This window comes from Streptomyces sp. NPDC027672 (assembly GCF_055566335.1).
On sequence record NZ_JBVHSO010000018.1, the window covers coordinates 112,862 to 153,415 of the forward strand.

The window sequence follows — 40,554 nt, forward strand, 5'->3', positions numbered from 1 at the left end:
CGGGCCGGACGGCTCGTCCCCGGCTCGAACGCGGCGGCGGCCGGTCCGACGGCGCGCGAAGGGCGAGGACTTCGGCGTGGGCGGTGGGATCGGCGGTCTGCGCGACCAGGTCGGGGCTCTCGGCGAGGATCTCGCCGTCCTTGACGATGACGGTCGCGAACGGGCGGCCGCCCTCGTCGACGTTGCGGCAGGCGATGTCGATGGCGCGCTGCGCGAAGTCCGTCACGCGTGCCTTTCGGAGGAGGGGCCCGGTGCCGGGACGGCGCGGTGGACCGCCGGCCCGCCCCGGCGGGCGGGGGACGCCGCGAGGGGTCAGAAGGGCTTGGTGGGCGGGTACTTGCCGTCCAGGGTGATGACCGCGCGCTCGCCTCCCTCGGGGTCGGCGGCCTTCTTCACAGCCGAAGAGGGCGGTGTGGCCGCCGGGTCGCAGGGCAGGCAGGAAGGTCTGGGCGGTGTCCCCGAACCAGCACGTCCGTGCCGTACGCCGTGACGGATCACACGACCGGACTCAGTGATCACGTTGATAGCCTGACCGGGCCAGTCGAGCCACATCCGAGGCCAGGGAATCCGGTGTGAGAAGAGCATGACCGGCCTGCACACGAACGGTGTCGTACGGCGCATCGGCGACAAGGTGGTGGTCGACGACGTCACCCTGGCCCTGCGCCCCGGTGAGACCGTCGGTCTGCTCGGCCCCAACGGCTCCGGGAAGTCCACTCTGCTCAGGCTGCTGGCCGGTGTCCTCGCCCCCAGCGCTGGAGTCGTGCGCCTGGACGGCCGCCCGCTCGCGGACGTCGGCCGACGTGCCGCCGCCCGCCGTATCGCCACCGTCGCCCAGCACGCCGACACCCGGACGGAGCTGACCGTCCGGGACGTCGTCGCCCTCGGCCGCGTCCCCCACCGCCGTGCCTGGACGCCCCCGACGGCGGCCGACACGACGGCCGTCGCCGAGGCGCTGCGGCGCACCGGGCTGACCGACCGGGCCGGCCAGTCCTGGCACACCCTGTCCGGCGGAGAACGCCAGCGCACCCAGATCGCCCGCGCCCTCGCCCAGGAACCCCGCGAACTCCTCCTCGACGAACCCACCAACCACCTCGACATCCAGCACCAGCTCGACCTGCTGGAACTCGTCGTGAGCCTGCCGGTCACCACCGTCATCGCCCTGCACGACCTCAACCTCGCCGCGATGTACTGCGACTGCCTGCTCGTCCTGCGCGAGGGCCGCGCGGTCACCGAGGGTGTCCCCGCCGAAATCCTCACCCCCGCCCTCATCGAAGAGGTCTACGGCGTCCGTACCGAGGTCACCCACGAACCCGGCCACCCCGTGATCCGCTTTCTCCGTCCCGCTCCCGGGACGGGTCCTGCCCGAGAAGGAGCGTGACGAGCGTTGCCCCCACAGAGCCCCGGAACAGACGGCACGGAGCACACCGCCGCCGCACCGGCCCCTTGCCGCGTCGTCGTCTGCCGGGACTGCTGCTGCGGTACCCCGAAAGTCACCGGCGTGGATCACGAGCGGCAGCTCGCGCGCCTGACCGCGCGGGTCCCGGTCCGCGTCTCGGACTGCCTCGGCGTGTGCGAACACGCCAACGTGATCGTCGTCCAGCCCGGCGCCGCCGCGCGCGCGGCAGGAGCCCGCCCGGTCTGGCTCGGCCTCGTCAACGACCCCGACGCCACCGAAGATGTCGCCGCCTGGGTCCAGGCCGGCGGCCCCGGCGTCGCCCCCTGCCCCGACATCCTCGGCCTGTACCGCTTCACCCCGCCCCGCAGGGAGTGACGAGGGTGCACGGCATCCGGTGAGCGACGGTCACCGGCAGCCGGTGGGGCCGGAACCGGTCCCCGGGGCGGTGCCGGAGGGCATGGCCCGCCGGCCGGCGCGGCCAGGCACAGGACCGCACCGGGTACCCAACTCCACCATGACCGCGAGGACTTGTGCGCACATCCGCCAGGCATGACCCGACCGTGACGGGAAACCAGAGGAGAAGCGAAGGCGAGGTAAGAAAACAGTAACGACAGTTAGGGAGACACGGATGTCGTCCTACAGCACAAGCGCCCACAAGACGAGCCGGACCAGCGGCCTGGCGATCGCGGGACTGGTCTGCGGCATCGTCGGCCTGTTCGTCCTGCCGATCGTCCTGGGGCCGCTGGCCATCATCTTCGGCGCCGTGGCCATGCGGCGGACCGGCTCCGCGATGGCGAAGTGGGACATCGGCCTCGGCGTGGCCGACATCGTCCTCATGATCGTGATGTTCGCCGTCGCCGCCCACAACGGCGGTACCTTCACCTGGCACATCGGCTGACCGCCGCCCCGCGCCCCGGCGAGCAGGCCGCCCGTGTGCACGCCGGCGACCAGCCGGGCCGGAGCCGTCGAGGCACGTTGCCGGCCGGCCAGGCGCGTACACCGCAGGCGGCGGGCGACGGGAACGGACCGGCGGCGGCATCGGCGGGCGGTGGCGGTCCGGCGGCCGGGCTCGGTTGCTGCCGGCTCTGGCCTGGGGCCGGTCCGCCGTCCGCTGCCGCTGCGTGTCCGCCGGCTGACTCTGCCGACCCGGCGCCCGCTGCCCCGCGCCTCCTGATCGATCAACCCTGTTCGGTAGTACCTGATGCGTTCCGGGTCCGGCTCGACTCCGTAGGCTTCGAGCAGCGGCTCCTCCCATCCTGGACCGTAGTTCCACCGCGTACTCCAGGTGGCGACGGCGAGGTCCGCCCAACGGTCGGCGACACCGAGCGTGCCGAGGTCGACGTGTCCGCTCCACGTACCGTCGTCTGCGACCAGGGTGTTGGGGGCGCAGGCGTCGCCGTGGCAGACGACGAGCCGGTCGACCGGCGGGATGTCGGCGAGGGCGCCGAGCGCGTGCTCGACCGTGCCGAAGTGTGGGAGGTCCTCGGGCCAGTCCGCCCGGCTGACCGGGTCCGCGGCTGCTCGTGACCGCGCACGCTCCAGGCGCGTTTCGGCCGACCAGTCGAACGGGCAGTCCGTGACAGGCAGTGCGTCATGGAAGGCCCGCAGGCCGGAGCCGACCGCGCGTACGGCGGTGCCGGGATCGCGCTTCCAGTGGTCGTCCACCGCCATGCGTCCGGGCAGGCCACGGGTGATGATCCAGCTCCCCGCTTCGTCGGCGCCCTCACCGATCACCCGCGGCACCGCCGTGAACCTCGCCGCCCACCGCAGACGCGCCACCTCGGCCGAGAGATCGATGCCGCTGCCGACCGGCGTCCACTTCACGAACTGCCGCGTCTCACCCGAGCCGACCTGGAACGTCAGCCCGCCGAGCTCGTTCCTCCATACGGCCCGGACCGGCTGTCCGGCCGCGAGATCGGTGACGATACGGGGAGCCTCGACAGGTTCTCGGGGCGAAGACGCGATCATCCGCCCATTCTCACCAGGGCAGCCGGCAGCCGGCAGCCGGCCACCCCTTTCCCCTGCTCACTGGTTCGGCGGCCGGCGGGGTGACGTCACAGGAGGCGGTGCGCCCGGAGGTCCGTCACGTACTTGGTGATCAGGGCGGGTGACAGACGAGGGATGTCGTCGTCCTCGCCGAGGGCCGCGGCCCGTACCGCCGCGCGGAACCGCTCCCCCGACAGGGCGGAGCCGGCCACAGGTTTCTCCGGCTTGGCGAAGGCGTGCAGCAGAGGGAGCAGCGAGTGCCGCTTCTGGCGGTCGGGCAGGGCCCGCAGGGCGGTCTCGAAGCGGTCCAGCCACTCGGCGTGGTCCTGAACACGGGCGAGGGGGTGTCCGGCTGCCGTCAGCCAGTCGACGCACGTGTCGAGGGAGATGCCGTCCTCGTGCGGGTTGACCACGTGGTAGGTCCGGTGGCCTTCCCGTGCGTCGTCGCCCAGCGCGGTGACGGCCCGTGCGGTGAAGTCCACGGGAAGCGCGTCGTAGTGCGCGCTGCCGTCGCCGGCGCCCCGGGCGTAGAAGCTGCCGGGTGCGATGCCTGTGGTCAGCAGGCTCAGCAGGAGGCGGGTGAAGACGTCCGGGATGTTGAGCTGGCCGCGGTAGCGCGGGTGGGCGAGGATCAGGTTCGAGCGGAATACGGCGACCGGCAGACCGAGCCGTTCGTGCGCCTCGCGCAGCAGCACCTCGCCGGCCCATTTGCTGGCGGCGTAACCGTCGGCGTAGTCGCCTTCGAGGTCGCGTGTCCCGCAGGCGGTGCGGATGTCCGCCGATTCGTCGGCCGCCGCCTCGTTCCCGAAGGCGACGGCGACCGTCGACAGGTAGGTGAACTGCTTGATCCGGGAGGTGACGGCGAGCCTGATCAGTTCGGCCGTTCCCCGTACGTTGGGTCCGAACAACTGGTCGTAGGGCAGGACGTGGTTGACCAGTGCCGCCGGGTGGACGATCAGGTCCACGGTGCCGGCAAGTCGCCGCCAGGTCTCCTCGTCGAGCCCGAGGCTCGGTTCCCCGATGTCGCCGGGGATCACTTCGAGGTGCCGGGCGGCGAACTCGCGGTACCGTTCCACGAGTTCCTGGTCGCCACTGTCGAAGGCCGCGTCGAGCCGTGCGCGGGCCGTCTGCGCGGAGGAGCCGCGGACCACGCACACCAGCGTGCCGTCGCGCTCCGCCATGCGTTCCAGCCACTCCAGGCACAGGAAGCGGCCCAGGTAGCCGTTGGCGCCGGTCAGCAGGATGGTCCGGGCCTGGGGCAGTGGGCCGGTCGCCCGTTGCGCCCGAGCGAGGGTGGGGGCGTCGAGGAACGCGTCCAGCCGTAGGTCGGCGGCGTCCAGCCGTGTCGCGGCAGGGCCGTGGACACTGTCCGCGGTGGGCCGGCGGCGTTCCGACGCGAGCGTCCGCTCGATGTGATCGGCCACCTGGCGCAGCGAGTTGACCGGGTTGATGATCACGTCGACAGGGACGTCGACGTGGAAGATCTCCTTCAGCGCCTGGGAGAACGACAGCGCTGTGAGGCTGTCACCGCCGAGTTCGACGAAGCGTGTGCCGGCCTCCACCTCACCTTCCTCCTGTCCGAGGAGCGCTTGCGCGGCCCGCAGTACGGTCGTCGCCGCCGGCTGATCGGCGCCGGCCTCGCGCAGTGCCCGCAGTTCGTCGGCCTCGCGGTCGGCCAGCTCGGCGTACAGGGCTTCGAGACGCGCGCCGTAGCGCTTCGTCAGGGCGGGACGCAGCGGCTTGCGCACTGCGGAGAGCAACCCGTTTTCCTGTGTGAACGGCTCGGTTTCGACGAGGAGGGCCCGGGGGACCTCGTAGGAGTTCAGTCCCGCCTCGACGGCGCGTTCCCGCACGGATTGCCGCAGGATCGCCCTGAGACGCCCGGCGTCCCCGGCGGCACGGTCGAGGGCGTCCTGCGTCGGTACGACGACCGCGAGCAGGTGGGCGCGGGTGCTGTTGCCGTACAGGAAGATCTGCCGGACGGCCGGGCTGCCGTTGAACAGGGCCTCCAGACGGGAGACGGTGACGAATTCGCCCTGGGACAGCTTGAGGACGTTGGAGCGGCGGTCGACGTACCGCAGTTCGTCGGGGCCGACGCGGGCCATGATGTCGCCCGTACGGTAGAAGCCGTCCTCGTCGAAGACCTCGGCGGTGGCATCGGGGCGCCGGAAGTAACCGGGCACGAGTCGCTCGGACTTGACGAGCAGTTCGCCCCTCGGGTACGGCGAGTCGGTGGCGAAGTATCCCAGTTCGGGTACGTCGGCCAGCCTGTGGTCGGTCACCGGCGGGCGCAGCACCCGGCCGTCGAGGGAGACGATGCCGCCTTCCGTCGATCCGTAAGCGTCGAGCAGCCGGACCTGGAGGCAGTCCTCGACGAACGCCGTCGTCTCGGCGCTCGGCGGGGCCGAGGCGCTGGCGGCCCACAGGAGGCGGCCGCCCATGACCTCCTCCCGCAGTTCCTCCATGACCTGTTCCGCCGGTTCGGCCGCACCGCCTCCCGTCCCGGCCCGGCGGCGCACCTCGGCCCGGTAGTGCTGGAAAAGCATGTCGGAGATGCGGGGAACCATGAGCAACTCGGTGGGACGGACCAAGGAGAGGTCTTCGAAGAGGGTCGACAGGTCGCTGGACGCCGCGAAGCAGGCGAGGCCCCCCTTGGCCAGCGTGCCGAACAGCACGCCCCTGCCCATCATGTGGCTCAGCGGCAGGTAGTTCAGGGCGATGGAGGGCCGATCTCCCTGGCCGGGTACGAAGTCGATCCAGAACTGCCTGACCAGACGCTCGGGGTACAGGGCGCCTTTGGGGGCGCCGGTGCTGCCCGAGGTGTAGATCAGTGCGCTGAGCGCGTCGGCCGCCGACCCCTCGGGGACCTGCGGGAGCGGCGGCAGCGCACTCCCCCGGCCGATGACCGACGCCAGCGTGTCCAGGGCCACCTCCCGGTCCTGGGCCGCGAGCCGGGTGCGTGCGGAGTCCAGTTGCTCACGGTGGGCGGTGACCTCGGGGTGATGGCCCATGACGATGATCCTGCCCAGTGCGGAGGCGCCGGCCGCCACCTGGAGCGCGACCTCCAGGTGGTCGATGTGCACCGCGAGCAGGCGCGGTCCGCTCTGCTGGACGATGGGCGTCAGGTGTTCCGCCGTGGCACCGGCCTGGAGCGGGACGGACACCGCGCCGGAGCGGACGCACGCCAGGTCCACCACGGTGTACTCGGCGCTCGTGGGTCCGAGGACGGCGACGAAGTCGCCCGGTGCCAGGGCGTGTTCGGGGTGGTGCCGCCACTCGGAGGCCACCGCGCCGACCCGTTGCCACAGTTCGCCGTAGGTGAGCGTGTCGAACCGCTCCAGGAGGCGCAGTGCGGTGCGGCCCGTCTCCGGGTCGGTGACCGGCTCCGTGGCACGCTCGCCCAGGGCGGGGCGCTCCGCGTACCCGTCCATCACCGTGGCCACCAGGGCGGCGAGCGGCAGTCCGGGCCGCCGGATCGCCTCGGTGACGGCGTCCAGGGGCGCGGTGTCACGGAACTGGGCGTCGGTCGCGTGGAGGTGGGCGCTGCGTCGGTGGGTACGTGCGTCGAGCTCGTCGGTTAAGGGGCGGGAGCGGGACATGGGTGATCTCCTTCGCGGCCGTGGAAGCCGGTTCACGTGGGCAGGGTCGCCGGTCGGGCTCGGTGACCGGGTCAGCGGGAGGGCTGAGCTATGTGGCGGTCCTGTCCGGCGCCGTGCCCGGCGACTGCCGTGGCGACGCCGAGGACGGCCAGGACGGTGAGCGGAAGGGTCCAGCTGTGCGTGGTGTCGTGCAGGATGCCGAGGAGGAGGGGGCCGGCCGCCGCCACGAGGTAGCCGATGGACTGGGCCATTCCCGCCAGCGCGGCGGCTTCGCCGGAGCTGCCGGCGCGCTGGCTCTGGAAGGTCAGCGCGAGGACGAGGCACGCACCGCCGCCGAGTCCGAGCAGGGTGCACGCCAGGACGGACAGCGCGGGGGCGGTGACCAGTACGGTGAAGCCGCCCGCCACGAGGAAGGAGGCCCCGGCCGCGGTCCAGCGCTGGTCGCGGCGGCCCCGGGTGAGCAGCGGCAGGAGGCTGCTGGCCGCCAGGGACACCACCTGGTAGGAGAACAGGGTCCATCCGGCCGCGGTGCTGCTCGTGCCGCGGTCGATCAGGATGCTGGGCAGCCACGCGACGGCGGTGTAGAAGGCCAGGGACTGAAGACCCATGAAGAAGGTCACCTGCCAGGCGAGCCGCGACCGCCAGGGCACCGGGCTGTGGGCCGCGCCGGTGGGCGGCGGTGGCTCGTCGCTCCGCAGCCGGGGCAGCCAGGCGAGCAACGCCGCGACGGTGAAGGCGACGCCCCAGGCCAGCGCGGTGCGCCAGGAACCCGGCATCGTGTGGGCCAGGGGCGCGGAGACTCCGGAGGAGACCGCGGCCATGAGACCCATGACGGTCACGTAGAGGGCGCTGACGCCCTGGATCCGGTGCGCGGGCACGCTCCGCCTGATCAGGGCGGGCAGCAGCACGTTGCCGAACGCGATGGCCGCGGAGAGGATCACCGTTCCGGCGAACAGGCAGACGACGGAAGGAAGGGAGCGGACGACCGTTCCGACGGCCAGCACGCCGAGCGCCGCCACCAGCAGGCGAGCGCTGCCGAACCGGCGGGAGGCCCGGGCGACCAGGGGCGACGTGGCGGCGAACGTCAGCAGCGGGAGGGTGCTCAGCAGTCCGCCCCAGCTCGCTGTCAGGCCGCTGCCCTGCTCGATCTCCGGCAGCAGTGCGCCGACACCGGTGAGGGTGGTGCGCAGGTTCGCCGCGACGAGGCAGATCGCGATGAGGAGAGCGACGGAGACGGCGGGCCGGGCGGGTTCGGGGGCCCGTGGTACGGAGGCGGAGTGCTGACGCGATATCGGAGCCGACCGCGAACTCACCGGTCCTCCCCCGCACGTGGCGTCCCGGTCTCGTGGTCGCGGGTGAGCTGGACGATCGCGGCCGCCGCTTCGCGGGCGCCGCTCTGGTCGCGGGCATCGATCGCGTCGACGAGCCGCCGGTGCAGACGGGCGTGCTCCTCGGCGTGGACGGCGTCCCAGCGCAGACCGCCCAGGGACGAGGTGAGGGCCGTACCGAGGTGGTCGTACACCTCGATCAGCAGGTCGTTCCCGCTCGCCCGGACCACGGCGCGGTGGAACAGCGCGTCGACGTTCGTGGCCGCGGAGGTGTCCTCACCGGCGCAGGCCGCGTCGGCGTCGGCCAGCAGCTCCCGCAGCTGCCGGAGCTGACTCTCGCTGCGGCGCAGGGCCGCGGCTCCTGAGGCGTACTCCTCCAGCACGGTCCGCAGCTCCAGCACGTTGTCGCGCTGCGCGGAACTCGCCCGGCGCACCATGACCGACTGGAGCTCGCTGGAGGAGCGGACATAGGTGCCGTCGCCGGCCCGGGGCTCCAACAGGCCGAGGTGTACCAGCGCACCGATCGCTTCCCGCAACGTGCTGCGCCCGACCCCCAGTTCCTCGATGAGGGCCTGCTCGGGCGGGATCCGCGTGCCGACCGGCCAGCCTCCCGCCTCGATGTGTGAGCGGAGACTGTCCACGATCTGTGCGGACAGGCTGGCTGTCCGACGCGGTGCGCTGATGCGTTTCATGGGAGCACCATATACAAACATCAGACGTTTGAACATCGGAGTTCTGCCCGACTGCTTCCGGCCCCTCAGGCGGCACCATGCGCCCGGGGCCGGTCGGGTCGGTCAGCGCAAGTCGGTGTCGTGGCTGAGCCGGTGGTGGTGGGAGACCCTTCTCACGCAGACCCCACAGGCCCATCTCCCCCGGCGCCCGGGGATCCTGACCGCCGTCGACCGCGCTGGGCCCGCGCGCCGGCCTGCCGCAATCACCGGGACGGCATCGCGGCTCGGACATCCGCTCGTAGGTGCTCCCGAACCCCCGCCGCGGGTTGCACGCCCGTGCAAGATCACTGCACGCAGCCCGATTAGTCATGCTTGCGGGGCTTTTCTTCGTTCGCGTGAAGTGGCTCCGGCTCCCTCTCTGTGAAACCCGATGCTCGTCCTGGCCGTGCGCCGTACTCCTCGCTGACGCGCGACCGCCGGCGCGCCGTGGCCCCCGCCGCCTGCCCGGCGGCCCACGTCCGTCAGGCGACCGCCGGCTGTCCGCCCTTCCCGTTCTCGTGGTGGATCGGTGTGTTCGTTCCGGTCAGTGGGACCCCCGTCCCGCCCCGTCGCGCCGCGACGATCTCCGCCGTGATGGACAGCGCGGTCTCCTCCGGTGTGCGGGCACCGAGGTCGAGGCCGATCGGTGAGCGGAGCCGGGCAAGCTCCCGTTCGGTGACGCCTTCCGACCGCAGACGCCGGTTGCGGTCCTCGTGGGTGCGGCGCGAGCCCATCGCCCCGACGAACGCGACCGGCAACCGCAGGGCCACCTTCAGCAGGGGTACGTCGAACTTCGCGTCGTGGGTGAGCACGCACAGAACCGTACGGGCGTCGGTCGCGGTGCGCCGCAGGTAGCGGTGCGGCCAGTCGACGACGATCTCGTCGGCGTCCGGGAACCGGTCCTGCGTGGCGAAGACGGGCCGGGCGTCGCAGACGGTGACGTGGTAGCCGAGGAACTTGCCGGCCCGCGCCAGCGCCGACGCGAAGTCCACCGCGCCGAAGACGATCATGCGCGGGGGCGGCACGTTCGACTCGACGAGCAAGGTGAGGCCACCGGGGCAGTGCGCGTCCTCCTCGGACCCCATGCGGAGGGGCTCCCGTCCCGCTTCCCTCGCCGACAGGTCCACCGTGCCGGTGCGGCTCGCCTCCAGCAGGGTGCGGGCTTCGGCCGCCGCCGCCCGGTCCAGCTCCGGACGGCCGCCGAGACCACCCTCGAAGGTGCCGTCGCGACGGACCAGCAAGGCCCGGCCGAGCAACTCGGCGGGGCCCCGGACGATCCGGGCGAGGGCCGCCGGTTCGCCCCGCGCGGCGGCCGACAGCGCCGCGCTGAGGACGGTCCGCGCGGGAGCCCCGCCGGCCACCGGGGTGACCAGCACCTCGATCGTCCCGCCGCAGGTCAGGCCGACGGCGAAGGCGTCCTCGTCGCTGTAGCCGAACCGTTCGAGCACACTCTGGCCGGTGCGCAGCGCCTCGCGGCACAGGTCGTACACCGCGCCCTCCACGCAGCCGCCGGAGACCGAGCCGATGACCGTGCCCGCGCCGTCGACGGCCAGGGCCGCGCCGGGACCGCGCGGTGCGCTGCCGCCGACCGCCACCACCGTGGCGACGGCGAAGTCGCGGCCCTCCTCGATCCAGTGGCACAGTTGGCCGGCCAGATCAAGCATCCGGTGCTCCCGCGGCGGCCGACAGGACCCGGTCGGGCCGGATGGGCAGGTTGCGGTGGCGCACGCCGGTCGCGTGCCAGACCGCGTTGGCGATCGCCGCCGCGGCGCCGACGATGCCGACCTCTCCGATGCCCTTGATGCCGACCGGGTCGTCGGGGTCCGTGTCATCGAGCCAGTCCGCCTCGATCCGGGGCACGTCGGCGTGGGTGGCCACGTGGTAGCCCGCGAGGTCGGCGCCGACGTGGCCGCCCGAGGCGCGGTCCCGTACGGCCTCCTCGTGCAGGGCCATGGAGATGCCCCACACCATGCCGCCGAGCAACTGGTTGCGGGCGGTGAGCGGGTTGACGATCCGGCCCGCGGAGAAGATGCCGAGCATGCGCCGCACCCGTACCTCGCCGGTGCCGACGTCCACGGCGACCTCCGCGAACTGCGCGCCGAAGGAGTGGCGTTCGGCGGGCGGCAGCGCCGCGACGGCCGCGGTGGTGTCGGAGCGTACGGTGATGCCCTCCGACGGGATGTCGGTGCCGAACGCCAGCCGTTCGCGCAGCTCACCGGCCGCCTCACGGACGGCCCACGACCAGGAGCGGGTGCCCATGGAACCGCCGGCGACCATCGCGGGGCCGAAGGCGCTGTCCCCGATGTGCACCCGGACGCGTTCCGGGGGCACCTGGAGGGCGTCGGCGGCGACCAGGGTGAGCGCGGTACGGGCGCCGGTGCCGATGTCGGCCGCGGAGATCCGCACGGTGAAGGTGCCGTCGGGGTGCGCGGTCGCGGCGGCGGTGGACGGCGCGACGCCCGCCGGGAAGAAGGCCGCGGCCGTACCGGTGCCGAGCAGCCAGCGGCCGTCCCGGCGCACCCCTGGACGCGGGTCCCGCTCCGCCCAGCCGAACCGGCGCGCACCCTCCCGGAAGCAGGCGACGAGATGGCGGCCGGCGAACGGCAGGCCGGACACCGGGCCCCGGTCGGGTTCGTTGCGCAGACGCAGCTCCACCGGGTCCAGCCCGCACTTCTCGGCGAGTTCGTCGAGCGCCGACTCCAGTGCGAACGACCCCGGTGCCTCGCCCGGGGCGCGCATGAACGTCGGGGTCGGCACGTCGAGCCGTACGAGACGGTTGGCGGTGTGGTGGGCGTCGGCGTCGTACATCACCCGCGCCACCCCCGCGCTCGGTTCGACGAACTCGTACACCGTGGAGGTGGCGCTGACGGCTCGGTGCTCCAGGGCGCGCAGGCGTCCGTCGGTGTCGGCGCCGAACCGGACGCGCTGGGTGGTCGGGCTGCGGTAGCCGGTCAGTGAGAACATCTGGCGCCGGGTCAGCACGACGCGTACGGGGCGGCGCAGAACGGTCGCGGCCATCACGGCCGCGACCTGGTGGGCGCGGACGCCCTTGCTGCCGAAGCCGCCGCCGACGTGTTCGGAGCGCACGCGCACGGAGGACGAGTCGAGGGAGAAGAGGTTGGCGAGTTCACCGGCAACCCAGGTGACGCCCTGGTTGGAGTCGATCACCTCGAGCTGTTCGCCGTCCCAGCGGGCGGTCGCCGCGTGGGGTTCCATCGGGTTGTGGTGCTCTTCGGGGGTGGTGTACTCGGCATCCACGACGACGGGCGAGGAGGCGAGCGCGGTGTCGAGGTCGCCCTTCTCCGTCACGGCCGGCATGTGGCCGTCCAGCGGGTACGCGTCGGGCCGCTCGCCGGTGAACTCGACCTCGTGCGGCTCCTGTTCGTAGTGCACGACAAGCGCTTCGGCGGCCTCCCGCGCCTGCTCGGAGGTCTCCGCGACGACCAGCGCCACCGGCCAGCCCCGGTGCGGCACGCGGTCGTGCTGGAAGACCGTGCAGGTCGGGTCGGGGCGCATGCCCAGCAGACCGGTGTAGTCGGTCTCCAGGCGCAGGGCGTTGGTGTGGTCGAGCACCGCGAGAACGCCCGGCATGGCGAGGACGGCCTCGGTGTCGAGGGCCCGGATGCGGCCGCGGGCGACCGTGGACAGGACCAGCCAGCCGTGGGCCAGGTCGGCGAAGGGCACTTCGCCGGCGTAGCGGGCCGCTCCGGTGACCTTGGCCCTGCCCTCGACACGGGTGTGGCCGGTGCCGACGGACGGCGCCTGCGCGGGTGCTCCGGTGGTGACGGCGGTCATCGTGCGCTCTCCTCGGCGAGTTCGGTCAGGACGGCCACCACCAGGTTGCGGACGAGGGTCACCTTGTAGCCGTTGTGCGGCAGCGGCCGTGCCGCCGCCAGCTCGGCGTCCGCCGCGGCGGCGTAGGTCTCCGCGGTGGCCGGTGCGCCCATCAGGACGCGCTCGGCCGCGGAAGCCCGCCACGGGCGGGAGGCCACGGCGCCGAGGGCCAGGCGCGCGTCGTGGACGACGCCGTCACGGACGTCGAGCGCGGCGGCGAGGGAGCCGATGGCGAAGGCGTAGGAGGCGCGCTCGCGGACCTTGCGGTAGCGGGAGCGGGCGGCGACCGGGGCGGGCGGCAGCGTGAGGCCGGTGATCAGCGCGCCCGGCGGCAGGGCGGTCTCCCGGTGCGGGGTGTCCCCGACGGGCAGGTAGAAATCGGCGAGCGGCACCTCCCCCGCTCCGTTCGCCGTCTCGTAGCGGACGACGGCGTCGAAGGCGGTCAGGGCCACGGCCATGTCCGAGGGGTGTACGGCCACACAGTGGCCGGAAGCGCCCAGGATCGCGTGGTTGCGGTGCTCCCCCGCGATGGCGGGGCAGCCGCTGCCGGGGACCCGCTTGTTGCAGGGCTGGGTGACATCGGTGAAGTAGCCGCAGCGGGTGCGCTGGAGGAGGTTCCCGCCGACCGTCGCCATGTTGCGCAGCTGGCCGGAGGCACCGGCCAGCACCGCCTGGGCGAGTGCCGGGTAGCGGCGCCGGACTTCGGGGTGGGCGGCCAGGTCGCCGTTGGTGACGGTGGCGCCGATGCGCAGACCGCCGTCCGGTGTGGTCGCGATCCCGTCCAGCGGGAGGCCGCGGATGTCAACGAGGCGCGCCGGCCTCTCGACACCGGTCTTCATCAGATCGACCAGATTGGTGCCGCCACCGAGGTAGCGGGTGTCCGGGTCGGTGCCGAGCAGGGCGACGGCCCCGGCGACGTCGTGCGCGCGCTCGTAGGTGAACTCCCTCATGCCACGGCCTCCTCGGCACCCGTCGCGGGGTGCACGTGTTCCTCGTCCGGCCGGGCGCCGGCGGCGCGGGCCACCGCGTCGACGATGGACACGTACGCGGCGCAGCGGCACAGGTTCCCGCTCAGCCGCTCGCGTATCTCCTCGGCGGTCAGGACCGGGGGCCCCGCCTCGGGGCGGACGTCCTCGGTGACGGCGCTCGGCCAGCCCGCCGCGTGTTCCCCGAGCATCCCGATCGCCGAGCAGATCTGGCCCGGAGTGCAGTAGCCGCACTGGAAACCGTCCAGTTCGAGGAAGGCCTGCTGCACGGGGTGCAGCCGTTCGCCCTCGGCCACGCCTTCGATGGTGGTGATCTCCCGGCCCTCGGCCGCCACGGCCAGTTGCAGGCAGGCGACGGACCGGCGTCCGTCCAGCAGGACCGTACAGGCCCCGCACTGCCCCTGGTCGCAGCCCTTCTTGGTACCGGTGAGATCGAGGCGCTCGCGCAGGGCGTCGAGCAGGGTGGTGCGGTGGTCGACGGGCAGTGTGTGCTTCTCTCCGTTGATGTTCAAAGTGATGACACTGGACGTCGATGGGACCATGAGCTGCTTCTTTCGCATGTTCGGGACGAACGGAGGGCCGGCTGCCGGGTGCGGCGCGGGTGGGACGTCGTACGGTGGATACCGCCAGGGCGGCGCGAAACGCAGGTGCAGGGTGCGGGGGCCGGGGGAAGTGACCGGCTCCCGTGGAACCGCCCCCGCCGCTATGGTGGATGCGACCGGACAGCTGTCCGGTTATGGGAAACGTAACGGACAGTTGTCCGCTTAGCAAGGGCGAGGTTCGGCCACGTGATCCGGCCACGCCGTGAGGAGGACGCGTGCCGCGGCAGGACCCACCCCAGCGCTCGGACGCGCAGCGCAACCGCGAGCGCATCCTGGAAGTGGCACTCACCGAACTGTCGCGCTGCGCCGACACTCCGCTGAGCCAGATCGCCAAGAAGGCCGGTGTCGGGCAGGGCACCTTCTACCGCAACTTCCCCGACCGCGAATCACTCGTGCTGGAGATCTACCGCCACGAGATGCGGCAGGTCGCCGACAGCACCACGCACCTGCTCGCCACCCGGCCACCCGACGAGGCCCTGCGCGCCTGGATGGACCGGCTCGCCGAGTTCGCCATGACCAAGGCCGGACTGGCCGACGCGATAAGGCAGGTCACCAGCGTGCCCGGCGGCCCCGCCAAGCCCTCCCCCACACCGGTGGCCCACGCGGCGGAACTCCTGCTCCGCGCCAACGAGGACGCCGGCACCATACGCCCCGGAGTCACCGCCGACGACTTCCTGCTCGCCATAGCGGGCCTGTGGCAACTCGACCCCCGCCACGACTGGCGCCCCCGTGCCGCCAGGCTCCTCGACCTGGTCATGTCCGGCTTGCGCAGCGGGGCGCCCGGAGGATGAGGCGCGGCCGGAGCCGGACGGGACGCCCCGGAAGGGAGTGACCGCGCCGACGGCCCGTGGCAGGCGGGGCGGAGCAGCCCTCCAGGCGGGCGGCCTGTTCGGCTGTGCCGGGCGGGGTGGCGTTTCGCGTCCCGCCGACGGGCGGCACGCCTGCCGGCGTGGCGCGCGCCCTTCGACCGACGTTCCGGATGCCGGCGCGCGCGGCAGCAGGGACGGGCGCGCTTGATCGGCACGCCTCACGAGCCGCACGGCCGTCGTCGTATCACGGGGTCGCACTCGTTCGTCGTGCTGTGGGTGGTGTGGGAGCAGGACGCCCGGATCCGACCGGTGCCGGTGACGGCCGCGACGGCGGAGCCGGGGGTGAGGGACACCGTGTGCCGGACGTGCCGGTGTTTCCGGCCCGGCCCCGCCCATGTCCTGGTGCAGGGTGCCGCCCCGGACGGTGTTGACGACCTGGAGGCCGCGGCAGACCGCCAGCAGGGGCAGCCCGAGAGTGAACGCCTGGCGGCCCACCTCCACGTCGAAGGCGTCCTGTTCGTGGTCCACGTCGTAGACGGCCTTGTGGGTCCCGTCGGCCCCGTAGAGGTGCGGTGAGAGGTCTCCGCCGCCGGGGAGCAGCCTGCCGGTGGACGGCGGCCAGTTGCTCACCTAGTGATCCACTGACACTTCGTGTCCCGCGCTGGTGTGGGCGGTGGAGTCGGAGTCGGTCGCTGTCGTCGGCCACCGGCGTCCGCCCCGGTGCCGGGTGCGTGCCGCCCACGAGGAAACGAATCGGGGGCGTACCCGGCCGCCGCCGGGCACGCCCCCTCCTCCTCGGGGTGGATCCGAGCTCAGCAGCTCAGGTTCGAGCCGGGCGTGGTGCCGAGGATCTGGACGAACGTCTGGTACTTGCTGATACGGCTCTGGACCTGGGCGGGGTTGCCGCCGTTGCACTCCAGGCTGCCGTTGATGGAGCGGATGGTCTCACCGAAACCGGCGCCGTTGACCATGGCGTTGTGGGCCGTCATGGTGCCGGGGCCGGTCTGCGTGTTCCAGTACCACAGGCCGGTCTTCCAGGCCACGGCGGCGTTCTGCTCCACCTGCCAGGGGTTGCCCAGCAGGTCGATGCCGAGGGCGTCACCGGCGGCCTTGTAGTTGAAGTTCCAGCTGAGCTGGATGGGACCGCGGCCGTAGTAGGCGGCCTGGCCGGCCGGGCAGCCGTAGGACTTGCTGGTGTCGCAGTAGTGCGGGTAGTTGGCGGTGTTCTGCTCCACGATGTAGACGAGACCGCCGGTCTCGTGGCTGACGTTGGCGAGGAACGCCGCCGCCTCCTGCTTCTTCACCGTGTCGCTGCCGGTGTTGGCGAAGGCCGGGTAGGCGCTCAGCGCCGCCTTGAGGCCGCTGTAGGTGTAGAAGGAGTTCCGGTTCGGGAACATCTGGTTGAACTGCGACTCACTGACGACGAAACCCGAGGGGTCGGGCTGGTTGCCGCCGCCGCCGTCCGATCCGCAGACGCCCTGGTCGGCCCAGACGGCCGAGGTACCCGGAAGCTCGTTCTGCGTCCACCACTTCGCGGTCCAGTTGTGCCCGTTGTACGAGGCGGAGCCGCCTCCCGTGTAGACGGACGAGGCGTTCCAGGCCGGCGCGCAGGTGGCCGCGGCGGCCGTGGCGGCGGGGAGGAAGACGAGCGTCGCGACGGCCGCCACGAGGGCGGCGAGCAGGCTCATGACACGTTTGATCACGCGATCAACTCCTTTGGCGCGGTGTCGCCGACGGGCGGCACCGCCATGGGGGGCCACCACACTCAAGCCAGGTGGTCTGAACCTGTCAAGGTCTAGACCAAATGTTGTCCAGGTCCCGCCGCCGTGCGAGGACGCTCCGCTAGGGTGCCGGCCACCTGCCCGCCACGCTGTCACCTGGGGTAACACCGTCCGCCGTTCGGGAATGAAGGCCGTGTGCGGCGCGTTCCGCGGGCGAGAAATTTTCGCGCCCGTCCAGCATGCGGGAGGGCATTCTCGCGAGCGTAGGCGAGCCTCGAATGTGCCGAAAAGATCACCGCCGAGCTCACCGTCCCCACCGGCTTCGGCCAGGAAGGACCCGGGAGCGGCCTGCGTCAGCAGGTGAGTCCGGACCCCGGTGCCGTACCGATCATCGCGGTGATCCGCTCGTACCGGGCGACCCTCGACGCCACCGACTCCGGGTTCCCGCCGTCGCACTCCAGCGCGCCGTTGAGGGAGCGGATGGTCTGGCCGAAGCCCGCACCGCCGACCATCGCCTCGTGGGAGGTCATCGTGCCGGGACCGTTCTGGGTGTTCCAGTACCAGAGGGCGGTCTGCCAGGCCACCGACGGGTCGCGCTCCACCATCCACGGGTCGTGCAGCAGGTCCAGGCCGAGCGCGTCGCCGGCGGCCTTGTAGTTGAAGTTCCAACTGAACATGATCGGGCCGCGGCCGTAGTACGCCTCCCGCCCCGCCGGACAGCCGTAGGGCTGGCTGTCGTCGCACTTGCGCCAGTAGTTGGCCTCGTTGATCTCCTTGACGTACCGCAGCCCGACCGACTCGAAGTCCGCGTGCGTCAGGAAGGCGGCGGCCTCCCGCGCCCGGGTCTGCGGCGTACCCGTGTTGGCGAAGCGCGGGTAGGCGTGGAGCGCGTCGATCAGCCCCTGGTACGTGTAGAAGGGGTTGCGCTCCGGGAAGATCGCGTCGAACTGCGCCTCGCTGATGACGAAGTCCGACACCCCTCCGGCACAGGCGCCCCGGTCCGCCCACACGCCGGTGGCGCCCGGATTCTCGTTCTGCGTCCACCACTTGGCGCTCCAGTTGCGCCCGTGGTGGGAGACGGTGCCACCGGACGGGTAGGCGGTGGTGGCGCTCCACGGCGGCGCGCAGGCGGGCGTGTCCCCGGCCGCCGCGGCAGGCACGGCGGTGGCGACTCCGGCGGCGGGGAGGAGGAAGGCGGCCGTGGCGACGACGGCGCCCAGTACGGTCAGGAACCTCTTGATGCGTTTCAGCGCTGCTCACTCCTTCGGCGCGGCGCACCGAGCACCTCGGCGGGCCCATGTGACGTGCCGGTCACTCAATCCCTGCTGGTCTGGACCTGTCAAGGTCTGGACCAGTCATGCGCGAGGTCCGGACGCGGAGACGGTCCGTCACACGCCGGCCCGTACCGCCTTCTTGCCCGTCTGGGGGCGGACGGGATGGGTGAGGTGTACCTGACGCGCTCCGGCGGGGGCCGGACCGTCGCCGAACCGACCTCATCCTGGCCGGCGGCGACGTGCTGACCATCGACGACGGATTCACCGTCGCGCAGGCGGTCGCCGTCGCCGCCGGCCGGATCCTCGCGGTGGGCAGTGACGCCGAGATCGCCGCGCCGGCCGGGCCGGACACCCACGTGATCGACCTGGCCGGCCGCACGGTGCTCCCGGGTGTCAACGACTCCCACCTGCCCGCCGCGGCCTGGGCGCTGGCCCGGCCCCCGTTCGCGCTGGACATCGGCCACCCGGCCACCCGGCCGCGCGGTCATAGCCGACGCGGTACGGCGGGCCGCCGCGGGCACGCCCGAGGGCGAGTGGATCACCGAGCTCGGGTGGGACACCGGCTACCTGGCAGAGGTGCCTGGCCGATCCGGCCCGCCGCCCGCACCGGGGCGACCTGGACGGGGCCGCCCCGATCACCCCGTCTGCCTGACCGACTTCTCCGGCCACATGGTCGGGGCGAACTCCAGGGCGCTGGAGCTCGCCGGGATCATCCGCGGCACCGAGTCCCCGGCGGGCGGTGTCATCGAGACCGACGCCACCGGGGAGCCCACCGGCATTCTGAAGGAGACGGCGCAGGCACTCGTCCAGGGCCTGATACCGCCCGCGACCGTCCCGGAACGCAAGGAGGCGATCCGGACGGCCGTGGCGGCGCTGCACGCGGAGGGCACCACCAGCTACACGGCGCCGGGACTCGGTCCGGGCGGCGCCGAGATCCTCGGCGGGGGCCTCGACACGGCGACGCTCCAGGCGTACACCGAACTGGCGCGCGCGGGTCGAGGAGAAGAGGGGTACCGGTGCGCGGCAGAGTGCTGGGCATCGCAAGCGCGGTGTCCGCCGGCGCGTTTACGGCGCCGTTGGGGTGGTGGGCTTGGGGGATCCGGGTGGCAGCCGGTTTTGCCGGTCGTCTTGTGGTGTCCGGGCTTTCCGGGTGTCCGTGAGTCCGGCTCGGTGGCCTCGGGCGAACAGGCGGTCCGGGTCGTACGTCTTCTCCAGCCGTCGCAGGGCGTTGCCGGCGCCGGCCATGCCTGCATGGGAGTCGGAGGTGTCGGAGTAGTTGGAGTAGGCCCGCACGCTGTCGTGCCCGGATCGCAGCCGTTCGGTCCAGGTGCGTCCCCAGTGGACGTGGGTGTCGTCCTGTGCCCGGTCCGGCCATCTCGCCGACAGCAGGACGCCCATCCGTGAGTCCCGCAGGGGGTAGGCGGACCCTTCGGCGTGGGCGTGCAGGGTGTCGGTGTTGAAGTACTCGACGAGTAGCGAGCATCTGGTGGTGGGTGCGGCGCGCAGGGCGTCGGTCATCACGTCGGGGTCGAGGGCCAGGCGGGTGGAGTGGGTGGATTTCCAGTAGCCGCGCATGGGCGGCAGGAAGGAGGAGTCGAAGTGTGCTTGCCAGCGCGGGTATGGCCGTTCCATGACATCCGACCAGTCGCCCCCGATTCTCTTTTTGAGCCGGGTGGTTTCCCTGGCCGTCTCGCGGGCGTCGCCGTGGCAGCACAGGTCGACGGAGAGTTCGGGCACTCCGTCACGGTGGAGGAGGACCGGGGCGAGGGTCAGTGAGGTGGGTGTGCGTTCTTCCAGCAGTGCGTGGATCCGGTGGAGCACGTCGGCTGCCCGGTTCAGTGGGAAGCGTACGGAACCGGCGGTGATCCGGGGCAGCGGGAGGGTGCGGAAGCGCAGTTCCAGGATGATCCCGAAGGCACCGGCCCCGCCGCCGCGCAGCGCGTGGAAGAGGTCGGGATGCTGGTCGCGGGACACGTCCAGGATCCGGCCGTCGGCGAGGAGCACGCGGGCGCCGCTGAGGTGGTCGCAGGTCAGTCCGTGACCGGCCACCAGCCACCCGATCCCGCCGCCCAGGGTGAGTCCGGTGATTCCGGTGTCGCTGACCGTGCCCGAGGGAACGCAGCGGCCGTAGGCGGCGAGTTGTGTGTCGAGGTCCCCGAGGCGTGCTCCGGGCCGTACCCGGGCCGTTCGGGTGTGAGGGTCGTAGACGACGGCCCGGAACTCCGAGAAGTCGATCACCAGGCCGGCGTCGACGGTCGAGAACCCGCCGATGTGGTGACCGCCGCCGCGTACCGCGACGGGGACTTCGAGCGTGGCGGCGCTGGTGAGGGCCTTGCGCAGGACGGTTTCGTCGAGGCTGCGCAGGATCGCGGCGGGCCGGTGGTCGTGCATCCGGTTGTACACCTGCCGGGCCGTCTCGTACCGCGGTGACGACGGCAGGACCAGGCAGCCGTCCGGCACGACGGTTCTCAGCCGGGCGACCAGGGCCCGGGCCGCCTCACCGCTCACGGGGCCTCCTCGTCGAGGACGGCGAGCAGGTTGTCGACCGCCGCGTTCTCCATCCGGGACCAGGACGTCGCGGAGGAGGCGGCGATGTGGCTGGTGACGAAGAGGGAGGTGCCGTGCAGGCGCAGCAGGCCGTGAGGGTCGTCCGCGGGGTCGGGGAGGGGTTCTTGGTAGTAGCCGTCCAGCGCGGCGCCGGTCAGGGCGCCCGTCTCCAGGGCGCGGCGCAGGGCGCCGGGGTCGATCACCCGGGGATCGGCCGTGCTGACGAGGTAGCGGGGTGTGGGTCCCGTGCCGAGGAGCCGGTCGTCCACCAGGTTCGTCGTCTCCTCGTTCAGGGAGCAGCAGACGAACACGGTGGTGCTGCGCGTGAACAGCTCGGTGAGGCCGGTGTGGGTCAGTGCGAGGGCCTTCTCGTGGTGTTCCTTGCGGGTGCGGGAGTGGTAGAGGACCTGGCAGGAGAACCCGCGGACCAGCATCCCGGCCAGGGCCCCGCCGGTCGCGCCGAGGCCCAGGATGCCGACCGTCGCGCGGGTGAGTTCGGTGGAGGTCCGGGACGGCTGCTTGCGGTCCTGCAGGTCGGGAAGGGCCCGGCGCATCATGCCGGCGGCCAGTGCGAGGGCGAACTCCGCGACCGCGACGCCGTTCACTCCCGGGGTGGTGAGGATTCGTACGCCGGTGTCGCGTGCCGCGTCGAGGTCGATGAACGAGCCGGCGCCGGTGCCGGCGAAGGAGATGCAGCGCAGGGAGGGCGCGGACTCCAGGACGGTCCGGGACAGCCGCTCGTCACCGCCGAGGAGGTAGTGGTCGGCGTCCCGGACGCGCCGGCAGAGTTCCTGTTGCGTGATCGGTGCGTCGACGTGGTCGACGGTGATGCCCCGCCGGCGGCAGTACTCGGCGAGTCGCAGGGGTACGGACTGGCCGGAGACCACGATCTTCACCGGCGTACCGCCTTGTCGAAGTACTCGGCCATGCGGGTGAGTCCGCGTTCGAACTCGCTGTCCGGTTTCATGAGGCTGACCCGTATGTTGCGTGTGCTGTGCGGGGCGTGCGGGCTGTCCCAGAAGAACCCGCGTCCGGGCAGCACGCCCACGCCGTGGCCGCGCAGTTCCCGTACGACGGTCTGGTCGTCGAGGCCGGTGCCCGCCGTGGACAGCCACTCCACGCTGATGCGGCTCGGCCGGGCCTCCCGCTCGACGAGGTCCTCGCCCAGCGTCTGCCGCAGCCGGGCGCGCCGGCGTGCGACGAGGCGGTGCAGGGACCGGTTGAGGCCGGTGACGCGTGCGTCTTCGAAGAAGTCTCCGAGGACCCGCAGGGTGAACTTGGAGACGCAGAGGTAGATCTCGTTGTAGATCTCCCGCAGCGGGGCGCGATGGTCGGCGGAACAGGACAGGAGGCTGGCCTTCATGTCCTGGGTGGGGAAGATCTTGCCGGTGTCCTCGAAGACGATGTACGAGGCGCCGAGGTCCTGGAGGACGCGGTAGGTGTCCCAGGCCGGCGGGTAGAACAGCCTGAAGCTGGCGTCGATGACGATCGTGACGCCATGCTCGACGCACGCGCGCACGAGCGCGGTGAAGGCATCCTCGGACAGGTTGGTGCCGGTGGGGTTGTTCGGGTTCACCAGGAACAGCACGTCCGCGCCGGGGAGCCGGCGGGCCAGTGACTCGCCGTCGCGGACCTCCCGTTCGGAGACGGGAGAAGGGTCCGCGCCGCGCCGGCGCAGGATCAGGGCGAGATTGTCGAAGGTGGGACAGGTCAGCAGGACGCGTTTGCCGGTGAGGGTCAGGTATGCGGCGACGAGGTCGATCGAGTTCGACGCGGTCGGCAGGATCAGGTGCCCGGGGGCCGCCTGGAGTCCGGGCGACCCGATCAGTTGCGCGTACCGGCCGATGTAGCGGTGCTCCGATTCCGGGACCGACTCCGCCTCGGACGTGCGCCAGGCGGTGCCGAGCCGGTCGACGATCACCTCCTGGCCGGCGGTGAGCCCTTGGTAGGCGTGGCCGTCCGCGAGGTTCGCCTCGGTGAGGAAACCTATCTGCTCGTAGTCCGTGAGTGTCTTCACGCGTTGGTCCCCCATCAGTTCGCCGCCGGTAAGAGTTCCGTCATGGCGCGCACATCTCCCGGCCTGTCCCGGCCGGTCAGCTCGCGGAACGCGGCGGCGCACGTGCCGCGGTCCCCGCCGCAGAGCGCCTGCACCACCAGCCGGCCCAGCTCCTCCGCGTCCGCGACGGTGTAGCCGCAGGAGGAGAGCCAGGCGGTGCCCAGCCGCAGTCCGCCGGCGTCCCTGAGCCGGTCGGAGGCATCGTGCGGCAGCGACTGGCGGTTGGTGAGGACACCCAGGTCCTCCAGCAGCGCCTCCGCGGCGCGCCCGTCGTGCCCGAAGACCCGCCGGGTGTCCAGGAGCAGGTAGTGCTTGTCGGTGCCGCCGCCGACGACGGCCCGTGGGTCGTGCGCCTGCAGCCGCCGGCCGAGCGCCCGGGCCAGCGCGACGCTCCGGCCCGCGTACTCGGCGAAGGCGGCCGTACGGCTCTCCAGGAGCGCCGCCGCCGCGTCGGTGAGCCTGCGGATGGGGAAACTGGACTGGGTCCCGGGGTGGACCGCGGCGTCCATGCGGCCGGCCAGCTCGGCACGGCACAGCAGGGCGGCCCCGTGCGGTCCCCTGAGTGTCTTGTCGAGCGACATCGTCACCACGTCGGCGGCCCGCAGGTCGCACGCGAAGGCGCCGCCCGCGATCAGCCCCGCCTCGTGCGACAGGTCCAGGTGCAGATAGGCGCCGACCTCGTCGCAGAGGGAACGCAGTGCGCCCAGGTCGTAGCTCCACGGGTACGACGACGAACCGCAGATGACCAGCCGGGGGCGGAACTCCTTCGCGGTGCGGCGTGCTTCCTCGTAGTCGATACGTCCGTCCGGTCCGACCCCGTAGAACGAGAACGCGTAGTCACGGCCGGAGAAGTTCGCCCGCATACCGTGGGTGAGGTGCCCGCCCGCGCGGAACCGCAGGGCGAGCACGCGGTCCCCGGGCCGCAGCAGGCCCTGGTAGACGGCCTGGTTGGCCTGGCTGCACGAATGGGACTGGAGGATGGCGTGATCCACGCCGAAGACCTCGCACGCGATCTCCGCCGCGACGCGCTCCAGCTCGTTGTGCAGGGCCGCGCCGGCGAAGGGCCGCTTGCCGACGATTCCCTCCTGGATCATGTCGCCCGTGTAGGGCAGCGAGCGGGCCCGCCATCCCGGCACGGCGTTGTCACTGGCGATCAGGTTGATGACGGAGCGTTCGTACGCCTCCTGCCGGGCGCCGAGTTCGAAGAGTTCGCTCCGCAGCCTCGCCCACTTCTCCGGCGTCCCTGCCGCGGGGAGGGCGTTGCCGTCCGTGTCAGTCACGCGTCCAGGCCCCTTCGGTGTAGATGAGGCGTCGTTTCCCGGAGACGAACGTGTCGAAGGTGTCGGCACGGACGATGCCGACCTGCATCTTCTCGTGGACGAACAGCGACGACAGCTCGCGGACGAACTCGGTGAGGAGCATGTTGTCCGCGGTGTCCTTCCGTGGGTCCGACAGTTGCAGGCGCACTTCGATACGGTCCGGTGCCACCTGGACGATCTGGTACTGGCGTACGTTCGACTCCTCGAGAACCAGGGTCCGGTCGCACAGGCCGAGAACGGCGTCGGCCGGCACCGTCCGGCTCCGTCCGTCGCGCAGTTTCTCGTCCTCGCGGCCCCGGAACGCGTCGATCATCCGGAAGCGGGAACCGCACCCGCAGGTGGCGCCGGGGGCGGCGAGGCGGACGATGTCCCCCTGGTCGTAGCGGATGAACGGCATGAACGCGTTGCCGAGCGAGGTGCCGACCAGGTGCCCGAACCCGCTCTCGCCGGCCGCGGCGACCTCCATGTAGGCGCTGTCCTCGACGAGGTGGTAGTGGCGCTCCCGGCACTCGTAGGCGATGAGGGAGAACTCCTCCGAGGAGTACTCGTCGAGCACCGGGACCCGGAAGATCCGGGAGTACTTCTCCCGCTCCTCGCGGCTGCTGCGCTCGGAGTTGGTGATGACCGTCTCCACACCGAGCGCGTCGAGGGCGGTGTTCTCCTCCGCGAGGCGCTGGAGATAGCTCGGGAAGCAGAGCATGACCTGGGGGCGGACCTGGGCCAGGTTTTCCAGGAGGATGCCGGTGGGGCACTCCTGGGCGACGGTGACGTAGGGGTAGGCGCCCAGCAGCGAGGTGAGCCGCTCGGCGGCGAAGTACACCTGGTAGCGCCAGTCGTCCGGCTTCAGGGCGCGGCCGAGGGCGAGTTCGGCGTGGCGCATGTTCAGCAGCACCCGGTAGTCGGTACTCGCGTTGTCCTGGAGGATCGTCAGGTTCAGTCCGCTGGATCCGGAGGTACGGGCCGAGTGGACGGTCCGAGTCCCGGCCGCTTTCCTCGTCTCCTCGCTCACGCCCGCCTCGATGAGCATGCGTTTGTCGATGACGGGCAGTTGCTCGAAGTCGGACCAGGTGACGATGTCCCCCGGTTCGAACCCGACGGCCGCATACAGCTCCCGGTAGAACGGGATCGTCGCATAAGCCCCGTCGACGAGGGTGCGCAGCCGGTCGAGCTGCCAGGTCCTGACCTCGTCCGGGTCCAGGCGGGGACGTGCGCGCAGCCGGGAGTTCTCCAGCTCCCATTTACGTTTGATGCGTAATTGCTGTCTCGGGGTTTCCGGGACCAGCCGGTCACTCCTGCGGATGTACGGAGCGATTCTGCCGTCCGCTGCGATGTCGCTCTCGACATCACGTATGCCGGTGCCCGCTCCGGCCAGGTCCGAGAATGTGGGGTCCGGCATTGACGTCTCCCTCTTTCCGCGTGTTTTTGACAATGGCGATATGCCGTCCGATCCGCGCGAAGACACATATCCCGATACCGCATCCGCCGACGATGACACCGACCCACAGGCCATAGAATCCGAGGGGTGTCAGCCGGCTCAGGAGGATGCCGGTTCCGAGACCGATGATCCAGTAGCCCGCACCCACCACGACCGTGGGAGTCCTGGTGTCCGACAGGCCCACCAGATATCCCATCGACATGGTGATGAGCGTGTCGACGACGAGATAGGCGATCACGAGCGGGAGAAGCGTGTGCACCATGCTCTCCGCGTTAGGGTCGTGCAGCCCGAAGAGCACCCGGGTGATGAAGCCCGACGAGGCCAGCATGACCGCCGACAGGCCGGCGCAGTAGCCGAGCCCGATCGTCACCAGCGCGTTCCGCAGGTCCCGAAGGGCCCGCCAGTCGCCGTCCTCCCGGGCCCACGCGGCCACCGTCGTCGCCGCGCCGGAGAAACCGAGAGCGAAGACGACCACCAGGGTCTCCAGCCGCAGACCGATGGCGTGGGCGGCGGTCGCGTCGGCTCCGAAGCCGCCCACGAAGAACGCGAGGACGGGCAGGAACCCCTCTCCGAGCAGGATGCGTACGCCGATCCAGGAGCCCACGGCCAGCAGTTCGCCGAGCAGGGGAAGACGGGGGGCCAGTGACGCGTCTCTGAGCCCGAGTCCGCGGAGCCGGCCGGTCAGGAGCAGGACCGCGACGGCGAGGACGATGAAGGCCCGCACGAGCGTGCTCGCCAGCCCCGCTCCGAAGACCCCCAGGCCTGGAACCGGCCCGGCGCCGAACGTCAGGGCGTAGCCCAGGGCCAGGTTCAGGGGGACGGCCGCCAGCATCACCCAGGTCGCCGGCCTGGGCCGGCCGATGCCGGTCAGCAGGCACCGGGCGTCGACGTAGAGGAGGAACAGGGGCAGCCCGGCGGCGGCGCCCACGTTGTAGTCCTGGGCGATACCCGCTGTCCGCGGGCTCTGCCCGAGGAAGGCCAGGATATTCCCGGTGTTCAGCAGGACCGCCACACCCAGGATTCCCACGAGTACCGCGAGCCACGCGCCCTGCACGAACCAGGTGCGTACGGCGCCCGCGTCGGCCGCGCGATGACCGGCCGCCAGCCTGGGGGTGACCGCCGTCACGATTCCCAGACCGAAGAGCATGGTCGCGCTGAAAACACTCAGCGCGAGGGTCACTCCCGCCAGTTCGTCGGGCCCGAGTCTGCTCACCAGCGCGGCGTCGGTGAAGGAGATGGCGAGCTGTGCGACGAAGCCTATCGCCAGGGGAAGACCCAGGGGCAGAACCCTGCGCACCATTCCCCGTCCGGAATTCCGGACTACCGGTACCGGCTCCCTCACCGCCGCATCACCAACGGAGCCGGCTTTTTCAGTCGCGTACGGGCCGGGATCATCGACATGTTGCATCGACAGGAGCGAGTCAGCATGATGCGTTCCCCCCATTGAAATTTCAATTTCAATTCCGAGCGTAGATCACGGCGGCTTCCCCGGCCAAGACCCGCGGTGAACTTGGCCGGAAGTCCATGCCCTGGGACAGCAGATGAAAAAGGGAAACGGCAGCACTGCCGGTGTGCCGGGCCCGCCGGACCGCACCGCCGACGTGTCGGGCCCGGCCGGTCCGCGCCACCGGGACCGGGCACCGGCCGGCACCATGGGGTTCCCCAGCAGGGCACGGACCAGGGCGGAGGGGCCGGTCCGGCCCGCGGTGTCCGCGTGCCGGCCGGTCTCCCGCGTCCTGGGGCCCGCCCGCAGACCCACTCGGCCGGGGGCCGGGCACCACGTGCATCCGGCCGGAGTGGCCTGCGGCCGCCACCGCACTCAGTTCTGGACCGCGTCGACCGCATAGGGGCGCCGGGCACCGGCCTCAACCCCGGGGACCCTGCTGCCACACGGACGTCCTGGCCGGCCCGGCGCGCTGCCGCGCCGCCGTCCGGTGAGCCGCGCGGGTCCGCCCGCTTCGTCCCGCCCCACCTGGTCCGGCATGGCACCGCACGGCACGTCAGGCGTCGTAGCCGTAGTCCGTCCAGTTCTCCAGCACGTGCTCCTGCAGTTCGCGGGGGTACGACGTGCGGAAGGAGGCGGTGGTGCCGCGGAAGGAGTCCGGCAGCAGGCAGTCCGTGACCGACTTGCCGCCCCGGGCGGCGCGGACCTCCTCGGGGGTGAGGTAGGGGACCATCGGGATGCCGGGGGCCTGCGGGAAGGTGTGGTGGCCGGTGTCCGGGTGGCAGCGCGTGGCGAGCGCCCAGACGACCTGGCCGATGTCGGTGACGTCGATGTCGTCGTCGACGACGATCACCTTGGGCACCAGCCATCCGGCGTGCGAGGCGAACAGCACGTCGGCGATCGAACGGATCAACCCGGCCCGGTCCAGGCCCAGTTCGGCCCGCCGGGCGCGGTCGACGGAGACGGCGAGCCAGCAGGTGGCGGCCTCGTAGGGGCACCACGCCAGGGTGACCGGCAGCCCGGCGGCGCGGAGCACGTCCAGGGCGGCGGCCGCGATCATGGTGCCCCAGATCGTGTGGTTCTCCTCCGGCGGCACCCCGGCCGCGCAGACCGGCAGGATCGGGTCGTCGCGGTAGGTGACCGCCTCGACGTGGAAGACGGGCTGCTCCTTGCCGTCGGGGAAGGCGTACCCGTGGTACTCCCCCATCGGCCCCTCGGGGGCGGTCTCGTCGCTGCTGAGGTAACCCTCCAGGACGATTTCGGCGTTGGCGGGCACGTACAGTCCGTTCGTCTCGGTTCGGACCACCTCGACCGGGCTGCCGGTGAGCGCGCCGACGTAGCCGTCCTCGTCGACGTGCGCCGGGAGCGGCATCCCCGCGGCGGCGAGCGCCGCGGGCGGGGCGCCCAGGACCATCGCCCACGGCGTGTGCCGGCCCGTCTCGCGCCACGCCTCGCGGATCATGCCGACGTGTTGCTGCGCCATGGCGGGACCGACCAGGGTCCTGCGGTCGCGCAGCATGGTGCGGGCCACCGACCAGCTCGTCCACGAGCCGTCCGGGGTGCGCACCACGTGGAAACCGTAGGTGCCGAAGTACCGTCCGCCGTCCTCCTGGTGGAGCAGGGGTACGGGGAAGAGTTCCAGGTCGACGTCGTCACCGGTGCGGACGTTCTGCTTGCACGGGCCGGTGGCGACCTCGACCGGCGCGACGGGGTCCGCGTGCATGGCGGCGACGAGGTGTTCCACGATCCGGCGCGGCCCGGCGTCGCGGGGCAATCCGACGTGCGCGGCGAGCCGCGCGTGGGCGGCGCCCGACCGGGGGTCGCCCAGTCCGGCCGGGGCGCCCAGGACGCGGTGGCCGGGGGCGGTGCCGGTGAGGGAGGTGAACAAGGGGGCAGGTGCGCCGGTCTCGTACGCCCGACGGGTCACGGCGCCCACTTCGAGGTGCGGATCGACGGTCCTGCCGATCTCCACCGCATCGCCGTCGGCCAGCAGCCGTGCGACGAAGGCCCGGAAGTCGAGGGCGGGGTCGGGAGCGGGGTCGGGAGCAGGGTGCTGGGAGAGGCCGGGGGCGGGGGCGAGGTCACGGCTGGTGCGGGAGGCCGGGCCGGGGTCGGAGTGCGTGGTCATGGCGCGGGCGGGCTCCTGTTCGTCTGGGTGGGGGGCGGGGGCGGGGGCGGGGGCGGGGGCGGGGTTGGGGGCCGGTCGGGGGTGGGGTGTTGGGCCGGTCAAAGGGGGCCGCCGGTCAAGGGGGGCGTTGGGCCGGTCAAGGGGGGCCACCGGTCAGGATCGGGCGCCGGTCAGGGCTGCGGCGTCGGGGCGGTCCGTGGGCGGGGTGGGGCCGGTCAGGGGGTGCCGGCGGGTCGCTCGGCGCGGGCTGGGCGCATGCCGGTCCAGCGGCCGGGGGCAGGGGTCTCGACACCGAGCTGGTCGAGGACGCGTACCACCAGGTGGTCGACAAGGTCGTCGATGGTGCGCGGATGGTTGTAGAAGGCGGGCATCGGGGGAACGATGCGTACGCCCATCCGCGCGAGCGCGAGCATGTTCTCCAGGTGGATCTCGTTGAGCGGGGTCTCGCGCGGGACCAGGACGAGCGGTCGGCCTTCCTTGAGCACGACGTCCGCCGCACGGCCCACGAGCCCGTCGGCGTGCCCGGCGCGGATCCCCGCCAGGGTCTTCATGCTGCACGGCACGATCACCATGCCGTCGGTGCGGAAGGAACCGGACGACAGCGGCGAGCCCTGGTCCTCCGGGCGGTGGGTGACGTCGGCCAGTGCGCTCACCTCACGCACCGTGCGGCCCGTCTCCAGTTCGATGGTCGCACGCGCCCAGCGGCTGATCACCAGGTGGGTCTCGATCCCCGGATCGGCGGCGAGCCGTTCCAGCAGCCGCACCCCGAGCACGGCCCCGGTCGCCCCGGTCATCCCCACGATCAGCCGCATCGGCCGGTCCTCCTCCGCTCGGCGCACGGCCCGGTGGCCGGGTGCGCAGAATCAGTCGTCCGGGTGGGCCGCTGGCGGTCGGTGCCACGCCCGTTTCCCGGTCGTTCCACCGTCCACGCTAGGGATCTCCGCACGCTGCCCGGCGATAGACTCGGGCACGAGATGAGCAGAATCGGACAGGCTTCCGGCCCCGTCGCCTTCCCCTTCCCCACCACACCCGGCGGGCCGCCCGGCGTGGAGGTCACCGATCTGCCCGGGCTGCTGACCCGGATCGGGCGGCTCGGTGCGACGGCCGACGCGCCCGTGCGCCTGGAGTTCCATCTCGTGATGACCGTGCGTTCGGGGCTCTTGCGCTGCCTGGTGGACACCACCGACTGCACGGTGGCGCCCGGGAGCTGGCTGTGGATCCGGCCCGGCCAGTTCGTACGGTTCCCGGACGGGCTCCGGGGCGGTGCGGACGTACCGGACACGGCGGTGGTGCTGTTCCAGGCGAGCTTCCTCGACGCGGCCACCGTCACCGGGGCGCAACTGGACCGCAGGGCCTGGAGGTTGCCGATGTCCCCCGCGCCGCAGGCCGCGCAGCCCCTGGACCGGACGCTGGAGCTGCTGGAGGGCGAGTACCACCGGCTGCGTGACCTGCCGCTGGAGGTCCACGTCGCGGTCGTCCGGCATGTCCTGTCGGTCCTGGTGCTGCGCCTGGCGAACCTGCCGGGCGGGCAGCGCAGGCATGCCGGGGACGCGGCCTTCCGCCGCTTCCGTGACGCCGTCGAGCAGGACTTCGCCCGTCACCACCAGGTCGAGGTGTACGCGGCCCGGCTCGGCTACAGCGTGCGGTCGCTGACCCGCGCCACGAACGCCGCGGTCGGGCGCGGGGCCAAGGCGTTCATCGACGACCGGCTGGTCCTGGAGGCCAAACGGCTGCTGCTGCACACACAGCTCCCGGCGTCCGCGGTCGCGGACCGGCTCGGCTTCTCCAGCACGACGGTCTTCACCCGCTTCTTCCGCCACCGCACCTCGGAGACACCCCTCGGCTTCCGCAGGCGTGCGCGCACGGAGACGCAACGGCCCCCGGCACCGTGACCGCCGCGGCGGCCACGGACCTCACCCGCCGTGGCGCACCAGGTGACTACGGCCACGGTGACGGTCACGCGAGGTCGCGCGTCCGGCGGACCGGGCTCGCCAGCAGGACCGCCGGGCTGACCGTGCGGAGCACGGCCATGAGTGCGAGCAAGGCGCGGTTGGCCCACAGGGCGGCGGAACCCTCCGTCACCGAGGACCACTTGGTTTCGCAGGCGAGAGCGGGCAACGTTCATCGCTGGTTCTGGGCAGCTCGTTTTGGGCAGCGCACAACGATCAGATCGCTCGGGCCTATCCATGAGAGCCGGCAACACTGGCGCATGTCTGCCGTGTTGGGTGACCTGTTTCGACGTCGTCTGCGGGTGATCTTCGTTGATACGGTCCGAACATGCCGCGCCTGGTGGACGTCCCTGGGTACGTACGTTTCCTGACCGCTTCGGCTGTGTCTGCGTTCGGCTCTCGCATCTCGGGGCTGGCGTTGCAGATCCTGACCGCCGTGGCGCTGAGCGCATCCGCCACCGAGGTCGGCATCGTCAACGCCGCCCGCTGGGTTCCGTATCTGCTCTTCGGACTCATAGCCGGGGTCGTGGTGGACCGCTGGCGGCGCAAGCCGATGATGGTCGCCACGGACCTCGGACGGGCGGTCCTGCTCGGTGCGATACCCGTGCTGTATGCGCTGGATCGGCTCAGCATCCCCGCGCTGTGCGTGTTCGTCTTCGTGCTGGGAATGCTGTCGTTGCTGTTCGAGGCGGCGAACCAGTCGTATGTGCCCCAGCTGGTACCGAACGAGCTGCTCAACGCGGGGTACGCCCGTGTGCAACAGGCCGACGCGGTGGCCGGCTCGACCGGCCCGCTGATCGCCGGTGTCCTGATCAAAATCGTGGGAGCGCCGCTTGCCGTGCTGGTGGACGCCCTCACCTATCTGATATCCGGCCTGCTGCTCACCTCGGTGAAGGCACCCGACCCCGTCCCCGGTCGAGGCGCACGGCGCAGCGTGGGCAGCGAGCTGCGCGAGGGCGTGGCATGGGTCTACCGGCATCGCACGCTGGCGTCCATCGCCCTGACCTCGCACGCGATGCTCCTTTTCAACAGCATGGTGAGCACGGTCTTCGTGGTCTTCGCGCTGCAGAGCCTCAAGATCGGGGAATTCGGTCTGGGGGTCACCTATGCCTGCGCGAGTGCCGGCGCGGTACTCGGCGGTGCGCTTTCCGGGCGCGTGGCCAGAAGACTGGACGTCGGCGCCACTCTGATCGCCTTCCGCCTGCTCGCCGCCATCGGCTGGCTGCCTTTGGTCCTGGCCGAGCGCGGATCGTGGGCGCTCGCCTCCGTGTCGCTCGCTTTCTTCCTCGTGTCCCTGGCCATCGGCATCGAAAGCCCGGTGGAGATGAGCTACCGCCAGGCGGTGACACCCGAGGGGCTGCGCGGACGGATGAACGCGACGATCCGCTCGATGAACTGGGGAATGGTAGCGGTGGGGGCACCGCTGGGCGGAGTACTCGCCGACCAGGTCAGCTATCGCTTCGCCCTGTGCATCGGACTGTCCGGAGCAGTCATCCAGGCACTCGTGCTGACGGTTTCCCCCACCCGGAGGGCCCGTACCGCCGACCAACTCGATCCCTCGACAGATGATCCGACACGGCACGGCGCAGAAGCCACTGCCGGGGAGAGCAAGGACTGATCAGCTCGCGGTGGCATGCTCGGCCAGGGCGGCCCTGGTGCTGGAGAGCTTGACCCAGTCGCAGGTGGCCAGTGTGTGGAGGACGGCCGGATCGATGTGCGGGTCGGCCTCGGAACCGAAGCCCCGCAGGGCCTTCTCCCGCGGGAAGGCAGCGACCTTGATCCGCCGTCCGGAACGTCGGCGGACCCGGTCGTCGCACTCGGCCATCAGCAGCTCGGCGAGGAATCCGCAATACGACATCTGGTCTGGACACGTACGGCGGCTTCGGCCAGGTCGGGGAACTGTGCCCGGATGGTTGGCAACCGCAGCATGCGGCATGCCTGGCCGACGGCGGTGTCGGCGGCCTGTTCGGTCAGCCCGTGGTGGCGTTGGAACGTCACGGCGTCACTCTCCCTGGATGGCGGGGCGGCCGGCCGGCCACCTAGCTTTCAGCAACTGGTCGTAGGCCGCGACCGAGGGCGGCGGCCGGGTGTCGGGCGGCAGGTGGGCCAGCCGCCGCTGTGTCAGGAACATCGCCGTCTGCCGGTCCGACCGGGCCGGGACGGGTGGCTCGTCCACGTCGTCGGCTCGGCTGCCTGCGCGCCTCCAGCGCGACCGCGTCCGCCGTCGATGCGCCGGCCCGCAGGGCGGTGGCCCGTCCGGCGACCAGGTGCTCGTCAAGTGGAGTGGCGGCCCAGCAGCAGGATCTCGACCAGAGCCTGGGTGCGGTCGCGGTCCCCGTGGACCGTGCCCGTCGTAGACCACCAGCTCGGACGCGTGCAGCATGACCCGCACCGTCCGGCCGATCAGCCACACCGGCACCACAGCCGGTCGGCGGTGGCCGCGAGACCGGACGGCTGGGCGAATCATGCCTCCGAGTCGATTCGGCGCCGTTCGTCGACCCAACCCCATTGCTCGATCCCCCCGTGGAAATACCGCCCGGCTACACCATAGACGGACGAGACGTTGACGATGGTGTCGGTGCCCGCCGCGCGGTGGCCCAGCCGATACCCGATGGACAGCCGGTGATCAGCACCGAAATCGGAGCCGTCATCAAACTCTCCCGCCTTTTCTCGCACCCCACTGTGAGGTATGTTCCCGCGAGGGTTCTCGTGGTATCAATGAGGACACCGCAGGGCGGCATTCAGTGTTTCCAAAAAAGTATTCCGAAGGACTCGGGGAAGGATCCGCATGTATCACCGAATCGTTGCCGCGAAATTACGCAAAGCCTTTGCCCAGATTGACTCCGGGGACTGGCAGTCCATGGTGGACACGCTGGCCCCGAATTTCACTTATGTCTTCTACGGGGAACACGCACTGTCTGGCGAACGGCACACCCGCGAGGCGATGAGCCTGTGGTGGCAGCGGGTTTTCCGGCTCATCCCGGAGGCCCGTTTCGAGCCGCTGGAAATCATTATTTCCGGCGGTCCCTGGCTGACCAAGGTGGCCACCCGGGTGAAGATCGGCGGCCCGCTCCCGGACGGCACCCGCTACGACAACGTCATGACGCAGTTCCTCTATCTGAGGTGGGGTCGGATCACCGAGATTCACACCCTGGAGGACACCGTCGTCCTCCAGCGCGCCCTGGATGCCATCGCCGCCTCCGGAAACGCCGAGGCGCACGCCGCGCCCATCACGGACGCGGACGCGCGCGCCGTCCGGCGGGACTGACGCGCGGGCGTTCGCCCTCAAGGATCCAGGCGTCCCCCACGACCTTGAGGTCGGGGAAGGACGCGCGCTGGAGTCGCACTCACTCCTTGAAGCGCTCTACGCCCTCCTTGCCGTTGGGCGCGGTGCCGTGGCTGATGTGCTCGTCACCGGCGCCCTCGTAGATGACGTCGAGATTTCCCTTGCCGAGGAACTCCTTGTGATAGCGCTCCTTCCGTTTCCGAGCGCCCCGGGAAAACCCAAGTCCGTGAGCACGGGAAGCCCCGACATCACGCTTTTCGCGCGCCATACCCCGAGGGCCGGATGGCCCTCGAAGACGCAATTCCCCTACTCCTCGGAATACAGGGTGCCGTGGCCGACCACCAAGGGGTCGACGGTGACCGAGAGACCCGCACGCGGCGTGCTGGGCGTCGCCCAGAGGCCGTTGGAGGCACACGGCCGCACCTCGTGCGACCAGCGGCCGTCGGGGAGTTGCATCCAGGCTGCGGCCGGGACCACCGACGAGTGCCAGTGCAGCATCGGTGGCCCGAACTCCACGCGGTCGTCCGCGTGACGTCCGACCGCGGTGGGGCAGGCGAGCGCGTGTACCCCGGTTCGTAGACGTCCCGCGGGCTCGCGCCCGCGGCCCGTCGGGGCCGTCGTCCGGCCACCGGGGGGACACGTCGACGACTCAGGTGCGCCCCTCGCGGGTGCCGGCGCTCTCCCGCTCCCAGACAGTCGTGGGGTCGTCCAGGCACAGCAGCTCCAGACGTACGACGATCTCTTCAAGGCAGTCGGCGCGCAGCGCAGGGAAGTCCCCCGGTACGATCCACTCGGCGCCCTGGACCGCGCTCTCCAACAGCAGGACCCCGGCGCGTGCCACGCACATCGGATGGCCGGGGCGGTGGCGCGCTGGTGTGGACCGGCGCGCGCATGGTGCGCTGGGCTGCGCACGATGTAACGCACTCCCCCGCCCGGCGGACCGCACCCCGATGCGGCGATGTACGGCGTCGTCCGCGCCGCGCACCGCCCTTGCGGACGGTGACGGTGCATGGTGGCGGAGGGGAGGGTCTCCCCTCCGCCACCAGTGAAGATCCGCCTGGACCTCGGTCAGTCGATGCCTTCAACGATGCGGAAGTCGCGCTCGACGCCGTCGGAGAGGGCGGCCAGCGCCTCCTGGTAGGCCGCACTCTCGTGCGCCGCGACGGCCTGCTCGAAGCTGTCGAACTCGATCAGGACGGTGCGCTCGGCGATTCCGGCGTCATGCGCCACGACCCGGCCGCCACGGACGAGGGCCCGGCCGCCCCCGGCCGCGACGGCCGGACCGGCCAGCTCGTTGTAGGCAGCCAGTTTCTCGGGGTCTGAAATGGTGCGGTAGGCGCTGACCCAGTAGCCCTTGGGCATGGAACCTCCAGTGTGGGAACGAGTGCATCCGACTTACGGGTTGGTCTCGGACGAGCGTCGGCGGGCGAGAGCGAGGCTTGTCAGCGTCGTGATCGCCATGGCGCCGATACCGACGAGCGCCGCGGTGGTGTAGGCGCTGTCGTCGGGGAAGAGGTGGCCGGGGCCGGTGCCCGCGGCGAGGATCAGGCCGCCGAAGGCGCTGCCCAGGGAGTACCCGACGCTGCGGACGACGTAGTTGAAGCTCATGGCGCTCGACGTCTCGCTCTGGGGGGTGACGGCCAGGATGACGCCGGGCATCGCGGCCGAGAAGCCGCCGACGCCGAAGCCGAGCACGCCCATCGCCGCGAACAGTTCGGCCAGGTCCGACCGGGCCGCCGCGAACAGGGCGAACCCGCCGCCGACCACGACGGCGCTGCCGGCCAGGAGCAGGGGGCCGGCGATCCGCGTCCGGGCCCGCGGCGTGAGCTTGCCTGCGACGAACCCCAGCACCGAGAACGGGATGAGGACCAGCCCGGCGACGAAGGTCGTCAGCCCGAAGCCGTAGCCGGCGCCGTGCGGCGTCTGCGCGTACCGGGTGACGAGCGTGAGCAGGAGGTACATGCCGATCCCGCCGACGAACATGGCGAGGTTCGCCCCGGCGACCGCCGGGTGCCGCACCGCCCGCACGTCGACCAGGGGCGTCGTGCTGCGCAGCTCGATCGCGGCCCAGACGCAGAGCAGCACCACCGCGACGACGGCGAGGCCCGCCGCCACGGCGAGGTACCGGCTCCACAGATTCCGTTCGCCGGCGAGGAACAGCACCAGGAGCAGCGCAGCGGCCAGGACGACCGTGCCTGCCACGTCCACGTGGGCGGAGCGGCCTTCGGGGGCTTCGGGCATGGAGCGCAACGCGGTCAGGAGGGCGGCGGCGGTGACGACCAGGCCGAGGCCGTAGGCGGCCCGTACCCCGCCGAGCTCGGCGAGCAGTGCGGCCAGCGGATAGCCGACGCCGGCCCCGATGACCGAGACCACCGAGATCAGGGCGATCACGGTCGCGCTGCGCTCCTCGGGGAGGTGGTCCCGGGCCACGCCCATCATCAGCGCCGTCAGCCCGAGCCCGACGCCCTGGGCCGCCCTGCCGGCCAGCAGCCACACGAACGGCAGCGGCAGCACGGTGAGCGCGCTGCCGGCGACGACGACCGCCAGCGTGGCGAGGATCGTGGCCCGCCGGTGCGGGCCGGCTCCGAGCCGGCCCAGGACCGGCGTGGCGACGGCGCCGCTGAGCAGCGCGACGGTCAGCGTCCACTGCGCGCTGCCGAGCGAGACGTGGAACGAGGTCGCCACGCTGGTGATGAGCGGCGTCCCGAGGCTGGCGACCGCCGCCACGACCAGAGCGATGAACACCAGGGCGGGGACCAGCAGCCGCGCCTCGGAACGCGCCACCGGTAACGCCTCCACCGCGGCCCCGCCGGCCGGCTGCCCGGTCACTGCCTCGGCCCTTCGCGATCCTGGCTTTCGAGCTCTGCCAGATGCTGCAGCGCCGGAAGGGCCGCCACCAGCGCCTCGACCTCGTCGCCGGTGAGCTGGCCGATCAACCGCTCGAACGCCTGGACGCCCGCCTGGCGCCGCGTCCGGACATAGGAGGCGCCGGCCTCGGTCAGGCACACCAGCGTGACCCGCCTGTCGGCCGCGTCGCCCCGCCGCTCGACCAGGCCGGACTCCTCCATCACCCGGACCAGGGCGGTCATCGCGGGCTGGGTGACGCCCTCGACCGCAGCCAGATCGGTGATGCGCCGCGGGCCGGTCCGGTCCAGGGTGGCCAGGGTGGCGGCGGACGTCAGGCTCATGTCCCGGGGCAGGCGTCTCGCGGCCCTCGTGGCCAGGCCGTAGAGGGCTGCCCCGATGGCGGCGGACGCGCCAGGAGCGGTGTCTTGACGACTCATGCCCGAAGCATAGCCTTTTTATATTCATAGTCTATGGAAATGGTCGACTGACGCTGGCCCTACGGGCTGTGCTCGGGGTCCGAGGGCAGCATTCCGGGACCGGGCTGCTGGTGCCGCTGCTCGTGTTCCTGGCGGCGCCGGTCGACCGGCCCGGCCGGGTCATGTGCCCGGCGGGGCGGGGCGTAGGGCGAGGAGGGCGATGTCGTCGGTGCTGCCGGCGCCGAGGCCGAGGATCAGTTCGTCGCAGAAGACGTCGAGGGGGGCCTGGGCGAGGGCGGCGGTGTGCCGGCGCAGGCGGGCCATGGCGTCGCTGAGGGATTCCCCTGGGCGTTCGATCAGGCCGTCGGTGAACATGAGCAGGGTGGAGTGGGCCGGCAGTGGATCGCGGGCGGTGGGTCGGGGAAGGGTGCTGTCCACGCCGATGAGGAGACCGGAGGCGGCGTCCAGGTAGTGGGTGTCGCCGTTGGAGCAGGTCAGCAGCGGGGGGAGGTGTCCGGCGGAGGAGTGGTGCACTTCCCATGGGCCGTTGCGGGGGCCTTTGACGACGGCGTAAGCGCAGGTCGCGGTGGAGTGCGGGTAAAGGGTGAGGGTCGCGAGGTCGAGGCGGCGGAGCACCTCCGAGGGGCGGTCCTGGCAGTCGACGGCGATGCCGCGGAGCATGTTGCGCAGTTGGCTCATCGTGACGGCGGCGTTCAGATCATGCCCGGACACGTCTCCGATGACCAGTGCCGTGTCGCCGTCGGGCAGGGTGAAGGCGTCGAACCAGTCGCCGCCGACCTGGGCGGTGGTACTGGACGGGGCGTAGCGGGCGGTGATCTCCATGGACGGGATGTGCGGGAGGCGGGGCAGCAGGGAGCGCTGAAGGCGCTCGGCCGCGGTACGGGTGTGCTGGTGCAGACGGGCGTTGTCGACACTCAGCGAGATGCCTTTCACGAGGTCGGCGACGAGAAGCGCGTCCTGTTCGGTGAAGGGGTCGTCGTGGCGGGTGCGTACGACGATCAGGGCGCCCAGCACCTCGCGGCGGGCCCGCAGCGGGGCCATGATCGTGCTGGTGGCGTCCAGCTGCTCGAACAACTCAAGCTGCCGGGCGTCCAGGGCGCTTTCCGCCTGGTCCGGTGACGGGATATCGGTGATCAGCAGGGGGCCCGCGCCGTGCAGCACCCGGGCCAGAGGTCCTTGCGCGTTCTCGGCCACCGGGGGCAGCCTGCCGAGGTCCACCCCCACGCTCAGTGCCCGGGGATCACGGTGGACGACGCAGACCCGTTCGGCATTCCCATGCTCGTCGAGCAGGTCGACCACGCACCAGTCGGCCATCTGCTGGGTGAGGACGTGGCACACCCGGCGCAGTCCCTCGCGCAAGTCGAGTGTGCTCGACAGCGCACTGGTGGTGTCGGCCAGCAAGCTCAACCGCTCCCACGCCCGTGTCGCCTCCGCGCCGCCGGCCCGCGGTGCCGCCGCCGCACCGGTGTGTAGCCGCACCGAAGAACCGGGGTCGGGACGCGATACCGGCCGGTCCTCCCCGGGAGCCGTCGCCCTGGGCATGAACTGGCCCACCCGTACCGTGCGGCCGTCCACCGCCTCCTGGCTCTGGACGTGCAGGCGCACAGGGACCAGGCTGCCGTCGTGGTGCAGCGCCGGCAGCGGGATGGACCGGCCCATGATGCGGGAGCGGCCGGTCAACCGGAGCGCGGTGAATCCCGCCCGATGACGCTCGCGCAGGTGTTCGGGAATCAGCACCGTCAAGGGCCGGCCGATCAGCTCGTCGGTCTGCCATCCCAGCAGGTCGGCCAGCGCGGCGTTGGCCGCGATGATCCGGCCGTCGTCGTCGGCCGCGACCGTCGGGACACCACTGTCCTCCACGTCACCGGCGTCCCACGGGGTGAATTCGACGGAGGTCGCGTCCGGCACTCCGGGCTGCAGCGTCCACGCGGTGGGCGGACCTCCGGAGAGTTGAGTGACCAGTTGGTCGAGCACCCACTGGTAGTTGCTCCGCACGTTCGGCGGAGCCGGGAGGGTGAGCAGGGCGCCCAGCTGCGCCGCCGCGTCGCCGTGTTCGCACACGTGCCGTAAGGCGTCCACGGCCGGCGCGGCGTCCAGGGGAAACGCGATCTCCAGGGTCACCGTGGTGCCGCCGACGACCGTCTCCGCCAGCGCGGATGTCATGCACGCATTGATCACGTTGGCCACATCGCCGGCGGCCAGCAGCTCGGGGCCCGACACCCCGGTGCGCTCCTCGACGCAGGTGGTCAACATCAGCTCACGCAGCATCTCGTCAGCGTGCTGCTGCGCCGCGCGGAACACGATGTAGGGCAGGTCGATCAGTGTCACGGTCGCGGTTCGCCCGTACAGCGGCACGGACTCCCATCCGGATGTCGGCGGCGCCGGGGCCTTGGGCCACAGCTCGAACCAGGCCGTCTTACGGCCCTCCCCGACGTGGGCTCCATGACTGGAAGCCAGCTCCTCGACCATGGCGAGGCCCCGTCCGGCACCGGCATACGGTCTGGGTTCCCGCGGCACGAACGGGCGGTCCGGCCGGCTGTCGCCGATGCGCACCCGCACGCGTCCCTCGTGGGACCAGACCCGGACCTCCACCTCGGTACGCGCGTGCAGCACCGCGTTGGTCACCAGCTCGCTGGCCAGCAGCTCGGCGGTGTCCACCACCTCTGGCGCGACACCACGCAACACCGAGCGCACGAACCGCCGGGCCAGCGGCACACTGCGCGTCTCCGGAGGAAAACGCCGGAAAAGAACTCCGGGTGGACTAGATGTATTGCCCTGTGAGGTTGGGGACGCGGCTGGCGGGTGGTTGGCCCTTGAGCGCGGTGTGTCCGCGGTGGTGATTGTAGGTGTGCAGCCACTGC

At 71.6% G+C, this 40,554-nt stretch carries 33 protein-coding genes and 6 pseudogenes; 8 read left to right on the top strand and 31 right to left on the bottom strand.

Annotated features, from left to right (window positions below; translation table 11 throughout):
• Window positions 1-61: 61 nt before the first annotated feature.
• Together ACZ4SV_RS32710 and ACZ4SV_RS32715 are read right to left on the bottom strand one after the other, a co-directional pair.
• Window positions 62-226 (bottom strand): annotated as a pseudogene (locus ACZ4SV_RS32710) (tRNA-specific adenosine deaminase); the annotation flags it as partial.
• An 86-nt stretch (window positions 227-312) separates the two neighbouring features.
• Window positions 313-396: pseudogene (locus ACZ4SV_RS32715) on the bottom strand (cyanase); the annotation flags it as partial.
• Between the two features lie 187 nt (window positions 397-583).
• Here ACZ4SV_RS32715 and ACZ4SV_RS32720 point away from each other — a divergent pair.
• The 3 genes from ACZ4SV_RS32720 to ACZ4SV_RS32730 all read left to right on the top strand — a co-directional run bounded on the left by ACZ4SV_RS32720 (window position 584) and on the right by ACZ4SV_RS32730 (window position 2,294).
• A complete protein-coding gene (locus ACZ4SV_RS32720; RefSeq protein WP_468009191.1) occupies window positions 584-1,378 on the top strand; it encodes an ABC transporter ATP-binding protein in 795 nt (264 codons plus the stop codon).
• Window positions 1,379-1,384: 6 nt separating this feature from the next.
• The gene (locus ACZ4SV_RS32725; protein WP_468009196.1) at window positions 1,385-1,771 is read left to right on the top strand and encodes a (2Fe-2S) ferredoxin domain-containing protein; all 387 of its coding nucleotides are present in this window, start codon (window positions 1,385-1,387) and stop codon (window positions 1,769-1,771) included.
• A gap of 253 nt (window positions 1,772-2,024) precedes the next feature.
• Window positions 2,025-2,294, top strand: a complete 270-nt coding sequence (locus tag ACZ4SV_RS32730) for a DUF4190 domain-containing protein (RefSeq protein ID WP_365883464.1) — start codon at window positions 2,025-2,027, stop codon at window positions 2,292-2,294.
• A gap of 308 nt (window positions 2,295-2,602) precedes the next feature.
• On the opposite strand, the pseudogene ACZ4SV_RS32735 reads toward ACZ4SV_RS32730, so the two are convergent.
• The 8 genes and pseudogenes from ACZ4SV_RS32735 to ACZ4SV_RS32770 all read right to left on the bottom strand — a co-directional run.
• Window positions 2,603-3,364, bottom strand: a pseudogene (locus tag ACZ4SV_RS32735) (phosphotransferase); the annotation flags it as partial.
• Between the two features lie 86 nt (window positions 3,365-3,450).
• On the bottom strand, window positions 3,451-6,981 hold the full coding sequence (gene car, locus ACZ4SV_RS32740) for a carboxylic acid reductase (protein WP_468009201.1): 3,531 nt from the start codon (window positions 6,979-6,981) through the stop codon (window positions 3,451-3,453).
• A gap of 71 nt (window positions 6,982-7,052) precedes the next feature.
• Entirely contained in the window at window positions 7,053-8,294 is a 1,242-nt protein-coding gene (locus tag ACZ4SV_RS32745; RefSeq protein ID WP_468009205.1) for a CynX/NimT family MFS transporter, read from the bottom strand.
• On the bottom strand, window positions 8,291-9,001 hold the full coding sequence (locus ACZ4SV_RS32750; RefSeq protein WP_397942648.1) for a FadR/GntR family transcriptional regulator: 711 nt from the start codon (window positions 8,999-9,001) through the stop codon (window positions 8,291-8,293). Before ACZ4SV_RS32750 ends, ACZ4SV_RS32745 begins: the two co-directional genes overlap by 4 nt.
• 500 nt (window positions 9,002-9,501) lie before the next feature.
• Window positions 9,502-10,683 carry an XdhC family protein gene (locus ACZ4SV_RS32755; protein WP_468009211.1) on the bottom strand — a complete coding sequence of 394 codons (1,182 nt, stop codon included), beginning with the start codon at window positions 10,681-10,683 and terminating at the stop codon, window positions 9,502-9,504.
• Window positions 10,676-12,814, bottom strand: a complete 2,139-nt coding sequence (locus ACZ4SV_RS32760) for a xanthine dehydrogenase family protein molybdopterin-binding subunit (RefSeq protein ID WP_468009212.1) — start codon at window positions 12,812-12,814, stop codon at window positions 10,676-10,678. Before ACZ4SV_RS32760 ends, ACZ4SV_RS32755 begins: the two co-directional genes overlap by 8 nt.
• A complete protein-coding gene (locus tag ACZ4SV_RS32765; protein WP_468009215.1) occupies window positions 12,811-13,803 on the bottom strand; it encodes an FAD binding domain-containing protein in 993 nt (330 codons plus the stop codon). Before ACZ4SV_RS32765 ends, ACZ4SV_RS32760 begins: the two co-directional genes overlap by 4 nt.
• Window positions 13,800-14,381: a (2Fe-2S)-binding protein gene (locus tag ACZ4SV_RS32770; protein ID WP_468009219.1), complete on the bottom strand. Its 582-nt coding sequence runs from the start codon at window positions 14,379-14,381 to the stop codon at window positions 13,800-13,802. The genes ACZ4SV_RS32765 and ACZ4SV_RS32770 overlap by 4 nt, the downstream gene beginning before the upstream one ends.
• A 275-nt stretch (window positions 14,382-14,656) precedes the next feature.
• Here ACZ4SV_RS32770 and ACZ4SV_RS32775 point away from each other — a divergent pair, with 275 nt between their 5' ends.
• Complete coding sequence (locus ACZ4SV_RS32775; RefSeq protein WP_468009223.1) at window positions 14,657-15,232, top strand: TetR/AcrR family transcriptional regulator; 576 nt, start codon at window positions 14,657-14,659, stop codon at window positions 15,230-15,232.
• 299 nt (window positions 15,233-15,531) lie between these two features.
• On the opposite strand, the pseudogene ACZ4SV_RS32780 reads toward ACZ4SV_RS32775, so the two are convergent.
• From ACZ4SV_RS32780 to ACZ4SV_RS32790, 3 genes and pseudogenes are all read right to left on the bottom strand, one after another.
• Window positions 15,532-15,856 (bottom strand): annotated as a pseudogene (locus ACZ4SV_RS32780) (gamma-glutamyl-gamma-aminobutyrate hydrolase family protein); the annotation flags it as partial.
• A gap of 206 nt (window positions 15,857-16,062) precedes the next feature.
• Window positions 16,063-16,953 carry a glycoside hydrolase family 19 protein gene (locus ACZ4SV_RS32785; RefSeq protein WP_468009226.1) on the bottom strand — a complete coding sequence of 297 codons (891 nt, stop codon included), beginning with the start codon at window positions 16,951-16,953 and terminating at the stop codon, window positions 16,063-16,065.
• 371 nt (window positions 16,954-17,324) lie between these two features.
• Entirely contained in the window at window positions 17,325-18,191 is an 867-nt protein-coding gene (locus tag ACZ4SV_RS32790; RefSeq protein ID WP_468009311.1) for a glycoside hydrolase family 19 protein, read from the bottom strand.
• A 444-nt stretch (window positions 18,192-18,635) separates the two neighbouring features.
• Between ACZ4SV_RS32790 and ACZ4SV_RS32795 the strand changes: the two are divergent.
• Window positions 18,636-19,106 (top strand): annotated as a pseudogene (locus tag ACZ4SV_RS32795) (amidohydrolase family protein); the annotation flags it as partial.
• Window positions 19,107-19,310: 204 nt separating this feature from the next.
• Here the strand turns inward: ACZ4SV_RS32795 and ACZ4SV_RS32800 are convergent.
• From ACZ4SV_RS32800 to ACZ4SV_RS32835, 8 genes are all read right to left on the bottom strand, one after another.
• A complete protein-coding gene (locus ACZ4SV_RS32800; protein WP_468009229.1) occupies window positions 19,311-20,753 on the bottom strand; it encodes an FAD-binding oxidoreductase in 1,443 nt (480 codons plus the stop codon).
• Window positions 20,750-21,688 carry a D-isomer specific 2-hydroxyacid dehydrogenase family protein gene (locus ACZ4SV_RS32805; protein WP_468009233.1) on the bottom strand — a complete coding sequence of 313 codons (939 nt, stop codon included), beginning with the start codon at window positions 21,686-21,688 and terminating at the stop codon, window positions 20,750-20,752. Before ACZ4SV_RS32805 ends, ACZ4SV_RS32800 begins: the two co-directional genes overlap by 4 nt.
• Window positions 21,685-22,809, bottom strand: coding sequence for an aminotransferase class I/II-fold pyridoxal phosphate-dependent enzyme (locus ACZ4SV_RS32810; RefSeq protein ID WP_468009236.1), 1,125 nt, complete (start codon window positions 22,807-22,809; stop codon window positions 21,685-21,687). Before ACZ4SV_RS32810 ends, ACZ4SV_RS32805 begins: the two co-directional genes overlap by 4 nt.
• A 14-nt stretch (window positions 22,810-22,823) precedes the next feature.
• Window positions 22,824-24,128: a serine hydroxymethyltransferase gene (locus tag ACZ4SV_RS32815; protein WP_468009240.1), complete on the bottom strand. Its 1,305-nt coding sequence runs from the start codon at window positions 24,126-24,128 to the stop codon at window positions 22,824-22,826.
• Window positions 24,121-25,563, bottom strand: coding sequence for a phenylacetate--CoA ligase family protein (locus ACZ4SV_RS32820; RefSeq protein WP_468009244.1), 1,443 nt, complete (start codon window positions 25,561-25,563; stop codon window positions 24,121-24,123). Before ACZ4SV_RS32820 ends, ACZ4SV_RS32815 begins: the two co-directional genes overlap by 8 nt.
• The gene (locus ACZ4SV_RS32825; RefSeq protein ID WP_468009248.1) at window positions 25,511-27,010 is read right to left on the bottom strand and encodes an MATE family efflux transporter; all 1,500 of its coding nucleotides are present in this window, start codon (window positions 27,008-27,010) and stop codon (window positions 25,511-25,513) included. The genes ACZ4SV_RS32820 and ACZ4SV_RS32825 overlap by 53 nt, the downstream gene beginning before the upstream one ends.
• Window positions 27,011-27,602: 592 nt before the next feature.
• Window positions 27,603-29,174, bottom strand: coding sequence for a UbiD family decarboxylase (locus ACZ4SV_RS32830; protein ID WP_468009251.1), 1,572 nt, complete (start codon window positions 29,172-29,174; stop codon window positions 27,603-27,605).
• Between the two features lie 215 nt (window positions 29,175-29,389).
• Window positions 29,390-29,986 carry a non-oxidative hydroxyarylic acid decarboxylases subunit B gene (locus tag ACZ4SV_RS32835; protein ID WP_468009254.1) on the bottom strand — a complete coding sequence of 199 codons (597 nt, stop codon included), beginning with the start codon at window positions 29,984-29,986 and terminating at the stop codon, window positions 29,390-29,392.
• A gap of 162 nt (window positions 29,987-30,148) precedes the next feature.
• On the opposite strand from ACZ4SV_RS32835, the gene ACZ4SV_RS32840 reads away from it, so the two are divergent.
• Complete coding sequence (locus ACZ4SV_RS32840) at window positions 30,149-31,066, top strand: helix-turn-helix domain-containing protein (protein WP_468009258.1); 918 nt, start codon at window positions 30,149-30,151, stop codon at window positions 31,064-31,066.
• Between the two features lie 64 nt (window positions 31,067-31,130).
• On the opposite strand, the gene ACZ4SV_RS32845 is transcribed toward ACZ4SV_RS32840, so the two are convergent.
• Window positions 31,131-31,256 carry a hypothetical protein gene (locus tag ACZ4SV_RS32845; protein ID WP_468009262.1) on the bottom strand — a complete coding sequence of 42 codons (126 nt, stop codon included), beginning with the start codon at window positions 31,254-31,256 and terminating at the stop codon, window positions 31,131-31,133.
• A 195-nt stretch (window positions 31,257-31,451) separates the two neighbouring features.
• Between ACZ4SV_RS32845 and ACZ4SV_RS32850 the strand changes: the two genes are divergently transcribed.
• On the top strand, window positions 31,452-32,741 hold the full coding sequence (locus tag ACZ4SV_RS32850; protein WP_468009265.1) for an MFS transporter: 1,290 nt from the start codon (window positions 31,452-31,454) through the stop codon (window positions 32,739-32,741).
• Between the two features lie 48 nt (window positions 32,742-32,789).
• Here the strand turns inward: ACZ4SV_RS32850 and ACZ4SV_RS32855 are convergent.
• Window positions 32,790-33,121, bottom strand: a pseudogene (locus ACZ4SV_RS32855) (ATP-binding protein); the annotation flags it as partial.
• Window positions 33,122-33,125: 4 nt separating this feature from the next.
• Window positions 33,126-33,299: a hypothetical protein gene (locus ACZ4SV_RS32860; RefSeq protein WP_468009269.1), complete on the bottom strand. Its 174-nt coding sequence runs from the start codon at window positions 33,297-33,299 to the stop codon at window positions 33,126-33,128.
• 612 nt (window positions 33,300-33,911) lie between these two features.
• On the opposite strand from ACZ4SV_RS32860, the gene ACZ4SV_RS32865 reads away from it, so the two are divergent.
• Window positions 33,912-34,391 (top strand): nuclear transport factor 2 family protein, encoded by a 480-nt coding sequence (locus ACZ4SV_RS32865; protein ID WP_468009272.1) that lies wholly within the window; start codon window positions 33,912-33,914, stop codon window positions 34,389-34,391.
• A gap of 79 nt (window positions 34,392-34,470) precedes the next feature.
• Here the strand turns inward: ACZ4SV_RS32865 and ACZ4SV_RS32870 are convergent, their stop codons facing one another.
• From ACZ4SV_RS32870 to ACZ4SV_RS32900, 7 genes are all read right to left on the bottom strand, one after another.
• Window positions 34,471-34,677, bottom strand: coding sequence for a hypothetical protein (locus ACZ4SV_RS32870; protein WP_468009276.1), 207 nt, complete (start codon window positions 34,675-34,677; stop codon window positions 34,471-34,473).
• 38 nt (window positions 34,678-34,715) lie between these two features.
• Entirely contained in the window at window positions 34,716-34,907 is a 192-nt protein-coding gene (locus ACZ4SV_RS32875; protein WP_468009279.1) for a hypothetical protein, read from the bottom strand.
• Window positions 34,908-35,058: 151 nt separating this feature from the next.
• On the bottom strand, window positions 35,059-35,250 hold the full coding sequence (locus tag ACZ4SV_RS32880) for a hypothetical protein (RefSeq protein ID WP_468009282.1): 192 nt from the start codon (window positions 35,248-35,250) through the stop codon (window positions 35,059-35,061).
• Between the two features lie 227 nt (window positions 35,251-35,477).
• A complete protein-coding gene (locus tag ACZ4SV_RS32885; RefSeq protein WP_468009286.1) occupies window positions 35,478-35,771 on the bottom strand; it encodes a DUF1330 domain-containing protein in 294 nt (97 codons plus the stop codon).
• A 33-nt stretch (window positions 35,772-35,804) separates the two neighbouring features.
• Complete coding sequence (locus ACZ4SV_RS32890; RefSeq protein ID WP_468009290.1) at window positions 35,805-37,238, bottom strand: MFS transporter; 1,434 nt, start codon at window positions 37,236-37,238, stop codon at window positions 35,805-35,807.
• Window positions 37,235-37,597: a MarR family winged helix-turn-helix transcriptional regulator gene (locus ACZ4SV_RS32895; protein ID WP_468009315.1), complete on the bottom strand. Its 363-nt coding sequence runs from the start codon at window positions 37,595-37,597 to the stop codon at window positions 37,235-37,237. Before ACZ4SV_RS32895 ends, ACZ4SV_RS32890 begins: the two co-directional genes overlap by 4 nt.
• A 255-nt stretch (window positions 37,598-37,852) precedes the next feature.
• Window positions 37,853-40,408: a SpoIIE family protein phosphatase gene (locus ACZ4SV_RS32900; RefSeq protein ID WP_468009295.1), complete on the bottom strand. Its 2,556-nt coding sequence runs from the start codon at window positions 40,406-40,408 to the stop codon at window positions 37,853-37,855.
• Between the last annotated feature and the right edge of the window lie 146 nt (window positions 40,409-40,554).

What these genes read in the sequence shown, in the direction of transcription:
- ACZ4SV_RS32765 (WP_468009215.1), bottom strand. Translation starts at nt 13,803, where the DNA reads ATGAGGGAGTTCACCTACGAGCGCGCGCACGACGTCGCCGGGGCCGTC.
- ACZ4SV_RS32830 (WP_468009251.1), bottom strand. Translation starts at nt 29,174, where the DNA reads ATGACCACGCACTCCGACCCCGGCCCGGCCTCCCGCACCAGCCGTGAC.
- ACZ4SV_RS32870 (WP_468009276.1), bottom strand. Translation starts at nt 34,677, where the DNA reads ATGGCGCGCGAAAAGCGTGATGTCGGGGCTTCCCGTGCTCACGGACTT.
- ACZ4SV_RS32895 (WP_468009315.1), bottom strand. Translation starts at nt 37,597, where the DNA reads ATGAGCCTGACGTCCGCCGCCACCCTGGCCACCCTGGACCGGACCGGC.
- ACZ4SV_RS32825 (WP_468009248.1), bottom strand. Translation starts at nt 27,010, where the DNA reads ATGCAACATGTCGATGATCCCGGCCCGTACGCGACTGAAAAAGCCGGC.
- ACZ4SV_RS32840 (WP_468009258.1), top strand. Translation starts at nt 30,149, where the DNA reads ATGAGCAGAATCGGACAGGCTTCCGGCCCCGTCGCCTTCCCCTTCCCC.
- ACZ4SV_RS32835 (WP_468009254.1), bottom strand. Translation starts at nt 29,986, where the DNA reads ATGCGGCTGATCGTGGGGATGACCGGGGCGACCGGGGCCGTGCTCGGG.
- ACZ4SV_RS32760 (WP_468009212.1), bottom strand. Translation starts at nt 12,814, where the DNA reads ATGACCGCCGTCACCACCGGAGCACCCGCGCAGGCGCCGTCCGTCGGC.
- ACZ4SV_RS32755 (WP_468009211.1), bottom strand. Translation starts at nt 10,683, where the DNA reads ATGCTTGATCTGGCCGGCCAACTGTGCCACTGGATCGAGGAGGGCCGC.
- car (WP_468009201.1), bottom strand. Translation starts at nt 6,981, where the DNA reads ATGTCCCGCTCCCGCCCCTTAACCGACGAGCTCGACGCACGTACCCAC.
- ACZ4SV_RS32885 (WP_468009286.1), bottom strand. Translation starts at nt 35,771, where the DNA reads ATGCCCAAGGGCTACTGGGTCAGCGCCTACCGCACCATTTCAGACCCC.
- ACZ4SV_RS32730 (WP_365883464.1), top strand. Translation starts at nt 2,025, where the DNA reads ATGTCGTCCTACAGCACAAGCGCCCACAAGACGAGCCGGACCAGCGGC.
- ACZ4SV_RS32750 (WP_397942648.1), bottom strand. Translation starts at nt 9,001, where the DNA reads ATGAAACGCATCAGCGCACCGCGTCGGACAGCCAGCCTGTCCGCACAG.
- ACZ4SV_RS32770 (WP_468009219.1), bottom strand. Translation starts at nt 14,381, where the DNA reads ATGGTCCCATCGACGTCCAGTGTCATCACTTTGAACATCAACGGAGAG.
- ACZ4SV_RS32850 (WP_468009265.1), top strand. Translation starts at nt 31,452, where the DNA reads ATGCCGCGCCTGGTGGACGTCCCTGGGTACGTACGTTTCCTGACCGCT.
- ACZ4SV_RS32820 (WP_468009244.1), bottom strand. Translation starts at nt 25,563, where the DNA reads ATGCCGGACCCCACATTCTCGGACCTGGCCGGAGCGGGCACCGGCATA.
- ACZ4SV_RS32720 (WP_468009191.1), top strand. Translation starts at nt 584, where the DNA reads ATGACCGGCCTGCACACGAACGGTGTCGTACGGCGCATCGGCGACAAG.
- ACZ4SV_RS32865 (WP_468009272.1), top strand. Translation starts at nt 33,912, where the DNA reads ATGTATCACCGAATCGTTGCCGCGAAATTACGCAAAGCCTTTGCCCAG.
- ACZ4SV_RS32875 (WP_468009279.1), bottom strand. Translation starts at nt 34,907, where the DNA reads ATGCTGCACTGGCACTCGTCGGTGGTCCCGGCCGCAGCCTGGATGCAA.